We start from the raw sequence: 57,274 nt of genomic DNA, 5'->3' as shown, positions 1-57,274 counted from the left end.
CGGCGGGCGAGCAGGTGCAGCTGCGTGGCGAGGGGTCGCAGCTCCTCGCGGGTCGCGACGGCGCGCTCCAGCTCGACCAACGCCTGGGCCGAACCGGGCTCCGCGTCGACGAGCGACCCGGGGACGAGGTCGGCGAAGACCCGCACGCCCTGGACCGTCTCGACGTGGAGGCCGGCGCCGGCCAGCGCCGTCTCGACCTCGGCGAGGGTGAAGCGGCGCCCCGCCCGGCCCTGCGGGGCGCGGGAGTCGAGGAGGTCGCGGGCCGCGGCGAAGTGCCCGGCCATGGCGCGGGCGACGACGGCGGCGAAGCGCTGGGCGACGAGCAGGCTGAGGTGGCCGCCGGGACGCAGGGACGAGGAGATGGCCTCGAGGGCGTCCGCCGGGTCCCCGACGACCTCCAGCACCCCGTGGCAGAGCACGAGGTCGACCGATCCGGGCGGCACGAGGGAGGCCAGGTCGTCGACGTCGCCCTGCTGCGCGGTGACGAGGTGGTCCACCCCGGCCTCCCGCGCGCGCCGGTCGAGCGAGGCGAGGGCGTCGGGGCTGGGGTCGACGACCGTGACGCGGTGGCCGCGCTCGGCGATGCGGACCGCGAACCCGCCGGTCCCTCCCCCGATGTCGACCACGGTGAGGTCGCCCTCGGCCAGGAGCGGGTCCAGCGCGTCCTGGACGACCGCCGTGCGCGCCGCCGCCCGTCGCTCGCCCGCGCGCTCTCCCACCGACCAGTCCGCCGCCATGGCGCCCACCCTAGAGGAGGCGCCCCGGGGGGACGGGGGCCCGCCGTCGCGCCGCGGCACCGGCCTGCCATCCGCCCACCTCCACCCGACGACACCTGGCCTGGATCGAACACCTGTTCGATCCAGGCCAGGTTAGGTGGTGGACGGCGCCGACGTCCAGACGCGTCAGCGCCAGATGGCGTCCGCCCAGGCCGGGTTGTCGACGAACGGGTTCCGGTTGCCCTGGAACTGGCTGTGGATGAGGTCGTTGCGGCGCCGCTCGAACGCGTCCGGCGGGTCCTCCGCGTTCCAGCGCAGCAGCACGGACAGGCGGCCCACGTTCGGCGCCGAGCCGTTCGCCACCCGGTCGTTCGCCTCGAGGTCGGCGAAGCCGTCGCCGCCCTCGTAGCGGACCGACATGTAGAGGATCATCCGGGCCACGTCGCCCTTCACCGCGTCACGCGGCTCCCACGAGTCGCCGTCGGCGTAGTTGCCCGGGGCCTCGCGGTTCGCCGTACCGCCCTCGTCGAAGTCGAGGTTGCCGCGGGCCGAGTTCACCGTGACGTCCTCGGGACGCAGGTGGTGCAGGTCGGTTCCCGGGCCGGCCGCGGTGCCGAAGTCGCCGTGGGACTGGGGCCAGACGTGCTCGCGGTTCCACTGGTCGGCCCCGCCACCGTTGTCGTTCTTCGGCAGGGACAGGCCGCTGTAGACGGCGACCACGTTCGCGGCGTTGCGGGGGTCCTGGTCGGTGACCTTGAGCGCCTCCCACACCTGGGCGTAGCTGAGGCGCCGCGCGTCGGTCGAGATGATCTCGTGCAGCTCGCGCTCGAGGGCGGCACCGGTGAGACCGGCCGTCCCGTCGTAGTAGCCGCCCGGCACCTGCGTGCCCGGGTCCGGCTCCGGGTCCGGCTCCGGGTCGGGCTCCGGGTCGGGGGTGGACGCGCCGGCCGGGGCGAACGCGGTGGCGGAGCGCAGCCCCGGGGCCGAGAAGTACGCCGACAGCGAGCCGGTGACGTCGACGGCGTCGCCGAGGAGGCCCGGGTTGCTGGCGAGGCCCCACTGCGCCCGGAACGCCGTCGGCACCTGCACGTAGAGCATCCGAGCCGGGTCGGTCTCCGCCGCCGTGTCGGCGAGTGCCAGGGCGTAGTCGTTGGGGAAGCCCGAGCGCACGACGGTGGTGGTCGACGTGGGCTGACCCACGACGTACCCCCGGACGGTCGCGGTGGAGCCGTCCTGGCGCAGACGCGCGTCCGCCACCCGCAGGGGGGTCGCGGCCGCGGTGGCCGCGAGTGCCGGCGCCGCAGCGGCCGGGGCCGCGGCGGGGACGACGGGCGCCGGGCTGCCGGCCGCGGGGCCGGCGAGGAGGGAGGGCGTCAGCGTCGTGCCGAGGCCGAGGGAGAGCACCAAGGCCGCCGCGCGGCGACGCTTCCCGAGAAGACGGTGCATGGAGGAGGCTCCGATCGTCGCGGTCCGCACCACGGACCGACGGGGACGGACCTGCGACCGCACGGGCGCAGGCCGGCTCCGGGTGGACCCCGGAGCCCGAGCGGCAGCCTAGGCGCGGACGCGGCCGCCGCGGCGGGCGCGACGACGGACGACGAGGTGACGATCCGGCAACGGATCGGTGCGCCTAGGCGACGACGGTGCGGCCCTCGCCGTCCGTCCACGCGTGCGGCAGCAGGCCGAGCGCCTGCTCGACCACCGCCAGGAAGCGGTCGGCCTCCTGCACGAGCTCGTCGGCCTGCTCGACCGAGACCGCCCGCCGGGAGCCGGCCTGCGCCGCGGCGTACGTCGCCGCCCCCGCGGAGAAGAAGGTCGCCCAGTCGGCGAGGTCGGGGGCGGCCTTGACCAGCAGCACCCAGGCGTTGCGCTCCTTGCGGCGCTGCGGCCCCGGCTGGGACCGCGCCGCGATCACGGCCGCGGCCGCACGCAGCGCGGCGACGTGCGCGAGCGCGTAGCGCGACGCGGGGTCGCCCTCCGCGATCGCCTCGCGCAGCGACGACGCCGAGCGCGTCAGGTAGGTGTGGGCGGCGGGCGGCAGCAGCACCGCCTCGCGGGTGGCGGGCCGCAGGGCCTCGGGACGTCCGTGCTCGGACGTGGCCATCGGTTCCTCCTGGGGGTCGACCGTCGCCGGTCGTTCGCCGGCGAGGACGACGCTAGGGGCGACCACCGACAGTTCCGCCCGGGGCGGCCCGACGAGGGCGCGAGGGGGGTGCGGAGGGGGGGGTGCGGTGACCCCTCAGTCCTCGTCGACCACGCGGGCCCAGTGCCCGTTGTGCGCGCTGCGGAAGTAGCCCGCGTGAGCGGGGTGCCACAGCAGGAGCAGCGTCAGGCCGTGCAGCGCGACGGAGGCGGCCGCGAGGACCATGATCACGAGGGGCACGCCCGGCGCGGTGCCGACCACGAGCTGCACCAGCGCGCTCACGGCGACCACGACGGTCATCGAGTAGAGCGCCCAGCGGGCACCGGCCCGCAGCATGGCGACGAGCACGAGGGCGAGCAGCACGAACGTCACGAACAGCGACAGCGCGACGGGGAAGAACGCCGGCGGCTCGACGGCCGACTCGGTGACCGCGGCGACGGTCTGCTGGGTGGACGCCGCCCGCGCGGTGATCCAGGCGTCGCGCAGGGCGTCCTGGAGGAAGTAGGTCACCGCGGTGGCGACCGCCATCACCACCATCTGGGCCAGCGCGGCCCGCAGGGCCAGCGTCACGGTGGGCGGGACGGGGAGGTCACCCCGGGGCTGCGTCGCCGTGGTGCCGTCGCCAGCGCCGCCGGTGGTCTCGCGTTCGACCGTCATGCCGTCCACCACTTCCCCGCTCCCCCTGGTCCGAACCCTGCGGCCCCACGACACGTCACGGCCGGGTCGCCGGTGGGCCATGCCGATGTTACCCAGACGTCACCCGGGTGGCCCGTCGCGACGTGTGGGCCGCACCACACGTCGTCGGGGCGGGGCCACGACCTACAGTGACGCGCGTGCCCGCACCGACCCCCCGCCCCGACCGTCCGCGCGAGCCGCGCCGGTGAGCCGGGTCGTCGTGGTCGGCGGCGGGTACGGCGGGATGGCGTCCGCCGCCCGGCTGGCCAAGCAGGGCCACGAGGTCGTGCTGCTCGAGGCGTCCGACCGGCTCGGCGGCGCGCTCGACCGCGTCGAGCGCGACGAGTTCGCCTGGCAGGCCGGCCCGAGCACCACGCTGCTGCCCGCCGTGGCCCGTGACCTCTTCCGCAAGTCGGGCCGCCCCCTCGACAAGGAGCTCGAGCTCGAGCACCACCCGCTGGTGCGCGAGCACCGCTTCGCCGACGGGTCCCGCCTGGTCCTGCCGAGCAGCTCGCGGGAGGCGCAGCTGACCGCCGTCGACGCGTTCTCCCCCGGCCTCGGCGAGGCCTGGCTGGCGCACGTGGCGGCGTACGCCGCCACGTGGGAGGTCCTGCGCCGGGAGTACCTCGAGCGGCCCTGGGACCCCGCCCTCGCCGACCGCGCCACGACCGGCCTGCTGCTGCCCCGCGAGACGCTCCACCGACGCCTGCGCCGCGTGCTGCCCGACCGGCGCCTGCGGGTCGCGGCGGCGTACCCCGCCGTGGCGGAGGGCCACGACCCGCGCCAGGTGCCCGCGTGGGTGGGGCTCACGGCGTACCTCGAGCAGCGGTTCGGGGTGTGGTCGGTGCCGGCCGCGGCGGGCGGTACGGCGGCCCTCGCCGACGCGCTGGTCCGGCGGCTGGCCACCCGCCGGGTCGCCGTCGAGCTCGCCACCCCCGTGCACGACGTCGTGGTGCGCGGCGGGCGGGCCGTGGCCGTCGCCACGGCCGGCGGTGAGGTCGCCGCCGACGTCGTCGTGTGCGCGATCGACCCGCGACGGCTGCCGGCCCTCGCGCGCCACGTCGCCCGGACCGTGCCGACCCTGCCCGCGCCGACCGCCCACCTCGGGCTCGAGGCCGACGGCCTGCCCGAGCTGGTGGCCGAGACCGTGCTGCACGGGAAGGACGCCACGCTCGGCGTCGTGCCGGGCGGCCGGGCGCCGGACGGCGCGCGGGCGTGGACGGTGCGCGGTCGCGGGCGCATCCACGACGACGTCGTCGAGGCGCTGGCACGGGAGGGGCTCGACCTGCGCAAGCGGGTCGTGCGACGGGTCGACGTCAGCCCCCGCGACCAGGTGACCCGGTGGGGCGGGTCCCCCTGGGGCGTGCAGTGGCAGGGCCGCGGCACCGTGCTGGCCCGGCTCGGTCCGCACACGCCGGTGGCCGGTGTTTACGCCGCCGGCGCCCACGCGACGCCCGGCGCCGGGCTGCCGTTCGTCGGACTGTCGGCCGCGCTGGTCGCCCAGGCCGTCGGCCCGGCCTGAGCGGCCAGAGCGGCCAGAGCCGCCGGCACCGCGCCGGCCTCAGGCCGTGATGCGCAGCGCCGCGAAGATCTCGCGCGTCGCCCGCGAGCGGTTGAGCGTGTAGAAGTGCAGGCCGGGCGCCCCGCCCGCGAGCAGCTCGTCGCACATCTCCGTCGCCACGTCGACGCCGATGCGGCGCACCTCGGCCGCGTCCGCGGCACCCTCGAAGCGGCGCAGCACCTCCGGCGGCACCTCGGCCCCCGACAGCTCGGCCATCCGCTTCACCGAGGTGAGGTTCGTGATCGGCATGATCCCCGGCAGGATCGGGATGTCGGCGCCCGCGGCGCTCGAGCGCTCCACGAGCGCGAAGTAGTCCGAGGCCCGGAAGAACAGCTGGGTGACGGCGAAGTCCGCCCCGGCGGCGGCCTTCGCGGCGAGCACCCGCGCGTCGTCGTCGACCGCGAGCGAGCCCGGGTGCTTCTCGGGGAACGCGGCGACGCCCACGCCGAGGCCGCCCAGCTCGTCGGCGAGCGACCGGGCGAGCTCGACCAGCTCGACGGCGTGCTCGAACCCGCCGGGCGTCGACGTCCACGGCGCCGTCGGCCCCTCGGCCGGGTCCCCGCGCAGCGCCAGCACGTCGTGCACCCCCGCGGCCGCGTAGGCCCGCAGCACGTCGACGAGCTCCTCGCGGGTGTGGCCGACGCACGTGAGGTGGCCCATCACGCGCAGGGAGGTCTCCCGGGCGATGCGCCCGGTCATCTCGATGGTGCGGTCGCGGGTGGTGCCGCCGGCGCCGTACGTCACGGACACGAACGTCGGCTGGTAGGGCTGCAGCTCGGTGAGCGCGGCCCACAGGGTCTCCTCGCCCGCGGCGTCCTTCGGCGGGAAGAACTCGAAGGAGAACGAGCGGTCGCCGCGCCGCACCAGCTCACCGATGGTCGGACGCTCCTCGCGCGGGGCGGGCGGCACGGACGGCTGCTCGGCGGTCATGGCGCGATCCTAGGTGCACGCCGGCCACCGGGCCGGGAGCAACCGCACCCTGGTCAACCCCCACCCGGTCGCGCGCCGGAGCGGCCCGGCACGCCCTAGGCTGCGCAGCGTGACGGCGACCCTCGTCGCGAAGGAGCTGGCCGGCGGCCACGGCCATCGCGTGCTCTTCGACTCCCTCGACCTCACCGTGGCGCCCGGCGACGTCGTCGGCGTCGTCGGAGCGAACGGGGCCGGCAAGTCGACCCTGCTGCGGCTCCTCGCCGGCGTGGACGAGCCGGTCGACGGCCACGTGCACCTCGCGCCCGCCGACGCGTTCGTCGGCTGGCTCCCGCAGGAGCACGACCGGGTCCCGGGCGAGACGGTCGCGGCGTACGTGGGACGTCGTACGGGCGCGACCGCCGCCACCGCCGCCATGGAGGCCGCGGCCGCCGACCTGGGGTCCGACGTGCCGGGCGCCGACGACGTCTACGCGGCGGCGTTCGACCGCTGGATGGCCAGCGGGGCCGCCGACCTCGAGGACCGGCTGCCGGCGGTGCTCGCCGACCTGGGCCTCGACGTCGGCGCCGACGCCCTGATGACGTCGCTGTCCGGCGGCCAGGCGGCCCGGGCGGCGCTCGCGGCGCTGCTGCTGAGCCGCTTCGACCTCCTGCTGCTCGACGAGCCGACCAACGACCTCGACCTCGACGGGCTGGAGCGGCTCGAGACCTTCGTCCGCGGGCTGCGCAGCGGGGTCGTGCTCGTCTCCCACGACCGGGAGTTCCTCGCCCGCTGCGTCACGCGGGTCGTCGAGCTCGACCTCGCCCAGCGGCAGGTGGCCGTGTACGACGGCGGCTACGAGGCCTACCTCGACGCCCGGGCCGTCGCACGCCGCCACGCGCGGGAGGCCTACGAGGAGTACGCCGACAAGCGCGACGACCTCGTCGCCCGGTCCCGCCAGGTGCGCGAGTGGAGCTCGCAGGGCGTGCGCAACGCGATGCGGAAGAGCCCCGACAACGACAAGGTGCGGCGCCGCGCGCAGACCGAGTCGTCGGAGAAGCAGGCGCAGAAGGTCCGGCAGATGGAGTCGCGGATCGCGCGACTGGCCGAGGTGGAGGAACCGCGCAAGGAGTGGGAGCTGCGGTTCGAGATCGCCGCCGCCCCCCGCTCCTCGACGGTCGTCGCCACCCTCGACGACGCCGTCGTGCGGCGCGGCGACTTCACCCTCGGGCCCGTCTCGCTCCAGGTCGAGGCCGGGGACCGCATCGGCATCACCGGCCCCAACGGCGCCGGCAAGTCCACGCTCCTCGCGCTGCTGCTCGGCCGGCTGGCTCCCGACGCGGGCCGCGCCTCGCAGGGTGTCTCCGTCGCCGTGGGCGAGATCGACCAGGGCCGCACCGGGCTCGCCGAGGACCGACCGCTCGGCACGGCGATGGAGCTCGCCCTGCCCGCCTGGACCTCCGCCGACGTCCGCACCCTGCTCGCGAAGTTCGGGCTCAAGGCCGACCAGGTGGCCTCGCTCGTCGGCCGGCTCTCGCCCGGGGAGCGCACGCGGGCGGCGATGGCGCTGCTGCAGGCCCGTGGCGTCAACCTGCTCGTGCTCGACGAGCCCACCAACCACCTGGACCTGCCCGCGATCGAGCAGCTCGAGCGGGCCCTCGCGTCGTACGACGGCGCCCTGCTGCTCGTCTCCCACGACCGCCGCCTGCTCTCCGCCGTCGACCTGGCCCAGCACTGGCACGTCGTCGACGGGCACGTGGAGCGCCAGCAGTGACGTCGCGCCCCGGCCGCGGCCCGGCCGCGGGCGGGCCTGTGCCCCCTGACTAGGCTCGCGGGCGTGGGATCAGACGAACACGCGGGCACCAGCGGCACGGGCACGAGCAGCCCCGGCACGACCGGCGGCGACACCCTCGCCACCCGCGTGGAGGAGGCCCTCACCGCCTTCCTCGACGGCCAGGCCGCGCAGCTGGCCCCCCTCGGCGACGACGCGGCCCGCCTCGTCGCCGCTGCCCGCACGACCGTCGCGGGCGGCAAGCGCCTGCGCGCCCGCTTCTGCTGGTGGGGCTACCACGCCGTGCACCCCCGCCCGACGCCCGAGCAGCAGGACGCGCTCGTGCGCGCCTGCGCCTCGCTCGAGCTGCTGCACGCGAGTGCGCTGGTGCACGACGACCTCATGGACGCCTCCGACACCCGCCGCGGCCGGCCCGCCACGCACAAGGCGTTCGAGGGCGAGCACCGCGCCGCGGGCTGGGACGGCGACCCCGAGCAGTACGGCGCCGCGGCCGCCATCCTCCTCGGCGACCTGCTGCTCAGCTGGTCCGACGAGCTCCTGCGCCGCTGCGGCCTCGGCCTCGCCGACGTCGGACCCGCGCTCGAGGTGCTCGACGTGTGCCGCACCGAGGTCATCGGGGGCCAGTTCCTCGACGTGTCCGTGCAGGCCCGCGCCACGGCGGACGCCGACCTGGCGATGACGGTGCTGCGCTACAAATCGGCGAAGTACTCCATCGAGCGCCCGCTCCACGTCGGCGCCGCGCTCGCCGGGGGGACGCCCGAGCAGCTCGCGGCCCTCAGCGGGTTCGGCCTGCCGCTCGGCGAGGCCTTCCAGCTGCGCGACGACCAGCTCGGCGTGTTCGGCGAGCCCGCGACGACCGGCAAGCCGGCCGGCGACGACCTCGTCGAGGGCAAGCGCACGGTGCTCGTCGCCCTCGCCCTGGAGGCGCTCGACGCCGACGACGCCGCGCGGCTCGACCGCTCCCTGGGTACGGCCCTCTCGCCCGCCGACGTCGACCGGCTGCGCGACCTCGTCGACGGCTCCGGCGCCCGCGCGCAGGTCGAGGAGCGCATCGACGCCCTGACGGGCCAGGCGCTCGCGGGGCTCGCCGCCGCCGACCTCGACCCCGAGGTCACGACGGCGCTGGAGCAGCTCGCGGCGGCCGCGACCCGCCGTACCTCCTGAGGCAGGCGCGGGCTCGGGGGACGCGCCGGGTCAGTGCATCGCCTGCGCGCGGCGCTTGACCTCCGACCCGCGGTTCTCGACGAGGGCGTCGATCGGGCGACCCGGCAGGTCGAGGTCGGTGTAGAGCCACTCGATGATCTCGCGGTGGTCGTAGCCGTGGTCGCTCAGCATCACCACGAGGCCGGGCAGGCCCTTCAGCAGCAGCCCGTCCTGGATGAAGGCGGCCGGTACCTGCTGGCCCGCGCCCGGCGACGGCACGGCGGCCGCCAGCTGGTTGTCGCGGATGAGCGTGCGCACGCGGGACACGGTCACCCCGAGGCGGCGGGCCGCCTCGGCCCAGTCGACCCACTCCTCCACGAGGGCGCCGAGATCCGCCTGGCCCGTCGGCTCGCCGGGCGTGGCCCCTGCCTGCGCACTGCTGTCCATGGGCGCCATGATCCCACCACCGGTGCGGAACACGCCGGGCCGGGCCCGGGACCGGTGCCGCGGGGCCCGCGGTCCGTATCCTGGCGGGAGCCGGCCCCGTCGTGGCACGAGGCCCCCGACCCGGAGGACGACCCACGTGCTGCCCGACGCCCACCCCACGCCCGCCGGCGGCGGACTGGTCGGACGTCTGCTCGACGGGCGCTACCGCGTCGGCCGCCTCGTCGCCCGCGGCGGCATGGCGAGCGTGCACGAGGCCCTCGACGTCCGCCTCGACCGCGTCGTCGCCGTCAAGGTCATGCACCCCGGCCTCGGCGACCCGATCACCGGCAACGACAGCTTCGCCGAGCGCTTCGTGCGCGAGGCCCGCGCCGCGGCGCGGCTGTCGCACCCCAACGTCGTCGCCGTCCACGACCAGGGCACCGACGACGGGATCGTCTTCCTCGTCATGGAGCTCGTGCCGGGCCGCACGCTGCGCGACGTCGTGCGCGAGCAGGCCCCGCTGGGCGCCGCCCGCGCGCTCGCGATCCTCGAGCCCGTCGTGGCCGCCGTCGGTGCGGCGCACCGGGCCGGCATCGTCCACCGCGACGTGAAGCCCGAGAACGTGCTCATCGCCGAGGACGGCCGCGTGAAGGTCGCCGACTTCGGGCTGGCCCGCGCGGTGGACGCCGAGACCCACCACACCACCACGGGCGGCGTGCTCATCGGCACCGTCTCCTACCTGGCCCCCGAGCTCGTGGTCGACGGCCGCAGCGACGAGCGCGCCGACGTCTACGCCCTCGGCGTCGTTCTCTACGAGCTGCTGACCGGGGAGAAGCCCCACCAGGGCGAGACCCCGATCCAGGTGGCCTACAAGCACGTGCACGCCGACGTCCCCCCGCCGTCGCGGCTGCAGCCGGGGCTGCCGGCGTACGTCGACGCGCTCGTCGCCCGTGCCACGGCCCGCGACCGCAGCCACCGCCCCGCCGACGCGACCGTCCTGGCCCACCACGTGCGCCGCGTCGCCCAGGCGCTCGCCGAGGGCGTGCGGCACGACGACGACCTCGTCGCCGACCTCCTCCCCCGCCGCACCGAGGCCGACCGGGGCGAGGACCGCCTCGACACCGAGGAGCTGGAGCGGCTCGAGGGCGACGGGTTCGTCGAGGCCGAGCTCTACCCCGTGCTCGCCCAGGCCTCCGGGGGTGCGGGCGCCGCCGCCCCGGCCGCCGAGCTGACCAGCCGCCTGCCGGTGCAGCCGGCCGCGCGGCGCGGCCTCCTGCCGGGCCGCCGCTCGACGCCGCCGTACCCCGACGACCGGCCCGCCGCGGACGACCCGGACGACGACCTCGCCGACCTGGGCGACGGGCTGGACGACCTCGACGACGACCTCGAGGGGGGCGACGACGAGGGGTACGACGGCCGGTACGACGGCCGGTACGACGGCGGGTACGGCGGCGGGCACGACGACGGCGCCGCCGACGCCCCGCGGCGACGTCGCCGCGCCCCGCTCCTGCTGGCGCTGCTCGTGGTGGTCGCGCTCCTCGCCACGCTGGCGTTCGCCTGGGCGCAGTGGCGCTCCGTGCCCACGCCGTACCTCCTCGACATGGACGAGGCGGCGGCGACCGCGGAGGCGGAGGCCGCCGGGTTCGAGGTGGAGGTCGGCGAGCCGGCGTACTCCGAGACGGTCGCGGCCGGTCGCGTGCTCGGCACCGACCCCGAGGGCGGGGCCGACGCGGCGCGCGGGTCCACCATCACCCTCGTGCTCTCGCTCGGCCCGGAGCGCTACACCGTGCCGGGTCTCGAGGGCCGCACCGCCGACGAGGCCCGGGCCGCGCTCGGCGACCTGACGCTCGACCTCGTCGAGGGCGAGCCGGCGTACTCCGAGACCGTGCCCGAGGGCAGCGTCGTGTCCACCGACCCGGCTGCGGGCACCGTCGTGCGCCCCGGGACCGACGTCACCGTCGTGCTCAGCGCGGGCCGGCGCCCCATCGAGGTCGAGGACTTCACGGGCCGCTCCGCCGACGAGGCACAGGGCGCGCTCACGACGGGCGACCCCGCCCTGGAGGGCGACGAGCTGCAGGTCTCCCGCAGCGAGGAGTTCTCCGACTCCGTCCCCGCCGGGCTCGTGATCCGCCAGGACCCCGCGGGCGGCACCCTCTTCCGCGGCGACACCGTGAACCTCGTGGTGTCGAAGGGGCCCGAGCTCGTCACGATCCCCGACGGCCTCGTGCGGATGCGGGTCCAGGACGCCCGCGCGCAGCTCGAGGCCCTCGGCCTCGTCGTGGAGGAGCGCGCGCTCGGCGGCAGCCTGCCCCAGCTCGGCTTCGTCGCCTGGTCGGACCCGGGCTCGGGCACCCAGGTGCGCCGCGGCACGACGGTGGTGCTCACCGTGCTGTAGCCGGCACCTAGAGTGGACCCTCGTGCGCAACCCCGTCGGCACCCACCTCCCCGTGGGCCGGAACCTCCGCGACGGAGCCCTCGCGTCGGCCCTCGAGCGGGGCTGCGAGGCGCTCCAGGTCTTCGTCGGCAACCCCCGCGGCTGGGCGCTGTCGGCCGGTGATCCCCGCATCGACGAGGCATTCGCGCAGGGCTGCCGGGACGCCGGCGTGCGGTCGTTCGTGCACACGCCGTACCTGGTGAACCTGGGCTCGCCCACCGCCGCCACCTACGAGCGCTCGGTCGCCGTCGTGGAGCACAACCTCGCCCGCGCGGCACGGATCGGCGCCGAGGGCGTCGTCGTGCACACCGGGTCGTTCGTCGAGGCCGACCCGGACCGGGCGCCCGAGCGGCACGCCGCGGCACTCCGCCAGGTCCGCGAGGGCCTGCTCCCCGTGCTCGACCGCCTCGGCGACGACGCACCCGCCCTCCTCCTCGAGCCCACCGCCGGCCAGGGCCGCTCGCTGTGCGCCGGCGTCGACGACCTCCCGGCGTACCTCGACGCGCTCGACCGGCACCCCGGGGTCGGCGTCTGCCTCGACACCTGCCACGTGTTCGCCGCCGGTGCGCCGCTGGACGAGCCGGGCGGCGCCACGGCGACCCTCGACCTCCTGGTCGAGCTGGCCGGGGAGGGCCGCCTGCGGCTCGTGCACGCCAACGACTCCCTCGACGTCCGCGGCTCCTTCCGCGACCGCCACGAGAAGATCGGCCAGGGGCACATCGGTGAGGACGCCTTCACCGAGCTGTTCGCGCACCCCGCGACGGCGGGCGTGCCGTTCGTGCTGGAGACGCCCGGCTCGCGCGACGCCGACGACCCCGACATCCCCCTGCTGAAGCGCCTGCGGGACGCGGCCGCCGCGCCCGCCGCCGCTGTGGCCGACCGGGCGGGAGCCACCCGGTGAGCGCGGGCGTGACCTGCGGGGGCTGCGGCTCCGCGCAGCGCGACGGCCGGTTCTGCGCCGCCTGCGGCCACCCCCTCCCCGCGGCGCCGGACGCCGACCGGCGCACCCCGTCGAGCCCGGCGCCCCCGCGGGCCGTCGACCCACCGCCCGTGCCCTGGGAGCCCGCCGCCCACGCCGGCTCCGGCCCCCGCTTCCCCCTGTACGCCGACGAGGTGGCGCCCGCCGCGACTCCCGTCCCCGTGGGTCCCGCCGCGGCGGGTCCCGGGCCGGCGGCGGAGCCCGCGCCCGCCCGGCAGCGCCGCCGCCGCGGCGCGCTGCTCCCGACCCTGGCGGTCGCGCTGCTCCTGCTGCTCGTCGGGACGGTCGTCGCCGGCGCGTTCCTGCTCGAGCGCGACCAGCGCGACCCGGGGACCGGCCCCGCGCCGGTGACCCCGACCGCGGGCGGCGCCGGTGGGAGCGGCTCCGTCGACGGCGTGGGCAGCACACCGTCCGCGGACCCGTCGGCGCCCCCGGTGCCGGAGCCGCGTGACCTCTCGCCCCTGGGTCGCGCGAGCGCGACGGACACCGCCGCCGACGGGGTCGGCCTGGACGGCACCCCGGTCAGCTACCGGCCCGCGAACCTGGTCGACGGCGACGCGACCACCGCGTGGCGCGTCGCCGGTGACGGCACCGGCGAGACCCTCACCGTGACGTTCGACGAGGACGTCGTGGTGACCTCGGTCGGCCTCGTCAACGGCTACGCCAAGACCGACGTGGACGCCGACGGCGCGCGCGTCGACTGGTACGAGCGCAACCGCGTGGTCACCCGGGTGCGGTGGTCCTTCGACGACGGCCGCCGCGTGGAGCACGACCTCGAGCGCGACCGCGGCCTGCAGCGCCTCGCCGTGCCGGCCACCCGGACCGGGACGGTGCACGTGGAGATCCTCGCCGTGTCCGGCCACGCCGGGGCCGACCGGACACCGGTGAGCGAGCTCGAGCTGCTGGGTGCGCCCGCGGCCGACCTGGAGGACCGCCCGACGTCCTGAGGAGCCGGCTCAGAGGGTGGCGAGCACGCGGGCCGCGCGCTCGGCGTCCGCGCGGGTGACGTCGAGGTGGGTCACGAGGCGCACCGTGCGGGCGCCGACCGCCGACACGAGCACACCGGCGGCGCGGGCGGCGGCCACGTGGGCCGGCGCGTCGGGCACGTCGCGCACGACGATGTTGGTGGCCACGCCTGCGGGGTCGACACCCCAGGCCTCCGCGAGCAGCCGGGCGTGGGCGTGGTCGTCGGCCAGCCGCTCGACGTGGTGGTCGAGGGCGTGGAGGCCCGCGGCGGCCAGGACACCGACCTGCCGCATCCCGCCGCCCATCCGCTTGCGCCACACGCGACTCTCGGTGATCGCGTCCGCGGAGCCGACGACGAGGGAGCCGACCGGCGCACCCAGGCCCTTGGACAGGCACACCGCGGCGACGTCGACGAGTCCGCCGTACGTCGCGAGCGGGACGCCCGTGGCGACGTGCGCGTTCCAGATCCGCGCGCCGTCGAGGTGGACGCCGACGCCGTTCGCCCGCGCGAAGGCGCTCAGCGCCTCGAGGTCGGCGAGCGGCACGACGGTGCCGCCGGCGAAGTTGTGGGTGTTCTCCACCGCGATCGCGGTGGTCCGCACGAAGAACGGCCCGAGGTCCGGGGCGAACATCGACGCGACCGCGTCCAGGTCGACGCCGCCGGTCGGGTGCGACCAGGTGCGCATCGTCAGCCCCGTGTAGGCGCCGTGGGCGCCCAGCTCGGCCCGGGCGACGTGCGCCTGCGCCTCGCAGAGCACCTCCTGGCCGACCCCGACCAGCGTGCGGAGCGCCAGCACGTTGGCCATCGACCCCGTGGGGCAGAACAGCGCGGCCTCGTGGCCGAGCAGCGCGGCGACCCGCTCCTCGAGCGCCCGCACCGTCGGGTCCTCGCCGTACACGTCGTCACCGACCTCCGCCCCGGCCATCGCCCGGCGCATCGCCTCGGTGGGCCGCGTCAGGGTGTCGGAGCGGAGGTCGACGACGGGGCCGTCGGGTCGGTCGGTGCCGGCGTCGGCCGCCATCAGTCGCGCGGGGTGGCGCGCAGCATCTCCGCGACGAGGAAGGCCAGCTCGAGGGACTGCACGCGGTTGAGGCGCGGGTCGCAGACCGACTCGTAGCGGTTGCCGAGGTCCATCTCGGCCAGCTCCTCGCCGCCGCCGACGCACTCGGTGACGTCGTCACCGGTGAGCTCGACGTGGAGGCCGCCGGGCCAGGTGCCCAGCGCGCGGTGCACGTCGAAGAAGCCCTGCACCTCGTCGATGACGTCCTCGAACGCGCGGGTCTTGTAGCCCGAGCTCGCCGTGAACGTGTTGCCGTGCATCGGGTCGCAGACCCAGGCGACCTGCAGGCCGGCGGCCGTGACCTTCTCGACCAGCTCGGGCAGCCCGTCGCGGATCTTGCCCGCGCCGAAGCGGGTGATGAAGGTGAGGCGGCCCGGGATGTTCTCCGGGTTCAGCTTGGCGGCCAGCGCGATCGCGTCGTCGGCGCTCGTCGTGGGGCCCAGCTTCACGCCGATCGGGTTCTTGATGTGGCTCAGCAGCTCCACGTGCGCGCCGTCGAGCTGGCGCGTGCGCTCGCCGATCCACACGAAGTGGCCCGACACGTCGTAGGGCTGCTCGGTGCGCGAGTCGATGCGCGTGAGGGCGTGCTCGTACTCCAGCACGAGGGCCTCGTGGGAGGAGTGGAAGTCGACCTTGTGGAACTCGACGGGGTCCGCCCCGATGGCCGACATGAAGTCGAGCGCGCTCTGGATCTCGCCCGCGAGGGCCTCGTAGCGCTGCCCGATGGGCGAGCTGCGCACGAAGTCGGTGTTCCACGTGCTGACCTGGCGCAGGTCGGCGTACCCGCCCGTGGTGAAGGCGCGCACGAGGTTGAGCGTCGCGGCCGAGGCGTTGTAGACGTCGACGAGGCGCTGGGGGTCCGGCACCCGGGAGGCCTCGGTGAAGTCGTAGCCGTTCACCGCGTCGCCGCGGTACGCCGGCAGGGTGACGCCGTCGCGGGTCTCGAGGTCGGAGGAGCGCGGCTTCGCGTACTGACCCGCGAGGCGCCCGACCTTCACGACCGGCACCTTGGCGGCGTACGTGAGCACGACCGCCATCTGCAGGAGCACGCGCAGCTTGTTGCGCACGTTCTCGGCCGTCACGCCCGCGAACGTCTCCGCGCAGTCGCCGCCCTGGAGCAGGAACGCCTCGCCCCGCGCGACCGCGGCCAGCTTGGTCGTCAGGTCGTCGCACTCGCCGGCGAACACCAGCGGGGGCGCCGTCCGCAGCGTCGTCACGGCGGACTCGAGGGCGGCCGGGTCGGGGTACGTCGGCTGCTGCGCCGCGCCGAGGGCGTGGAGGGTGGACAGGTCGGGGATGCTCACCGTCCCAGGGTACGACGGCACGCACCGCCCGACGGAACCGTCGCGGCAGGCGGACAGCCCCGTCGGGCCGGGCTCAGTCCTCGAGGTGCTCGATGTCGCGGAACCCGGTGCGCTCCTGGCGCAGCGCGCGGTTGCCGAACCAGGTCAGCGCCCACAGCCCGACGCCGATGAGCAGCAGGACCCCGCCGATGCGCTACTGGATGAACTGCTCGGGCAGGCGCGCCCACGGGCCGACGAGGTAGGCGCAGGCGACGGCGCCGACGACGGGCAGCACGGTGGGCACGCGGAAGGCGCCCTCGGGGGTGGGGTCGCGCCGCAGCACGAGGACGCAGACGTTGACGACGGCGAAGACGGCGAGGAGCAGCAGCGCGGTGGTCCCGCCGAGGGCGCCGACGATGCTCGTGCCGTCCTGCAGGCGGACGTAGGTGATGAGGCCCATGGCCAGCAGGGTGGTGAAGACGATGGCCGCCCACGGGGTGCGCCGGCCGGGCAGCACGTGTCCCAGCGCCCGCGGCAGCACGCCCTGGCGGGCCATGCCGTAGACGAGCCGGCTCGCCATCAGCATGTTGATGAGGGCGGTGTTGACGACGGCGAACACCGTCAGGAACGGGAAGATGGTGTCGACCGGGATGCCCGGGGCGCCGATGCGCACCACGTCGAGGAGGATGCCCGCGTTCGGGTTCTCCGGGTTCGCGATGTCGTCGATCGGGATGACGAGCACGACCGTGACGGCTACCAGGATGTAGAGCAGGACGCAGATCCCCAGGCCGGTCAGCATCATCCGCGGGAAGATGCGCATCGGGTCCTTGGTCTCCTCGACCATGTTGACCGAGTCCTCGAAGCCGACCATCGCGAAGAAGGCGATCGCCGTCGCGACCGTGACCGCCGCGAACAGGTTCTTGTCGCCCTCGCTCTCGAACACCACGATGCGGCCGAGGTCGCCCTCGCCGCTGACCGCGGTCCACATGCCGATGCCGATGACGATCGCCAGCGCGAGGACGGTCACGAGCGTCAGCACCACGTTGAACTTCACGCTCTCGCCGACGCCGCGCAGGTTGATGAGCCCGAGCACCACGATGATGGCCAGCGCCGTGACGAGGGTGGCCACCGTGCCCGTCGGGACGCCGCCGAACACGCCGTCGAGACCCTGCAGCAGGTTCGTGGCGACCAGGCTCGAGGAGGTCGACGCGCTCGTGATGCCCGAGCACATGACCGTGAACGCGACGATGAACGTCACGAAGTGCATCCCGAAGGCCTTGTGCACGTAGAGCGCCGCGCCGGAGGCCTGGGGGTACTTCCTGACCAGCTCCAGGTAGGAGCAGGCCGTGACGGTGGCGATGGCGAACGCGACGACGAACGGCAGCCACGCGACGCCGCCGACCTGCCCCGCGACGCTGCCGGTGATCGCGAAGATCCCCGCGCCCACGATGTCGCCGATGATGAAGAGCAGGAGCAGGCCGGGCCCCATCACCCGCTGCAGGCCGGGCTCCTCCGCGGGCGTCGCCGCAGCGGCCCCACCCGCGGCGGTCGCACCCGTCTTACCGCCCGTCGCGCTGGTCCGCTCAGCCACGTGCTCCTCCGTCCCCGGCCCGAGGCCGGTCCTCCCGCGGGCCGGGGCACCCCTGTGCCCGGTCACGCGCTGCCACTGTGCTCCCCCGCGCCCGGTGGCGTCCACCGACGCCCGGGCCCCTCACGCCTCGTCCAGCCGGGCGAGGGCGGCGGCGGCCTCGTCGCGCTCGGTGCGCGCGGCCTCCACCGTCTCCTGGTGCTCGGCGCGCGCGTCCTCGGCGTCCGCCAGCTCGTCCTCGGTGCGGGCCTGGGCGTCCTGGGCCTCGACGAGCAGCGCCCGCAGCTCGTCGACGCGGGCCTGGGCCTGCATGCCGCGGGCCTCCAGCTCGTCGACCTCCGCGTCGAGGTCGGCCAGCTCCGCCTCGCTCGCGGCCAGGCGCTCCTCGGCGGCGGCGAGCGCCTGCTCCGCCTCCTCACGCACGCGCGCGGCCTCGTCCGGGTCTGGTACGACGTGCAGCCCCGGCCCCCGCCCCCCGCCGGCGCCGTCGGCGTCGTCGGCGTCGTCGCCGTCCGCGTCGTCGGCCTGGACGGGCGTGGCGACGTGCCCGGTCGCCCCCGGGACCGCGAGCGCGGCGTCGACGTCGACGGGGTCGAGGCCGGCGGTCTCGAGCGCGGCGGTCAGCAGGCCGGTGCGCACGGCCTCCCCGGCGCCGGCGTCGAGCATGGCGGCCGTGAGCGTCGCCTCGACCTGCTCCGCGACGGACTCGCTCACCCGGGTGCCGAGCTCGCGGCCCAGCGCCCGGGCCCGGGTCGTCGTGGTGGCCGTCAGCTGGCGGCGCTGGCGGGTGAACGCCCGGAGGTCGTCGGCCGAGAGCGAGTCCTGGGCCTCCCGCAGCGCGGCCCCGACCGACAGCAGGTCCTCGACCCGGGCGGGCTCGTGGCGCACCAGCTGGTTGACCAGCCACGCCGCGACCGACGGGCGGCGCAGCGCCTTCACGGCGCGCGAGAGCTCGACGTCCTCGCCCTTGAGCTCCTTGGCCCGTGCGTCCCGGGCGGCCGTGAAGTCACCCGGCGCCAGCGCGTAGAGCGCGTCGGCCTCCGTGACGACGGCGTCGGTCGGCTCCCCCACCGTCAGGCGTCCTCGTCGCCGGCGGGGTCGTCGAGGTCCTCGAGACCCTGCGCGATCGCCCAACGCGTCAGCTCGACCCGGTTGTGCAGCTGCAGCTTGCGCAGGGTGTTCTGCACGTGGTTCTGCACCGTGCGGTGCGACAGCACGAGCCGCTCCGCGATCTGCTTGTAGGACATGCCCTTCGCGACGAACCGGAGGATCTCCGTCTCGCGCTCGGTGAGCTGCGGCGCACCGTCGTCGGGGGCGTCGCCGCCGGAGATGCGGCGGAACTCCCCCAGGACGAGCCCGGCCAGGCCCGGCGTGAAGACGGTGTCGCCGGCGTGCACGCGGCGCACCGCGGCGATCAGCTCCTCCCGCGACGCCGACTTCACGAGGTAGCCGGTCGCGCCCGCCTTGACCGCGGCGAGCACGTCCGCCTGCTCGCCGGAGGCCGACAGGATGAGCACCCGCGCCGACGGGTCGTGGGCCAGCGCCTGTGCCGTCACCTCGACGCCGCTGGGCTCGGGGATCTGCAGGTCGAGCACGACCACCTGCGGGCGCGCGGCCTTGAAGCGGTTGAGGGCCTCGGTGCCGTTGGCGGCGACGGCGACGACCTCGAAGCCGGCGGCGACGAGGTCGCGCTCGACCGCGTCGCGCCACATCGGGTGGTCGTCGACGACCATCACCCTCGTCGCCGGTGCGCTCTGCTCCATCAGTCCCCCTCGCCGTGGTCCGCGTCCGGCCCGACCCTAGGGGGACCCGGGTCCGGCTGCCAGAAGGCGGCGGCGACGTCGACGCGCCCCGAGGGGCGCCGCGGGGTGCCCTCGGCGGCGTGCTCGACCGCCGAGCGGTCGCGGATCTGGGGCGGGTGCGAGCCGTCCGCCCGCACGACCCGCCACCACGGCACGCCCCCGCCGTCGCGCGCCAGGACCGAGCCGACGCGGCGCGGGCCGCTGCCCACCACGTCGGCGATCGCGCCGTACGTCGTCACGCGCCCCGGGGGGACGGCCTCGACGACCCGCAGCACGGCCTCGGCGAAGCGCTCGTCGGTGCTCATGGCGCCAGTCTCCCGGGTACGGCGGACGGAGGGGGCCGGCGCGGGCCGACCCCCTCCTCCTGCCCCCTCCACGAGGGAGCCGCCCGAGATCCTCCGGGTGCTCAGCCGAGCAGCCCCCGGAACGGCTCCGTGCCCGGGACGAGCGCGAGCCCGGCGATGCCCGAGTGCTGCTGGGCGTACGCCAGCTCGCGCGACAGGTCGCCCACGCCGTTGGACGCGGGCAGGGGCGCGAGGGCGAGCGTCGACAGGGTGCCGAGCGCGCGGCCCTGCGCGTCGAGGAAGCCCGAGCCGGAGTCGCCCGGCACGCCGGGGGTGAGGGTGTAGACCGAGTGGGTCCAGCCGCCACCGCTCTGGCCGAGGCTGAGACCGACCTTGGGCGAGAGCAGCTCGATGCCGGCGCGCAGGCTCGAGTTGCCGAAGGAGTAGACGGTGGAGCCGGCCGCCGCACCGTCGGTCGCGAGCGCGACGGGGCCGCCGTGGAAGGGCACCGACGGGTTGACGTCGCCGGCGTCCGCGGCGTCGACCTCGACCAGCGCGAAGTCGTTGTAGGCGCACGTGTCGGCGTCGGTCTCGCCCGTCGCCTCCATGGCCAGCCAGCTCGAGTAGACGAGCGTGCCGCCGCCCACCCGGGTGCCCGCCCCCAGCAGCGACCCGCCCTCGACGAAGTCGACGCGGGTGCCGAGCGGCAGGGAGCCCGCCTCGCAGCCGTCGGTGTCGGTCGCCTCCCCGGTGCCGGCGCAGTGCGCGGCGTACCCGACGTACGTCGCGCCGTCGGCGTCGGTGAAGACGAAGTTGCCGGTGCACTGGCCGCCCTCGGTGTACATCTGCACGCCCGGGTGGATGGCGGCGGTGTCCGCGTCGGCCCAGGTCGTGCGGGGCGCGGCGGAGGCGGACGGGGCGGTGGCGGTGCCGAGCGCGGCGGTGAGGGCGCCGACGGCGAGGACGGCGCCGGCGCGGACGGGGAGGGAGGTCCGAGAGGGGGTCATGTGGTGACGAACGACACACGTCGCGGCCAGTTACGCGGCGGTCTGCGCCCCGGGCCCCGGTCCTGCTGCCGGCCCGGACGCACCGGGGCCCGGCGAGCGTCGTGCTCGCCGGGCCCCGGTGCGGTGCGGCTGGTGCGGCTGGCTCAGTACGCCGGCTGGCTCGGGTCGATCTGGTTGACCCAGGCGACCACGCCGCCGCCGACGTGGACGGCGTCGTCGTACCCGGCGCCCTTGATCACCGCGAGGGCCTCGGCCGAGCGCACGCCGCTCTTGCAGTGCAGGACGACCTGGGTGCCCGAGTCGACCGACGGGAGGTCGGCGAGCGCGTTGCCGTTGAGGAACTCGCCCTTGGGGATGAGGACGGAGCCGGGGATCTTGTTGATCTCGTACTCGTTGGGCTCGCGCACGTCGACGAGCACGAAGTCGCGCGTGCCCTCCTCGCGCTCCTTCAGCATGTGCTCGAGCTGCACGACGGAGATGGTCGAGCCGGCGGCCGCGTCGGCGGCCTCGTCGGAGACCGCGCCGCAGAACGACTCGTAGTCGATGAGACCGGTGACCGTCGGGTTGTCCCCGCAGAGCGCGCAGTTGGGGTCCTTGCGGACCTTCAGCTTGCGGTACTCCATCTCGAGGGCGTCGTAGATCATCAGCTTGCCCACGATGGGCTCGCCGGCGCCGGTGAGCACCTTGATGGCCTCGTTGACCTGGATGGAGCCGATCGACGCGCAGAGCACGCCGAGCACGCCGCCCTCGGCGCACGAGGGGACCATGCCCGGCGGGGGCGGCTCGGGGTAGAGGCAGCGGTAGCAGGGCGCCTCGGCCGAGGTGCCGTCCTCGTCGACCGCGTGGGGCCAGAAGACCGACGCCTGGCCGTCGAAGCGGTAGATCGAGCCCCACACGTAGGGGATCTTCAAGAAGTACGCCGCGTCGTTGACCATGTAGCGCGTCGCGAAGTTGTCCGTGCCGTCGACGATGAGGTCCCAGCCCTCGAAGACCTGCAGCACGTTGTCGTTGTCGAGGCGCTCCTCGTAGACGACGACGTCGACGAGCGGGTTGATCTCCTGCACCGACTCCTTCGCCGACTGCGCCTTGGGCCGCCCGACGTCGGACTGGCCGTGGATGATCTGGCGCTGCAGGTTCGACTCGTCCACCTCGTCGAACTCGACGATGCCGAGGGTGCCCACGCCGGCCGCCGCCAGGTACATGAGCGCCGGGCTGCCGAGACCGCCGGCGCCGATCACCAGCACCTTGGCGTTCTTCAGCCGCTTCTGCCCCGTCATCCCGACGTCGGGGATGATCAGGTGGCGGCTGTAGCGGCGGACCTCGTCGACGGTCAGCTCGTCGGCCGGCTCCACGAGTGCAGGGAAGGACAACGGGTTCTCCTCGTCCGGGACGGAGCCCCGCGAGGGGCCTGGTGATCGGCCAACACCGACCGCGGTCCCCATGTTCCCGCCGCCCGCCCCGACCGCCCCGCAGCCGTCCGTCATCCGGACGGTAGGCTCGGGCGCCGCGGCCGTGCCGCAGGGAGATGGAGACGAGGAGAACGACGTGGGCATCGGAGACTTCGCACTCGGCGGGGGCGCACGCCCCCGCGGCGGTCGGCTCCCCCGGAGGGAGCGCCGCGCGCAGCTGCTGGAGTCGGCGCTGGAGGTCTTCGTCGCGCAGGGCTACCACGCCGCGGCGATGGACGACATCGCGGAGCGCGCCGGGGTCTCCAAGCCCGTCCTCTACCAGCACTTCCCGGGCAAGCTCGACCTCTACCTGGCGCTGCTCGACGAGTCCTGCGCCGCCGTGATCGCGCAGTGCCGCGAGGCGCTCTCCTCCACCGGCGACAACAAGCTGCGCGTCACCGCCGCCATCAAGGCGTTCTACGACTACGTCGCGGCCGAGACGGGCGCGTTCCGGCTCGTCTTCGAGTCCGACCTGACGAGCGAGCCGGCCGTGCGCGCCCAGGTCGAGCGCGTCACCTCCGAGACCGCCGAGCTCGTCGCCGACGTGATCCGCGACGACACCGGCCTGCCCGACGAGGCCGCGCGGCTCCTCGCCGTGTCGCTGGTGGGAATGGCGCAGGTCAGCGCCCGGTTCTGGCTCTCGGAGACCTCCGGCATCACGATCCAGCAGGCCGTCGACCTCGTGTCGGGCCTCGCCTGGCGCGGGATCCGGGGCTACCCCAAGCACGACGAGCACGAGGACGGCACGCCGGCCTGAGCGGTCGTCGTACCGGCAGCGTCACCGCACCGCCCGACCCACCCGCACCACCCGTCCGACCGACCGTCCGGGCCGCCCGCGGCCCCGACCAACCTGCGGAGGAACCCCATGGAGATCAAGATCGGCGTCCAGCACGCCCCGCGCGAGATCGTCGTCGAGACCAACCTCGAGGCCGACGCCGTCGCCGACCTCGTCCGCGGCGCCGGCGACCTGCTCGAGCTCACCGACACGAAGGGCCGCCGCGTGATCGTGCCGGTCGCGAAGCTCGCCTACGTCGAGATCGGCTCGCCGAGCGTCGGCGCCGTCGGCTTCCGGGGCTGAGCCCCCGCGGGGTGCCCGGTCGCCGCGGCGTCCGGGCGCTCCGCTCCCCCGGCCCTTGCGGCCTCCCACCACGCCACCAGCCGGTCGACCACGGGTCCCGGCGAGCGCACCCAGCGCACGTGGTCGTTGCTGCCGCCCTCGGGCACGTCCCGCGTGCGGTACGTCCAGTGCGTCACCCGCGCGGCGTCGCCCGCCCACCGCGTCGCCAGCACCCGGTTGGCCCGCTCGGGCGCCATCCGGTCGCCCTCGAGCGTCACCGACAGCACGGGGCCGCCGAGCCCCCGCCCGGTCCGGTACGGCGGGCGCCCCGTCAGCGCCATCCAGGCCCACTCGCGCATGAGGGTCCGTCCGCCCGGCCCGCCGAACAGCGGTCGCGGGTGGTGCCCGACGAGGGCCGTGACGGCCGGCACCAGCGCGGCGAGCGCGACGATGCCCGGCCCGCGCCGCGGGTAGAGGACGTGGTGCGGCAGCGACGCGCCGACGAGCACGAGGCCGTCGGCCGGGTCGCGCGTCAGCTGGTGGCCGACCGCCATCTGCCCGCCCATGCTGTGGCCGAGCAGGAGGACCGGCCGGTCCTCCTCGGCGGCCCGCCGGCGCGCCACCGCGGCGGCCATCTCGTCGATCTCGTCGGCGTAGCCCCAGTCGTGCGCGCGCGACGCGCGGACGCCGTCGGCCTCGTGGCCCCGGCGCGGCAGCGTCTCCGCCTCCCAGCCCCGGGCGCGGATCTCCTCGACCAGCGGGCGGTAGTAGCCCGACCCGATCGCCATCGCCGGCGCGACGAGCACGACGGGCGGCAGCGGCGTACCGGGGGCCTCCCCGGCGGCCGGGCGGGCCGGCGGGCCGGTGGGTGGGCGGCTCAGTGGGCCAGCCCCAGCTTCGTCATGCGGGCGGCGTGCTGCTCCGTCATGCGGGTGAACATGCGGCCGACCGCGGCCAGGTCGAGGCCGGCGTCGGCCACTCCCCCGGCGAGCAGGGCGGAGAGCGCGTCGCGCTCGGCGGCCACGCGCTGGGCCTGGGTGAGCGCCTCCCCCATGAGGCGGCGACCCCACAGGGCGAGGCGGCCGGCGAGCCGGGGCTGCGTCTCGAAGGCGGCGCGCACGCGGTCGACCACGAACTCGGAGTGCCGGGTGTCCCCCAGCGTGGCGATGACGAGGTCGCGGGTGGCCGGGTCGAGGAACGCGGCGACCTCGCGGTAGAAGTCAGCGGCGAGCCCGTCCCCGACGTACGCCTTGACGAGGCTCTCCCACCAGTCGGCGGGGGCGGTGTGGCGGTGGAAGTCCTCGATGGGCCGCCGGAACGGGGCCATGGCCTCGAACGGGTCGGCCCCCAGCTCGACGAGCCGCTCGCGCAGCGCGTCCAGCTCGGCGAGCTGGCTGGCCGCGAGGGTGGCGAGCTCGAGCTTGTCCTCGAGCGTCGGCGCGAGCTTGGCGTCCTCCGCCAGGCGCTCGAACGCGGAGATCTCGCCGTACGCCACGGCGCCCAGGAGGTCCACGACCGCGGCCCGGTACACCGGGTCCTCGAGCGCGGCGGAGGGGGCGCCGGCGGGGGAATCGCTCATGCGGCGCAGCCTAGGCGATACACTGGGTGGCACCGAGCGCACCCCGCGCCCCTCCTGAGCCCCACCCGGACCCCCGGACGGCCGACGCGGGACCGCACCCGGTGATCGGCGGGACGTCCCCGCCGGCATGTGCGTGGCAGACCTCTTTCTCCCGCCGCAACCGCAAGCCCCTCCCGGCGCCGCGGGCGGCGCGCGTCGACGGGTCGGCCACACCGACCTGCTCACGAAAGCGAAGAGGACACTGACCACCACCTTCCGCACGCTCGGCGTGCACCCGCAGATCTGCGACGCCCTCGAGCGCGCCGGCATCGTCACCCCGTTCGCCATCCAGGAGATGACCCTCTCGGTCGCGCTGGCCGGCACCGACCTCATCGGCCAGGCCCGCACGGGCACCGGCAAGACCCTCGCCTTCGGCATCCCGGTGCTCCAGCGTTGCGTCGCCGCCGGCGACCCCGGGTACGACGCGCTGCCGGCCGGCAAGCCGCAGGCCCTCGTCGTCGCCCCCACGCGCGAGCTCGCCCTGCAGGTGTCGAACGACCTCAAGCTGGCGGGCACCGACCGCGGCATCCGCGTGCTGACCGTCTACGGCGGCGTCGGCTACGAGCCGCAGCTCGAGGCGCTCGAGAGCGGTGTCGACGTCGTCGTCGGCACCCCCGGCCGCCTGCTCGACCTCGCGAACCGCCGCGCCCTCGACCTGTCGCACGTGCGCTCGCTCGTGCTCGACGAGGCCGACGAGATGCTCGACCTCGGCTTCCTGCCCGACGTCGAGCGGCTGCTCGCGAAGACGCCGGACTCGCGCCAGACCATGCTGTTCTCCGCCACGATGCCCTCGGCGATCGTCGCGCTGGCCCGCATGCACATGCGCACCCCCATGAACATCCGCGCCGAGTCGTCGTACGAGAACGCGACCGTGCCCGCGACGGCGCAGTTCGTCTACCAGGCGCACGACCTCGACAAGCCCGAGATCATCGGCCGCATCCTGCAGGCCGAGGTCTCCGACAAGGTCATCGTCTTCACCCGCACGAAGCGCCAGGCGCAGCGGGTGGCCGACGACCTCGCCGAGCGCGGGTTCGCCGCCAGCCCCCTGCACGGCGACATGGCGCAGGCCGCGCGCGAGAAGGCGCTGGCCAAGTTCCGCGAGGACAAGCTGCGCGTGCTCGTCGCGACCGACGTCGCGGCCCGCGGCATCGACGTCGCCGGCGTCAGCCACGTCATCAACTACACGTGCCCCGAGGACGACAAGACCTACGTGCACCGCATCGGTCGCACCGGCCGCGCCGGCGCCACGGGTGTCGCCGTCACGTTCGTCGACTGGGCCGACGTGACGCGCTGGAAGGTCATCAACAAGACCCTCGACCTGCCGTTCGACGAGCCGGTGGAGACCTACTCGACCTCCGCCCACCTCTACACCGACATGGGCATCGCCGAGGGCACCAAGGGCCGCATCGTGCCCGAGAAGCCCCGGGAGCCCCGCGAGTCCCCCTCGCGCGAGCCGCGGGAGCGCCGCCAGGGCGACCGCCCGACCGGCAACCGCAACCGCACGCGCACCCGGACCCGCAGCGGCCAGGCCGTCGACGGGGACGCGCCCACCACCGGGGCGGGCACCGGGGCGGCCACGACCGTGACCGCTCCCGCCGCAGGCCCGACCGAGGGCGGCAGCGAGGGCGGTGGCGAGGGCGGCGCCCCGAAGCGTCGTCGCCGTCGCCGCTCCCGCGGTGGCGCCGGTCGTCCGGCCGGCGAGTCGGCGGGCGAGGGCTCGAACGCCCCCGCCCCGGCCGCGGCCACCGACGCCTGAGCGACCACGCCGGCAGCACAGCCGCACGCACCGAGGCCCGGTGCCCGACCACCCCGGTGGTGCGGGCACCGGGCCTCGGTGCGTGAACGGTCCGGGCCGGTCAGCGCGCGCGGGCCCCGCGCTCCACGAGGGCGCCCGCGACGGCGCGGTAGGCCTCGGCGCCCTTCGTGCTCCGCGCGGTGGCGAGGATGGAGCGGCCGCGCGCCGGCGCCTCGGCGAACCGGATGGTCTTCGGGATCGGCGGCTCGAACACGTCGAGCTCGAAGGTCGAGGGGATGGACTCGAGCACGGCGCGCGCGTGGGTGGAGCGTCCGTCGTACAGCGTGGGGAGCACGCCCCACACCTCCAGCCCCCGGTTCGTGAAGCGCCGCACGTCGTGGACGGTGTCGAGCAGCTGCGAGACCCCGCGGTGCGAGAGCGTCTCGCACTGCAGCGGGATGACGACGCCGTCGGCGGCCGTGAGCGCCGCGACGGTGAGCACCCCCAGCGAGGGCGGGCAGTCGAGCAGCACCCAGTCGTGCTCGACGCCGTCGTCGGCCAGCTGCTCGAGCACGGCGCGCAGCACCTGCTCGCGCCCGGTGCGGGTCAGCAGCTCGGCCTCGGCGCGGGCGAGCTCGATGGTGGCGGGCAGCAGGTCCACGCCGTCCTCGGTGGCGAGGATCGCCTCCTGCGCGGGCAGTCCGGCGGTCAGCACCTGGTGCACGGAGACGTCGAGGTCCTCGGGGTCGACGCCGAGGGAGAAGGTGAGGGAGCCCTGGGGGTCGAGGTCGACGACCAGGACGCGGTGCCCGAGCTCGGCGAGCGCCGCCCCGAGGGAGGCCACGGAGGTCGTCTTGGCGACGCCGCCCTTCTGGTTCGCGATCGCGAGAACGGTGCCCATGGCGCCCCATCATGCACGAGCAGCGGGGCCCCGCACGGGATGCGGGCGGACCCGTCATGATGCGGACATGACCAGCACCTCCCCCGCACCCGCCCCTGCCCCCCGCCCCGGTACGACGGGGCGCACCACCGCCGTCGTGACCGGCGGGACCGTCGGCATCGGCCGCGAGTTCGCCGAGCAGCTGGCCGCCCGCGGGCTCGACCTCGTGCTCGTCGCCCGCGACGAGGCGCGGCTCGCGCAGGCCGCCGACGAGCTCGCGCGGCGCCACGGCGTCCACGTCGAGACGCTGGCCGCCGACCTGGCCGACCGCGCCGACGTGGACCGCGTCGCCGCCCGCCTGGCCGACCCCGCCCGCCCCGTGGGGTGGCTGGTCAACAACGCCGGCTTCGGGCTCAAGGAGCGGTTCCTCGACGCCGACGTCGAGGCGGAGCAGGCCATGCTCGACGTGCTCGTGACCGCGGTCCTCCGCCTCACCCACGCGGCCCTGCCCGGGATGGTGGAGCGCGGCGGTGGCACGGTCGTCAACGTCTCGAGCGTCGCCGCGTTCCTCCCCCGGGGTACCTACGGCGCCGCGAAGGCGTGGGTGAACCGGTTCGGGGTGTGGGCGGCGCAGGAGTACGGCCCGCACGGCGTGCGGGTGACGACGGTCTGCCCCGGCTTCGTGCGCACGGAGTTCCACGGCCGGATGGGCGTCGAGCGGGGCTCGGCGCCGCGGGCGCTGTGGCTGCAGCCCGAGGTGGTCGTGCGGGAGGCGCTCGCCGCGGTCGAGGCGAACCGGGCGCTCGTCGTGCCGACGCGGCGCTACCGGGCGCTCGTCGGCCTCGCGCGCGCCGTGCCCACCCCGGTCCTGCTGCGGTTCCAGCGCCTGGGGCGCTGAGCCCGGCGGCGGCCCGGGACCCTCAGACCGGTGCCCGCCCGTGCCACAGCACCGGGGTGCCGGGCCGCCTCGCCGCCCGCGCGGCGTCGGCGGCCGCGGCCAGCAGGCGGGCGAGCTCGTCGGGGGCCGTCAGGTTGCACCCGAGGTCGTGGTCGACCTTGCCCGTGCCGTGGTAGTCGCTCGACCCGGTGACCACCAGGTCGAGGTCCCCCGCGATGCCCCGCAGCTCGGCGCGGGCGGCGGCGTCGTGGTCCTGGTGGTCGACCTCGACGCCGACGAGGCCGCGCTCGCGCAGGTGCGCCAGGCCCGCGGCGTCGAGCACGCCGGGGTCGTGGCGGCCCCACGGGTGCGCGACGACGCAGACGCCGCCGGCGCCGCGCACGACGTCGAGGACGTCCTCGAGCTCGACCGCGGCGCGGCCGTGGTACGCCGGTCGGCCCGGGCTCAGGTAGCGGTCGAAGGCCTCCGCGCGGGACGCGACGTACCCCGCCTCGACGAGCGCGTCCGCCACGTGCGGGCGCCCGACGGCCGCGGTGGGGCCGGCCACGCGCCGTACCGCCTCGACCGTGAGGTCGACGCCCAGGTGGCGCAGCCGGTCCACCATGCCGGGCACGCGGGCGTCCCGGCCCTCGAGCACGGCGCGCAGGCGGGCGAGCAGCGGGGGGTACGTCGGGTCGGGCAGGTAGGCGAGCAGGTGCACGCCGCGGCCGCGGAACCGGGTGCTGACCTCCATGCCCCGCACCAGCGCGACGCCGAGCGCCTCCGCCTCGACGGCCGCCGCCGCCCAGCCGGCGCTCGTGTCGTGGTCGGTCACGCCGAGGACGTCGATCCCCGCGGCGGCCGCGGCCCGCACCAGCTCGGCGGGCGTGTCGGTGCCGTCGCTGACGCTGGAGTGGGCGTGCAGGTCGATGCGCACCCCCCGACCCTAGGACCCCGGCGTCCGCGCGCCGCACCGGGAGCCCCCCGGCCGGCCTGCTCACCAGGTGGGGCGCTCACCGCCGAACGGCAGCTCGACGAGCGGCGGCCCGAGCCCGGAGACGTCGCGCAGGATCCAGTCGTCGCGCAGCAGGAGGATGGCCGAGGCCGGGCGCAGCACGAGCCACAGCCACCGTCCGAGCGCCTCGCCGGCCAGCACCGAGCGGTCGAAGCGCTCGTCGTCGCCGCTGGTGGACACCGTCCACAGGGGCACGGCCTGGGTGCCGATGCGCACGCGCACGTCGGGGGTGCCGCGGCCGACCTGGCCGCCCGGGTCGGGCGCCGTCGTCCCGGCGCAGCGGGCGCCGAGGCCCACGCCCGGCTCCTCCGCCACGACCAGCACCTCGACGGGCCCGTCCAGCGCGCTGAGGCCGGACGCACAGGTCAGGGTGGCCGCGGTGCTCGCCTCGTCGGCGCCCACGAGCGCGAAGTCGCTCACCTGCCAGCCGGGGCCCAGCGGCCACGGCAGGTACGTCGGGAACGCCGGGGTGCGGCGCAGCTGCTCGGCGAACGCGTCGTACGTGACCTCGTGGGGCCGCCACAGCGGGGCGGTCGGTCCGTGCGCGCCGCACGCCCACGTGCCCTGCCACTCCGTGACCGGGGACGGGCACCGAGGACATCCCGCGACGAGCATGCGTCCTACCGTGCTGTCCCGGGTCCGACGCCGTCAAGCACCGGGCGGGGGCGGGGTCAGGCGTTCCAGCGCAGCAGCACCTGCTGCTCGCGCTCGTGCCCGAGCTCGGTCAGCCGGGCCGTGTCGAGACGCAGCAGGCGGCCGTGGTCCGGCGGCAGCCCCAGCCACCGCGCGGCCAGCACGCGCAGCAGGTGGCCGTGCGCGACGAGCAGCACGTCGCGCTCCCGCACGTCGACGCGCGCCACGACGTCGGCGAGCACGGCGTCGCACCGCGCGCCCACCTGGGCCGCGGTCTCCCCGCCGGGCACGTCGCCGGTCCACACGGTCCACCCGGGGAGGTCCTCGCGGACCTCCGGCGTGGTGCGGCCCTCGAGGTCGCCGTAGTCCCACTCGACCAGCCGCTCGTCCACCTCGGCCGCCCCGAACCCGACGATCGCAGCGGTACGACGTGCCCGCGCCCGTGGGCTGGTCAGCGCCAGGGCCACGTCGCGCTCCGCCAGCCGGGGCGCCAGCGCCCGGGCCTGCTCCTCGCCCACCGGCGTCAGGGGCAGGTCGGTGACCGACGTGTGCCTCCCGTCGCGGCTCCACTCGGTCTCGCCGTGCCGCACGATGAGGATCGCCATGTCCCCGATCCTCCCCCGGGGCCCGCCGCGGGGCGCAGGCGGGCCGGTTGCAGGATGGGAGCATGTCGGACGCACCCTCGACCCCGGTCACCCCGCCCACCCCCGCCACGCCACGCGCGCTCGCGGACGCCTACCTGCACGCCGTCGGCGAGCTCGACCCGCTGGTCAGCAGCAGCATCGGCCTGGTCGAGCACGAGGACCGCCTCCCCGACCTGTCCCCCGACGGCGCGGCCGCCCGCGCGGACCTGGCGCGGCGCACGCTGGCGGACCTCACGGCGCTCGAGCGGGACGGCGCCGCGCACGACGAGCTCGAGGCGCGCTGCGCCCGCCTGCTGCGCGACCGCCTCGGGGTCGAGGTCGAGGCCTTCGAGCGGGGCGAGCACCTGCGCACCGTGCGCAACCTCATGGGTCCCGCCCAGTCGGTGCGCAGCACCTTCGACGTCATGCCGACCGCGACGGAGGAGGACTGGGCGACCGTCGCGCGGCGGATGAGCCGCGTCCCCGACGCCTACACGTCGTGGACGGCCGCGCTCGAGGAGGGCCGCCGCCGGGGCCTGCTCGCGGCGCCCCTGCAGGTCGAGACCCTCGTGGGCCAGCTCGACGCCTGGACCGCCGGGCCCGCGTCCTGGTTCCACGGCTTCGTGGCCGGCGGCCCGGAGACGCTGGGCGCCGAGCTGGGCGCCGCCGCCGACCGGGCGGCCGCCGCGGTCAGGGACCTGCGCGCCTACCTCGCCCGCACCTACCTGCCCGCCGCCGCCGGCACCCCCGACGCCGTGGGCGAGGACCGCTACGTCTTCGGCGCCCGCCGCGTCGCCGGGGCGACGATCGACCCGGCCGCGACGTACGCGTGGGGCTGGGAGGAGGTGCGGCGCATCCGCGCCGAGATGGAGGTGCTGGCCGACGAGATCCTCCCCGGCGCCTCGCCCGTGGAGGCCATGCGCCACCTCGACGTGCACGGCCGCGCGGTCGAGGGCGTCGACGAGGTGCGCGACTGGCTGCAGGCGATGATGGACCGCACCATCACCGAGCTCGACGGCACCCACTTCGACATCGCTCCCCCGCTGCGCACCGTCGAGGCGATGATCGCGCCCCCCGGCAGCGCCGCGGCGCCGTACTACACCCGGCCGTCGATCGGCTTCGCCCGTCCGGGCCGCACCTGGCTCCCGACGCTCGGGCGCACGCGCTTCCCGGTCTACGACCTCGTCAGCACCTGGTACCACGAGGGCGTCCCGGGCCACCACCTCCAGCTGGCCCAGTGGGTGCACGTCGCGCCGAGCCTCTCGACGTACCAGACGACGCTGGGGTCCTCCAGCGGCGCCACCGAGGGCTGGGCGCTGTACGCCGAGCGCCTCATGGACGAGCTGGGCCACCTCGACGCCGAGACGCGGATCGGCTACCTCGACGCGCAGGTCATGCGGGCCATCCGCGTCGTCATCGACATCGGCATGCACCTCGGCTACCGCATCCCCGACGACTCCCCGCTCGCCCCCGGCGAGACCTGGACACCCGCGCTGGCGCGCGAGTTCTTCGGGATGCACTCGGGGCGGCCGGGCGACTTCATGGACTCCGAGATCGTGCGCTACCTCGGCTGGCCCGGCCAGGCCATCAGCTACAAGCTCGGCGAGCGCGCCTGGCTGGCCGGCCGCGAGGCCGCGCGGGCCGCGCACGGCGACGCCTTCGACCTCAAGGCGTGGCACATGGCGGCGCTGTCGCTGGGCGCCCTCGGGCTCGACGACCTCGAGGAGGAGCTGGGCCGGCTCTGAGCCCGGTGCCGAGCCGGGCCCCGTCGGCTCAGCGCGGGACGAGCGCCCAGTAGTCGAGGTCGAGCAGCACGCCGGGGGCGTGCTTGCCGTCCTCGCCGCGCAGCGTCATCGTCTCGTCGCGGCCCTTGGTCGCGACGAGGCGCAGGCGCAGGGCACCCACGCCGGGCGCCGGCGTCTCGGCGACGTCGAGCACCTCGGACCACGCGTAGACGGTGTCGCCCGCGAACGCCGGGGCCGTGTGCGCGCCCGCGTTGATCGCGGCGACGAGCTGGGCGTTGGCGAGGCCGTTGAACGACAGGGCGCGGGCCAGGGAGATCACGTGGCCGCCGTAGACCAGGCGCCGGCCGTCGGGCCGGGCCTCCGCGTTGAAGTGCACCTTGGCCGTGTTCTGCCACAGGCGGGTGGCCATCATGTGCTCGGCCTCGGAGAGGGTGACGCCGTCGACGTGGTCGATGCGCTCCCCCACCTCGTAGTCACCGAGGCGGTGCGGCTCCCCGGCGGCGACCACGTCGTACGACGTGAAGTCGAGCCCGGCGGGCACGACGAGGTCCTCGACGGCGACGGCGTCGGCCAGCCGCGGCACGACGGTCTCCGGCGCCGGCGCCTCGGGGTCGCGCTTGTGCACCATCACCCACCGGGCCCAGTCGATGACGACCTCGCCCGCCTGGTCGGTGGCGGTCGAGCGCACCCACACCACGCCGGTGCGGCCGTTGGAGTTCTCCTTCAGCCCGATGACCTCGGACCGCGTGGACAGCGTGTCGCCGGGGACGACCGGGCGGTGGAACCGGCACTCGGCGTACCCGAGGTTCGCGACCGCGTTGAGCGACACGTCCGGCACCGTCTTGCCGAAGGCCACGTGGAAGGCCAGCAGCTCCTCCACCGGGGCGGGCGTCAGCCCGACCGAGGCGGCGAACCGCGCCGAGGACGGCACGGCGAAGCGCGTGGGGTAGATCGCGCCGTAGAGCGCGCGGTCGCCCTCGGTGATCGTGCGCGGCGTGGCGTGCTCGATCACCTGACCGAGGGCGAAGTCCTCGAAGAAGTTCCCGGGGTTGGTCTTCGGCATGCGGGTCATCATGACCGACGGCACGGCTCCCCGGCCACGAGGGTCGGCGGGGTGGGCGATGATGGGTCGCGGTGCCGGCACGGGCGGCGCCGCCGACCGGGCGGTCGGTGCGAGGACGGGGGAACGAGCGGTGGCGCAGTACCCGCAGGTGGGTGAGACGTTCGGGCCGTACCTGGTGACGGGCGTGATCGGCGAGGGCGGCATGGGCGTGGTGTTCGCCGCCCGGCAGGCCGGGCTCGACCGCACGGTCGCGCTCAAGGTGCTCGCACCCCACCTGGCCCGCCAGGCCGACTACCGGGAGCGCTTCGGGCGCGAGGCCGCCGCGCTCGCCCGGCTCGACTCCCCCCACGTCATCCACGTCTACGACCACGGCGAGATCGACGGCTGCCTCTACCTCGCGACGCAGTACGTCGGGGGCGGCGACCTCGGGCGCATGCTCGCCACCCACGGCGCGCTGCCGCTGCCGGCCGCCGCGACGATCGCCGCCCAGGTGGCCGACGCGCTGGGTGACGCCCACCGCGCCGGGATCCTCCACCGCGACGTGAAGCCGAGCAACATCCTGCTGCGGGCGGGGAGCAGCGACCCCTTCTCCTACCTCTGCGACTTCGGCATCGCCCAGGCCGCGGGCAGCGGGCTGACCACCGCCGGCGCGGTGGCCGGCACCATCTCCTACCTCGCCCCCGAGCGCTGCCGCGGCGAGGCGGCGACGCCGGCCGCCGACGTCTACGCCCTCGGCTGCGTCCTGGTGGCCGCCGTGACGGGCCACGCGCCGTACCGCGGCAGCGACGTCGAGGTCGGCGTGCAGCACCTGCAGGCCCCCGTGCCCCAGCTGCCGGGCGACCCCGTGGTGCTCGGCCCGCTCAACGAGGTCCTGCGCCGCAGCCTGGCGAAGGACCCGGCCCAGCGGTACGGCGACGCCACCGCGATGCGCGACGCGCTGCGGGAGGTCGCGGCGACCGCGCGCCGCCAGGGACCGCCGTCGGCACTCACCCCACCCGCCACCCCACCCGCCACCCCGCCGGCCGGCCCGACCCACCCGAACGGCGCCCTGCCCCCGCTGCCGCCCGGTGTGGGTCGCGGGACGGGCCACGGGACGGGCCACGGGACGGGCGGGAGCACCGCGTTCCCGCAGCCGGCCACCGGCGCCGGCCCGGGCGCCCCCGGGGGCGCCCGTCGCCGGGCCACCGCCTGGGCGGTCGCCGCGGTGGTGGCCGTGGTCGCGGTGACCGCGGTGACCGTGGGGCTGCTCGTCCGCGGCGGCGACGACGAGCCCGACGACACCGCCGCGTCGCAGGACGCCACCACGAGCGCCGGACCGGAGGAGACCGACGCCACCGACGACGCGAGCGACGAGCCCACCGAGCCCGCCGAGGACGCGACCGACACGACCGGCGACGACGGCGCGCCGGTCGCGGCGCCGTACCCCGCCGCCGCCACCGCCGACCCGGTCACCGGACCCACGATCGACGCGGGGGCGTTCACCTACCGCGTGCCGGAGGGGTGGGAGACGCAGGAGGCGTCCGCCTCGTTCACCTCGGTGGTGGTCGACGCCTCGCCCGAAGGGACCTTCGCCCACAACGTCAACACGGTCGAGGAGGCGGTGCCGTCCGGCACGACGCTCGGCCAGGTGATGGTGGGCTCGAGCCAGGCGCTGGAGCAGGTCGGCGCGACCGACGTCGAGATGGGCACCGTCGTGGGCATCGACGGCGTCAACGCCGCCTACCAGTCGGCGACGCTGCTGGCGCCCGGCGGCCAGCCCTACGACGTCCACCAGTTCATCACCGTCCGCGGCACCACGGTCCACACCATGACGATCAGCCAGGCGGCCGACACCCCGTCGGCGGCCTCCGAGGCCGAGGTGGGCGCGATCATCGCGACCCTGCGCTGGACCTCCTGAGCCGCCCGTCCCCGCCGCCGCCCGCGCGGCGCGGTCGGTGCGTTTGACGGGGACCGCCGTGGGATACGGTCGCCGGGCAGCACGGCCACGGGCCGACGCGTCCTCCCTCCCCCGACGCGTCCCCACCGGCGCCGGCACGCAGACGAGCGAAGGAGGCCGACGTGGCGAAGTTCCCCGAAGTGGGCGACAAGTTCGGCTCCTACCGCGTCACCGACCAGATCGGCCAGGGCGGCATGGGCGTGGTGTACGCCGCGGAGCAGGCCGGCCTCGGACGCACGGTCGCCCTCAAGGTGCTCGCTCCGCAGTACGCCGCCCAGGGTGACTACCAGGAGCGGTTCGTCCGGGAGGCCTCGGTGCTCGCCCGGCTCGACTCGGTGCACATCATCCACATCTACGACCACGGCGAGCAGGACGGCTGCCTCTACATCGCGACGCAGTACGTCACCGGGGGCGACCTCGGCCAGGCGATCAAGCAGGGCGAGGGCATGCCCGTGCGGGAGGCCGCCGAGATCGTGGCGCAGACGGCCGGTGGCCTGCACGACGCCCACAAGGCGGGCGTCATCCACCGTGACGTGAAGCCCAGCAACGTGCTCCTGCGCGACCGCAGCGACGACCTGCACGCCTACCTGTGCGACTTCGGCATCGCCCAGGGCGGCCAGCCCGGGCTGACGGTCGCCGGGTCGGTCGCGGGCACGATGGGCTACATGGCGCCCGAGCGGTGCCGCGGCGAGGCCGCGACGCCCGCGAGCGACATCTACGCGCTCGGCTGCGTGCTGTGGACCGCGCTGGCGGGGCGCCCGCCGTACCACGGCACGGACGTCGAGGTCGGGCTGGCGCACCTGAGCGAGCCCGTCCCCCAGTTCGTCGAGGGCGACCCGATGGCCCGCATCGTCAACGCCGTGCTGCGCCGCTCGATGGCCAAGGACCCGGCGGCCCGCTACCCCGACGCGGCGTCGATGCGCCGCGACCTGCGCACGGTCGTCGACCGCGCCCGCACCCAGCCCGAGCTGCGACTGGTGCCCGACCTCGGCGAGCCGACGCTGCCCGGCGCCCCCGCCGTGCGTCCCGCCGGGCGGGGCCCCGGCCCCGTCGGCGGCACGCCCAGCCGTGGCTCGAGCCCGTCCGGGCCCGGCCTCGGCCGGCCGACCGTGGGCACGGGCGGCACGGGCGGCACGGGTGCCGACGGCGGCTCGCGTCCCGCGACGGGCCTCCCGCCCCGTCCCTCCGCGCCTACCGGGCCTGCCGGCCCCGGCGGTCCCGCCGGGGCGCGGCGGCCTGCGGGCGCGCCGTACCGCGGTGACGCCCCCTCGCACGGGTCCAGCGCGAGCCACGCGGCCCACCGCGGACCGTTGCCCGGCTCGAGCCCGTCGAACCCGGCCCACCGTCCGGGAACCGGGGGCACCGGGGGCACCGGGTCCGGCGCCCGGCCCCTGCCGCAGCGGCCGTCGGCACCGTCGAGCGGCTCCAACCCCAGCATCCGCCCGCCGGGCGCGCGCCCCGGCGGCCCCGGTGCGCCCGGTGGCCCCCGACCCGCTCCCCCGCGTCCCGCTCCCCCCCGACCGCAGGGACCGTCGGGCGCCTCCCGCGCCTCCGGCACCTCCCGCTCGTCGGGCCCCAGCACGCAGGCCGTCGCCGCGGTGGCGATCGCGGCGGTCGCCGTGCTCGTGCTGCTCGTCGTGCTCCTCACGGCCGGCTGATCCGCGCCCCTCGCACGGTTCCCCGCACCATCCCGCGCACGACCCCGCGCACGACGAGGGCCGCACCACCGACGGTGGTGCGGCCCTCGTGCCGTGCGGGGTGCGGCGCCGCGAGGGGCGCGCGCGGTCAGGCCTTCTGGCGGTACTCCTTGAGCATCGAGCGGCCGATGATCATCTTCTGGATGTCGCTGGTGCCCTCGCCGATGAGCATGAACGCCGACTCGCGGTAGAGGCGCTCGATCTCGTACTCCTTCGAGTAGCCGTAGCCGCCGTGGATGCGGAACGACGCCTCGACGACCTCGTTGCAGTACTCGCTCGCGAGCATCTTGGCCATGCCGGCCTCGACGTCCATCCGCTGGCCCGAGTCCTTCAGCCGCGCCGCGCGCACCATCATCGTGTGGGCGGTCTCGACCTTCGTGGCCATCTCGGCGATCCGGAACAGGATCGCCTGGTGCTCGGCGATCGGCTTGCCGAAGGTCTGGCGCTGCTGGGCGTAGGCGGTGCCGAGCTCGAAGGCGCGGTTGGCGATGCCGCAGGCGCGGGCCGCGACGTTCACGCGGCCGACCTCGACGCCGTCCATCATCTGCGAGAAGCCCTGGCCCGGCGCCCCGCCCAGCACCTGGTCCGCGGAGATCTCGTGGCCCTCGAGGATCATCTCCGTGGTGTCGATGCCCTTGTAGCCCATCTTGTCGATCTTGCCGGGGATGGTGACGCCCTGGGCGGTCTCGCCGAACCCGGCCTCCTTCTCCACGAGGAAGGTCGTCATGTTCTTGTAGACGCTGTCCGCGCCCTCGTCGGTCTTCACCAGCACCGCGACGAGCGTGGAGGAGCCGCCGTTCGTCAGCCACATCTTCTGGCCGGTGATCGAGTACGACCCGTCGTCGCGCTTCGTCGCCTTGGTCGTGATGGCCGAGACGTCCGAGCCCAGCCCGGGCTCCGACATCGAGAACGCGCCGCGCACCTCGCCGGTGGCCATGCGGGGCAGGTACTTCTGCTTCTGCTCGTCCGTGCCGTGCTTCATCAGCAGGTAGGCGACGATGAAGTGGGTGTTGATGACGCCCGAGACACTCATCCAGCCGCGGGCGATCTCCTCCACGCACAGGGCGTAGGTGAGCAGCGACTCCCCCAGCCCGCCGTACTCCTCGGGGATCATCAGGCCGAACACCCCGAGCTCCTTGAGCCCCTCGACGATCTCCGTGGGGTACTCGTCCGCGTGCTCCAGCTCGGTCGCGACCGGGATGATCTTGTCCTCGACGAACTGGCGCACGGCCTTGACGATCTCCGTCTGGACATCGGTCAAGCCGTCGGTCTGGCAGAGCCGGGCCATGGTGTTCCTTCCGCACGGGGGCAGGGGCTGGGCGCAGCGTAGTGGCTCGCGCCCCCGGCGATGTTACCGCTCAGTACGGCGAGACCACAGGCCCCGTCCGCGTGGCGTGCGGCCCGGCGGCCTAGCGGTAGCGTTGCGCCGTGAGCTCCCCGACCCCGCGCGTGTACGCCGCCCGCCTGCTCGGACTGCCGGTCTTCGACCCGCAGGGCGAACAGGTGGGCAAGGTGCGCGACGTCGTCGTGGTGCTGCGCAGCGACGGTGGCCCGCCCCGCGCGGTCGGTCTCGTCACCGAGGTGTTCGGCCGCCGGCGGGTGTTCCTGCCCATGACGCGCGTGCTCGCCATCGAGGCGGACCACGTCGCCACCACGGGGCTGCTGAACGTCCGCCGCTTCGAGCAGCGGCCGACCGAGATCCTCGTGATCGCGCAGATGCTCGACAGCCGCGTGACGCTGCGCCACACCGGCGTGACCGGCACGGTCTTCGACATCGCGGTCGAGCAGAGCCGCACCCGTGACTGGTTCGTCTCGCGCATCGCCGTGCGGGAGTCCTCGCGCACCTTCCGGCGCCGCGGCCAGACCCACGTCGTGGAGTGGGGCGAGGTCGAGGGCCTCGGGCGCCGCGACGACGCCCAGGGGGCGACGCGCCTGCTCACCGCCATCGGGGAGATGCGGCCCGCCGACGCCGCGCGCACCATCCACGAGCTGCCGCCCGAGCGCCGGCGATCCGTGGTGCTGGCGCTGCCGGACGAGCGGCTGGCCGTGATCCTGGAGGAGATGTCGGAGGAGGACCAGGTCGCGGTGGTCGAGCTGCTCGACTCCGAGCGCGCCGCCGACGTGCTCGAGGAGATGTCGCCGGACGACGCGGCCGACCTCATCGCCGAGCTGCCGGACGACACCGCCGCCCAGCTGCTGGCCCTGATGGAGCCCGAGGACGCCGCCGACGTGCGGCGCATGATGGCGTACGCCGAGGAGACCGCCGGCGCGATGATGACGCCCGAGCCGGTCATCCTCTCCCCCGACGCGACGGTCGCCGACGCGCTCGCCCACGCCCGCAACGCCGAGATCACGCCGTCCCTGGCCGCCCTCGTGTTCGTGTGCCGCCCGCCCCTGGAGACGCCGACGGGCAAGCTGCTGGGTGCCGCCCACATCCAGCGCCTCCTGCGCGAGCCGCCCTCGAGCCTCGCCGCGTCGGCCATCGACCCCTCGCTCGACCCGATCCGGCCCGACGCCAACATCGACGAGGTCGCGGCCCACCTCGCGACGTACAACCTCGTCGCCGCCCCGGTCACCGACGAGCAGGGCCGCCTGCTCGGCGCCGTGACCGTCGACGACCTCCTCGACCACCTCCTGCCGGAGGACTGGCGCGAGCGCGCGGCGGAGCGGGGTGAGCGCCGGTGAGCGCCCGCGACCAGGGCCGCGACCGCGGTCGCCTCGACACCCCCCAGGACGCGCGCCGTCCGCTCGTGCGGCGCCCGTCCTACGACTCCGACGCGTTCGGCAGCTTCGCCGAGCAGTTCGCGCGGTTCATGGGCACGGCGCGCTTCCTGCTCTACATGTCGCTGTTCGTCGTGGTGTGGGTGGTGTGGAACGTCGCGACGCCCGACGCGTGGCAGTTCGACCCGTTCCCCTACATCTTCCTCACGCTGATGCTGAGCCTGCAGGCCTCGTACGCCGCCCCGCTGATCCTGCTGGCGCAGAACCGGCAGGAGAACCGCGACAAGGTCGTCGCCGAGCAGGACCGCCGGGCCAACGCCCGCGCCCACGCCGACATGGAGTTCCTCGCCCGCGAGGTGGCCTCGCTGCGCCTCGCGGTCGGGGAGGTCGCGACGCGCGACTTCGTCCGCAGCGAGCTGCGCGCGCTGCTGGCCGAGCTCGGCGACGGCGACGAGCGCGAGAGCGGCTCGGAGCGCTCCCCCGACGAGGGCACCGAGGGCGGTCGTCGCAGGCGCGACGGATAGGCTGGGGGCATGAGCGCCACCCCGCCGGCAGGCACGCCGAGCGTCGAGCAGGTCACCACCGCCCTCGGCTCCGTCAACGACCCCGAGATCAAGCGCCCCATCACCGAGCTCGGCATGGTGGACGACGTGGCGGTCGACCCCGACGGCCAGGTCCGCGTCAAGGTGCTGCTGACGGTGGCGGGCTGCCCGCTGAAGGACACGATCAACCGGGACGTGACCGCGGCGGTCGGCGGGCTCCCCGGCGTCACGGGCGTCGCCGTCGAGCTGGGCGTCATGAACGCCGAGCAGCGCTCGAACCTGCAGAGCACGCTGCGGGGCGGCCAGGCGCAGCGCGAGATCCCCTTCGCCCAGCCCGGCTCGCTGACCCGCGTGTTCGCGATCGCCAGCGGCAAGGGCGGTGTCGGCAAGTCGTCCGTCACGGTCAACCTCGCGCTGGCGATGGCGCAGCAGGGCCTCAAGGTCGGCGTCGTCGACGCCGACATCTACGGCCACTCGATGCCGGCCATGCTGGGCGTCGCCGACGCGCGCCCCACCCAGGTCGACGACCTGATCATGCCGGTGCCCACGCCGTCCGGCGTCTCCGTCATCTCCATCGGCATGCTCAAGCCGCGGCGCGACCAGGTCGTCGCCTGGCGCGGCCCCATGCTCGACCGGGCGCTCGTGCAGATGCTCTCCGACGTCTACTGGGGCGACCTCGACGCCCTGCTGCTCGACCTGCCCCCGGGCACGGGTGACATCGCGATCTCGCTGGGCCAGCACCTGCCGAACGCCGAGGTCCTCGTCGTGACGACCCCGCAGGAGGCGGCCGCGGAGGTCGCCGAGCGCGCCGGCACGATGGCGTCGATGATGCACCAGCGCGTCGTGGGCGTCGTCGAGAACATGAGCTTCTTCCTCAGCCCCCAGGGCGAGAAGCTGGACATCTTCGGCACGGGCGGCGGCGACCGCGTCGCGGCCACGCTCTCGGAGCGGTTCGGGTACGACGTGCGCGTGCTGGGCCGCGTGCCCCTCGACCCGTCGCTGCGCGAGGGCGGCGACTCCGGCAAGCCCATCGTGGAGTCGGACCCGACGTCGCCCGCCGCGCAGGAGCTGCTCGAGGTCGCCCGCTCGCTCACCGGTCGGGGCCGCGGCCTCGCCGGGATGCAGCTCGGTCTCACGCCCACCGCGAAGTTCTGACCCGGTGTTCGGCGTCGGGATCCCCGAGCTGGCGGTCATCGCGCTCGTCGCGATGATCGTGCTCGGCCCGGACAAGCTGCCGGAGGTCGCCCGCCAGGCCGGGCAGATGCTGCGCCAGCTCCGCCGGATGGCGACGACCGCCCGCGACGACCTGCGCACCGAGCTCGGGCCGGAGTACGCCGACCTCGAGCTGCGCGACCTCGACCCCCGCGTCATCGTGCGCAAGCACGTGATGGAGGCCCTGGCCGAGGAGGAGGAGGCCAAGCCGCAGCGCGCGGGCATGCGACCCCTCGAGCCGGGCGAGCTCCCGCCGTACGACGCCGACGCCACCTGATCGGCTAGACCGCGCCCCGCTGCTCGCTCTGCACCGCGGCGAGCCCGGCGAACGGCACGAGGGCGACCTCCGGGGTGCGGCCGCGCACGGGCTCGCCCCGGCCGACCTCGACGAAGTCCGCCCCCACCCGGAGCAGGACGCCCTCCGTCCGGGCGCCGCACACCGCGTGCAGCACGCAGCGCTCCCCCGCCTCCGAGAGGCGCCGCAGCGCGGAGCCCAGGCCGAGGCGGTGCACCACCGACCACGCCGACTCCGGGCGCGAGCGCTCCGAGGCGCCCCGCACCAGCTCGACGGTCTCCGTCCGCACCACCCAGTCGCTGCGCGGCGTCTCGACGAGGCACCAGCCGTCCCCCACCCGGCGAAGCCGGCCCGCGACCGCACCGGGCCCCCGCACGTCGAGCACGACCTCCGCCTCGAGCGACGCCATGAGCCGGCTCGCCAGCGTGACCTGGCGGTACTCCGCCCGCGCCCGGTCTGCCACCTCGGCCGCCCGCTCGCGCTCGAACGCGACGGCCGCCTGCTGCTCGAGGTCGTCGAACAGCGCGAAGACCTGCTCCTCCCAGCGCACGGGGTGGAGCCTCGCACCGCGCGGTGTGCCGGCGCCAGCCTGTTGACAAGCCGTTGACACCGCGTCCTAGTCGCCTTTAGATGATGCAAACAGACGCAAACGCAAAGGTTCTCGGGATGTCACACCTCAGCGCAGCGTCGCCCCGACGCGTCCTCGCCGTCTGGGCCGGCGCCACCACCGCCCTCGCGGGACTGCTCGTCCTCGCCTGGGCGAGCCTCGGCCCCGCCCTGCCGGTCCTCTCCGGCGCCCCGGTGGGGTACGGCGAGCTCCTCACCGCCCTCGCCGCGGCCGTGCTGCTCCTCGCGGCCCCCTGGTGCTGGTGCGTCGTGACCCTCGTGGCGCTCGACGCGCTGCGGGGGCGCGAGCGCCGGCGCACCGGCTGCCCGGAGGCCCTGCGCCGCTGGGTGCTCGCCGCCTGCGGCGTGGTCGTGCTGTCCGCCGCGGTCGCCCCCGCCGCCCACGCCACGCCCGGCGACGGCTCCGCCAGCGGGGCGGTGGCGGGGGGCGACCCGCCGGTGAGTGCGTTGCTCGACGGCCTCCCGCTGCCCGACCGCCCGCTCGAGGGCGCGGCCGCCGGCGCCCTCGGCGCCCCGACCGACCCAGCCGGCCCGGCTGCCCCGGCCGACCCAGCTGGCCCGGCTGGCCCGGCTGCCCCGGCAGTGCCGCCGCCCGCCACCTCTCCGGGGCCGGCCCGGGCCACCGGCGCCCACACGGTCGTCCCCGGCGACACACTGTGGGACCTGGCCGCAGCACACCTGCCCCCCGGCAGCAGCGACGCCGACGTCGCCGCCGCCGTCGTGCGCCTGCACGCCGCCCACCGCGGCGTCGTGGGGAACGACCCCGACCTGATCCTGCCCGGCCAGCGGCTCGACCTGAGCGCTGCGCTGCCCACCGCCCCGACCCCGCACCGCGCGCCCTGAGGAGGACCGCCATGACCGACCCGACCCGACGTCGCCGCGGCACCGTGACCGCCCTGCCGGGCCCGCGCCCCGTCGTACCCCTGCGGGCCAGCCTGCAGGGCACCCTGGCGCTCGACCTGGTGCCCGAGATGGACCCGCCCGCCGCCCCGCGACGACGCCCCCGGGAGGCGGGCGTGGCGCCCGCGGCCGCCCGTCCCGGCGCGGGAATGCCCGGCGACGCCGACCTGCGCACGCGCCGCGACCTGGAGCGCTGGGCGCACCGCTACGTGCAGGCCGCCGTCGAGATCGCGGGCGGAGACCGCCCGGCGACCCAGCTGCTGCGCTGGACCGCGCGGGCGGTCTACCTCGACCTCGAGCGCCGCGGCCAGCTCGTCGCGCGGGCCAGCGTCCACCACGGCGCGGGCCGCAGCCGCTCCACGGTGCGCCCGCACGTGCTGAGCGTCCACGTGGGGTTCGTCGGGCCCGGCACCGCCGAGGTGTGCGCCCACGTGCGGTACGGCGGTCGCTCCCGCGCCGTCGCGGCCCGCTTCGAGCGTGCCGACGAGCGGTGGACCTGCACGGCGCTCGAGTTCGCCTGACCACCCGTTGCGCCGCAGGACGCGACGAGCGCCGGGCCCCCCGTGGGGACCCGGCGCTCGTCGTCGGTGTGCGTGCTGGTGCGTCAGCCGTTGACGCGGGCGGTGAGCCCCGTGGGGCCGCCCTGCGCGCCGTGGCAGCGCTTGTACTTCTTGCCCGAGCCGCAGGGGCACAGGTCGTTGCGACCGGCGTCGGCGTACGGGTCGTCCGCCTTCGTCACGGCCTCCCGCTGGATGACGGCCTCGCCGTCCTCCGACGGGGCCGTGTAGGTCAGGCCCTGCGGCTTGCGCGACGGCTCGAGACCCTTGGCCCGGATGATGGGCTGGCGCTTGGTCAGCTCCACCGCACCGGCGAGGGCCGGGTCGGTGACGACCTCCGCCTCGGCCTCGGCGGGCGCCTCGGCCGGGGCCTCCTCGACCTGGACGTCGAGGTTGAAGAGGTAGCCGACGGCCTCCTCCTTGATGCCGTCCATCATCGCGCCGAACATGTCGTAGCCCTCGCGCTGGTACTCCACCAGCGGGTCGCGCTGCGAGTACGAGCGCAGGTAGATGCCGTCGCGCAGGTAGTCCATCTCGTAGAGGTGCTCGCGCCACTTGCGGTCGAGCACGGTCAGCACGACGCGCCGCTCGAGCTCGCGCACGACCTCGCCGCCCACCTCGGCCTCGCGGGCGTCGTACGCCGCCAGGGCGTCCTTGGCCAGGTCGGCCGCCAGGTCCTCGCGGCTCATGCCCGCGCGACCGCCGGCCTTCTCGACGAGCTCGTCCGCGTCGAGCGAGACGGGGTAGAGCTGGCGCAGCGCGGTCCACAGCGCCTCGAGGTCCCAGTCCTCCGGGTACTCCTGCGTGGCCGACATGACGTAGCTGGTGACGGTGTCCTCGATGAAGCCGCGCACCTGCTCGGAGAGGTCCTCGCCCTCGAGCACCTGGCGGCGCTCGCGGTAGATGACCTCGCGCTGGCGGCTCATCACGTCGTCGTACTTCAGGACGTTCTTGCGGGACTCGAAGTTCTGCGCCTCGACCTGGCCCTGGGCGTTCGCGATCGTCTTGGTGACGCGCTTGGCCTCGATCGGGACGTCGTCGGGCACGCGCATCACGGTCATCACCCGGTCGACCCACTCCGCCTTGAACAGGCGCATGAGCTCGTCCTCGAGGGAGAGGTAGAAGCGCGACTCGCCCGGGTCGCCCTGACGGCCGGAACGACCCCGCAGCTGGTTGTCGATGCGGCGCGACTCGTGGCGCTCGGTGCCGATGACGTAGAGGCCGCCGAGCTCGCGGACCTCGTCGTGCTCGTCGGCGACCTGCTTCTTGATGCGCTCGAGCGTCTCGGGCCACGCGGCCTCGTAGGCCTCGTTGTCCTCGACCGGGTCGAGACCCTTCTTGCGCAGCTCCGCGTCGGCCAGGAACTCGACCGAGCCGCCGAGCATGATGTCGGTGCCGCGGCCGGCCATGTTCGTCGCGACCGTGACGGCGCCCTTGTGGCCCGCCTGGGCGACGATCTTGGCCTCGTCGGAGTGGAACTTCGCGTTGAGGACCGAGTGCGGGATGCCGCGCTTCTTCAGCATCGACGACAAGAGCTCGGACTTCTCGACCGAGACGGTGCCGACGAGGATCGGCTGGCCCTTGAGGTGGCGCTCCTCGATGTCGGCGACGACGGCCTCGTACTTCGCCTTCTCCGTGCGGTAGACGAGGTCGGGCTGGTCGATGCGCTTCGGCGGCTTGTTGGTGCGGATGGGCACCACGCCGAGCTCGTAGATCTTGTCGAACTCGGCGGCCTCGGTGAGGGCCGTGCCCGTCATGCCCGAGAGCTTCTCGTACTGGCGGAAGTAGTTCTGCAGCGTGATGGTGGCGAGCGTCTGGTACTCCTCGCGGACCTTCACGCCCTCCTTCGCCTCGATCGACTGGTGCAGGCCGTCGTTGTAGCGGCGGCCCGACAGCATGCGGCCCGTGTGCTCGTCGACGATGAGCACCTCGTCGTTCGCGACGACGTACTCCTTGTCGCGGTGGAACAGCTCCTTGGCCTTGATCGAGTTGTTGAGGAACGAGATGAGGGGCGTGTTCGCCGCCTCGTAGAGGTTCTCGATGCCGAGGTGGTCCTCGACCTTGGTGATGCCCGGCTCCAGGACGGAGATGGTGCGCTTCTTCTCGTCGACCTCGTAGTCGACGTCGCGGTGCAGCTTCTTGACGATGCGCGCGAACTCGCCGTACCACTTCACCTCGTCCTGCGTGGGGCCCGAGATGATGAGCGGCGTGCGGGCCTCGTCGATGAGGATCGAGTCGACCTCGTCGACGATCGCGAAGTTGTGGCCCCGCTGCACGCAGTCGGCGACCGAGGTCGCCATGTTGTCGCGCAGGTAGTCGAAGCCCAGCTCGTTGTTCGTCGCGTACGTGATGTCGCAGTTGTAGGCCTCGCGGCGCGCCTCGGGACGCATCGACGGCAGGATCACGCCGGTCGTGAGGCCGAGGAAGTGGTGCACGCGCCCCATCCACTCCGCGTGGTACTTCGCCAGGTAGTCGTTGACCGTCACGACGTGGACGCCCTTGCCCGACAGGGCGTTGAGGTACGTCGGGAGGGTGGCGACGAGCGTCTTGCCCTCACCGGTCTTCATCTCGGCGATGTTGCCGAGGTGGAGCGCGGCCCCGCCCATGAGCTGGACGTCGTAGTGGCGCTGGCCGATGACGCGCTTGGCGGCCTCGCGGACCGTCGCGAACGCCTCGGGCATGAGGTCGTCGAGGGTCTCGCCGTTCTCCAGCCGCTTCTTGAAGTCGGCCGTCTGGCCCTGCAGCTCCTCGTCGCTCATCGCGACGTAGTCGTCCTCGATGGAGTTGACGGCGGAGGCGACGGCTTCGAGCTGTCGGATGATCTTGCCCTCGCCGGCTCGCAGCAGCTTGTCGATGATCGCCACGGGATGGAACTCCTGGTCAGGTTGCGGTAGGTCGCTCGCAGGCGTCGCGGGGCGCGACGGACGCGCCCGCCATGCTACCCGCGCCGCTCACCCCGCCCGGCAGCCGCACCGACGACCGCGGCCAGGGCGGGGGCGAGGTCGCCGCGGTCCCCCACCCGGACCCGGGCCAGGCCGAGCCAGGCCGTCAGGTCGTCCAGCGTCGCCGCCAGCTGCTCGGCCGTGTCGGCCGGCGCGCCCGGCTCGGCGAACGCGGCGTGCACGAGCAGGCGCCCGGCACCGCCGTCCGCGCCGCGGTCGGCCTTGAGGTCGACGCGGCCCACGACGCGGTCACCGAGCAGGAAGGGCAGCACGTAGTAGCCGTGCACCCGCTGGTCGGCCGGGACGTAGATCTCGATGCGGTAGTGGAAGTCGAACAGTGCCTCGGCCCGGGGCCGGAACCACACGACGGGGTCGAAGGGGCTCAGCAGGGTGCGCGCGGCGACCCGGCGCGGCAGCGCGGCCTCGTGGTGGAGGTACGTCGGCGCCTCCCACCCGCGCACCCGCACGGGCCGCAGCTCCCCCGCCTCGACGAGCTCGGCGACCGCCCGCGCGGTCGGCGCGATCCGCAGACGGAAGTAGTCGGCCAGGCAGGCGGTGCTCCCCACCCCGTGGCTGCGCGCCGCGCGGCGCACGAGCTCGCGCACGGCGTCCGCCTCGTCCGGCACGGGCGCGGCCAGGACGGCGGCCGGCAGCACCCGCTCGGGCAGGTCGTAGCGCCGCTCAAACGACACGGTCCGCCCCGCCACCGCGAGCTCGCCGGTGCGCATCAGCATCTCCAGCGCCCGCTTGGTGTCCGACCAGTTCCAGCCCCAGTGGTCCTTGCGGCGCGGGGCGCCCTCGTCGATCTCGCGCGAGGTCACGGCCCCCCGGTCCGCGACCTCGGCGAGCACGCGTCGTACCAGGTCGGGGCGCTCCACCCCGATGCCCTCGCGCGCGTAGCGCTCCCGCCAGGCCGTCCGGCGCAGCTCCATGAGGGGCCACAGCTCGACGGGCACGTACGCCGCCTCGTGCGCCCAGTACTCCACCACCCGGCGCGGCGCGCGGGAGGCCGCGCGGTCGAGCATGCCGACGTCGTAGGCGCCCATCCGGGCGTACAGCGGCATGTAGTGCGCACGCTGCAGCACGTTGACGGAGTCGATCTGCAGCAGCCCGGTGCGGCGCAGCACGCGGTCGAAGGTGCGCAGCGTCGGGGTGGCGTGGCGGCGGTCGGTGAAGCCCTGCGCCGCGAGGGCGACGCGGCGGGCCTGGGCGGCCGACAGCTGCTCGGGACGGGCGCTCACGGGGGCGGGTCGAGCAGCTTCTCGCGCACCGCGTACATCACGGCCTCTATCCGCGAGTGCAGCTGGAGCTTCTCCAGGATGTTGCGCACGTGGTTCTTGACCGTGTTCTCCGAGATCTCCAGCCGCTTGGCGACCTCGCGGTTGTTGATGCCCGTCGCCACGAGGCGCAGCACCTGGAGCTCGCGCTCGGTCAGCTTGAGGTTCGCCGACGGGGTGCGCTCCCCCTGCGACATGTGCTTGAACTCGTCGAGCAGCTTGACGGCCATCGAGGGGCTGATGAGCGACTGGCCGTCGGCGACGACCCGCACCGCCTGCGCCACCTCGTCGATCGAGGAGTCCTTCAGCAGGTAGCCCGAGGCGCCGCTCTTCACCGCCTCGTAGAGGTCGGCCTCCTCGTCGGAGACCGTCAGCATGATGATCTTGGCGGCCGGGACCGCGTCCTTGATGGCCTTGCAGGCCGCGATGCCCGAGCCCTTCGGCATGCGGACGTCGAGGAGGACCACGTCCGGCGTCGTGCTCGTCGCCAGACGCAGGCCCTCCTCGCCGTCCCCGGCCTCGCCGACCACCGCGATGCCGCCGTCGACGCCGAGGAGCATCGTCAGGCCCCGGCGGAACAGCTCGTGGTCGTCGACCACCAGCACGCGCACGGGCGCGGCCTCGGGATCAGGCCCCGAGGCCCGGGCGGAGGTGGTCACGCGCGGCATCCTCGCACGGGCGGCGGGTTCAGCCCCCGGCGTGCCCCGCCGCGACGACGCTCGGGTCCACCTCGTCGAGGCCGTGGCCCACGTCGAGGGCGATCACGCCGTAGTCGTAGCCGCGCCGCCGGTACACCACCGACGGCCGGTCGTTCGCCTTGTCGACGAACAGGTAGAAGTCGTGGCCGACCAGCTCCATCTCGTAGAGGGCCTGGTCGAGCGTCATCGGCTCCGCCGGGTGCACCTTCTCGCGCACGACCAGCGGCCCGTCGCCCTCGACGGTCAGGGGACCCACCTGGTGGCGCTCCGCGCCACCGGCGGCGACCGGCTCCTCGACCGGCTCGGGCGCGAGCGGCTCCACCGCGGTGGCGGCCAGCGCCTGGGCGACCGACACGGGCTGGTGGCGCCCGCGGTGGATGCGGCGGCGGTCGGCCGCCTTGCGCATCTGCGACGCCATCTTGTCGAGCGCCAGGTCGAGCGCCGCCATCTTGTGGTCGGCCGCGGCCTCCGCCCGCACCACCGGACCCTTGGAGAACGCCGTGAGCTGGACGCGCTCGCACCTCTCCGCCTGACGCGGGTTCTTCTCCGTCGAGACCTCGACCTGCATCCGGATGATGCGGTGGTCGTGCTTCTCGAGGCGGGACAGCTTCTCCTCGACGTGCGAACGGAATCCGTCCGTCACCTCGCAGTGCCGGCCGGTGACCACGATGTCCATGCGGAACCTCCTGGTGGTGGTGTGTCAGTCTCCGGGGCGACCGCCTCGCGGACGCACGCGCGGGCCACCGTCGGCGCCGCGCTCCCGGTCGGTGGACGGGGTCCGCGCGCCCGCACCAGGTGCGGGGGCCGTCGGCGGGTCGGCGGCCGTCAGCGGCTCGCCGGCGGGCCGGGGTCGCGCCTGCGGGCAGGCACGGCGTGCCGGGGCGACGCGAGGTCGGACCCGGGCGGACTCCATGTGGAGACGTTAGTCGGCGCCCCCACCCCACGGAAGGGAACGCGCCGCCCGATCACCCCCGGCCGGTCACCGCGGCGCCACCCCGCCGTGGGGTGGACGTCACCGTCGCCGCGACCAGCACCGGTACGCCGACCGCGGCCAGCGCGCGCGTCGCCTCGACGAGCGTCGAGCCCGTCGTGACGACGTCGTCGCACACCACCACCCACGCCCGGGGGCAGGCGCGCTGGGAGCGGGCGAGGCGGGGGCTGGGGCAGTGCATCGTGCCCCGCAGGTTGCGCTGGCGCTCGAGCGCACCGAGCTCGCCCTGGTCCCGCGCCCGGCCCGCGACCAGCAGGTCGACGGCCCGGACGTCCCACCCGCGGCCCCGCAGACGGGCCGCGGCGCCGCGCACGAGCGTCCGGAGCGGGTCGTGGCCCCGCCGCCGCGCGGTGCCCGGCCGGGACGGCACCGGGCAGAGCAGGAGCCGCCCGGCCGGCACCGCCGCCGTGCCCGCAGCCGTGCCCGCAGCCGTCCCCGGTCGGAGCGCCGCCGCCGCGCCGGCGGCCACGGCCCCCGCGAGCAGGTCCGCCAGCGGCCGCCGCAGACCGAGCTGGGCACGCTCCTTGTGACCGACGACGAGCGCGCGCGGCAGGTCGGCGTGCGGCGCCGCCGACCAGACCGGCCCGAGGCCGCGGGGCCACGGCCGCACGACGGCCGGGGCGGGCGGCACGGCCAGCGTCGCGCTGCAGGCCCGGCAGACCAGCCGCCCGGGGCGCGCACAGCCCAGGCAGGTGCTGCCGGCGACCAGGTCCACGACCGCGTCGCCGAACCACCCCGGCCGGGCCTCGGCGGGGTACGGCGGGGCTAGCGGGGCTGGAGGGCGGTCCACGACGCTGATCCCACCACCGCCCGGGCACCCGGGCCACCGCCGCAGCGGCAGCCTGTGGAGGACCGGGCCGTGCAGGACCGGCCCGTGCAGGACGGGCCCGTGCGGACCCAGGCCCGTCAGCCGACGTAGGTCAGGGCGGCGACGTCCGGGACGGCGTCGACACCGGTGATGCGCTCCCCGTCGTACGCCTCGACACCACCGGGGCCCACGAGCAGCAGGTCGCTGCCCGGGGCGCTGGACGCGACGAGGCGCTGGGCGGTGGTCACCAGGAGCGTCGTGGTGCCGGAGTCCACCGGCGCCCCGTCCACGGGCAGCTGGCGCAGCTCGACGAGGTCGTCGCCGAGCCCCGTCAGCACGACGAGCCCGGTCGGCGAGCGCCAGCCGACGTCGCGCACGACGCCGGTGGTGACGGGGGCGGCGGTGCCGGCGTCGGTCGTGCCCGGGGCCGCCGCGCTCGCCTCCCGCAGGTCGAGCACGGTGGTGCCCGGGACGACGCCCACGACGCCGCCGCGCTCGTCGTAGCGCACACGGGAGACGACGACGCGCTGCTCCCCCGGCTCCCCGACCACGGCCACGAGGCGGGAGCCGTCGCGCGAGACCAGCAGCCGCGTGGCGCGCTCGCCGGTGACGCCGGGGACGGCCACCGCCTCGACACTGCCCTGGTTGACGACGCGCACCCGGGCCCGGTCGCCGCCGTCGAGCACCCAGGTGCGGTCGGCGAAGTCCCACGCGAGCACCGCCTCGCCCGCCGCGGGGACCTCGACGGGAGCGGTGTCCGGCTCGTCGAGCGCGGTGAGCAGCACCCGGTCGCCGGCCTGCCCGGCCACGCGGTCGCCGTACAGGTTCACCGAGAGGGTGCGCACGCCCGCGGCCTGCAGCGCCTCGGTGCCCGGGACGGCCTGCAGTCGCCGCTCGCGCACGCGGACGACCGCGCCCTCGGGCGTCAGGCCGAACAGGTCCGGGTCGGCGCCCACCGCGCCGGGACCGAACCGCTCGCCGGCGCCGATCGCGAAGGAGTCCTCCCCGTCGGGGACCCGCAGCGGGACGCCGTCGACGCTCACGCGGACGCGGGCCACCGACGGCAGCTGCCGCAGCGTCCACGCCAGCTGGGCGACCATGGCCTCGCTGAGGCCCTCGTCGAGGGCGGCCGTCGCGTCGCCCTCCTCGCCGTCCCCGTCCGCGGGGAGACGCACGTCGGCGACCCCGGTGGGCGAGACCTCGACCGACAACCCCGGGTGCGCCGCCGAGCCGAGCGCGGTGGTCACGACGCCCTCGCTGCCGGGCGGGGGGCCCTGGAGCAGCGCGGCCACGGTGCGCGCCGGCAGCTGCGAGCCGCCGGGCAGGAACACCGGCGTCGGCACGAGGATCCGGCCCGAGGGGTCGAGGAAGTAGAGGTCGACGGGCTGGTAGCGGGCCTCGAACCACGACCGCGGCACCACGAGGGCGTCCGGCAGCGCCGCGATGCGCCACTCCCCGTTCTCGGGCGCGAGCTCGAACGTCAGCGACCGCGACGCCGACGCCGGGTCGTCCACCCACTGCCCCCGGGCGTCGAGCTCGGCGGCGCCCTCGAGACGCGTCGTGACCCGGGAGCCACCCGTGGGCCGCCCGAGGTCCTCGTAGACGATCGTGCGGTCCTCCGGCGTCCAGGAGCCGGCGGCCTCGGCGGTGAGGAAGGACCGGGCCACGCTGGTCTGCCGCGAGGTCGCGCGCATGGCGCCCAGGAAGTGGGCGACGATCTCGTCGGGCGACTCGCCCGGCGTGGGCCCCGGGGGCACGTAGTCGAGGCCCGCCGTCGCCTCCTGCCCCGGCCGCTCCGTCGGCACGGTCACCTCGCCCGAGTCGGGCAGGCGGACGCACCCGGCGGCCAGCGCCAGGAGCAGCAGCACGGCGGGCAGCACGGCCGGCACCCGTGCGGCGGACGCCGCCACCCGCCTCACCGGGCCGGCTCCGCGTCGGCGGGCAGCAGCGGGATGGGGCTGTGGCGCAGTTGGTCCCCCGCGCGGCGGGGCACCGTCAGGCGGAACTGGGAGCCACCGCCCGGGGTTCCCCAGGCCTGCAGCCAGCCGCCGTGCAGGTGGGCGTCCTCGAGCGCGATGGACAGGCCGAGACCGGTGCCGCCCGTCGTGCGGGCACGCGCCGGGTCGGCGCGCCAGAACCGGTTGAACACCATGGCCGACTCCCCCGGCGCGAGGCCGACGCCGTGGTCGCGCACCGCGATGGCGACGCTGTGGTCGTCGGCGTCGACGGAGACGACGACGTCGCGGGACTCCGCGTGGTCGATGGCGTTGGTGACCAGGTTGCGCACGACGCGCTCGATGCGGCGCGGGTCCACCTCCGCCCGGCACCGGCGGGCCGGCTCCACCACCCGCACGTGCACGCCGGAGCTGAGCGCGAGGCTCGCGGTCTGGTCGACCACGCGACGGGCCACCTGGCGGAGGTCGACGTCCTCCACCTCGAGGGCGACGGCTCCCGCGTCGTACCGGCTGATCTCGAGCAGCTCGCCCAGGAGGCGCTCGAACCGGTCGAGCTCGACCTGCAGCAGCTCGGCCGCCCGCGCCGTCGGCGCGTCGAAGTCGCCCCGGGCGTCGTGGAGGACGTCGCCCGCCATCCGCACCGTGGTGAGCGGTGTGCGCAGCTCGTGGGAGACGTCCGCGACGAAGCGGCGCTGCACGCGGCTGAGCTCCTCCAGCTGCTGGATCTGGCGCTGCAGGTTGGAGGCCATCTGGTTGAACGACGATGCGAGGCGACCCAGGTCGTCCTCGCCCGTGACCCGCAGGCGCTCCTGCAGGCGCCCCGACGCGAGCCGCTCCGCGACGCGCCGGGCCATGCGGATGGGCGTCACCACCTGGCGCGCCACGACCCACGAGACGCCGCCGATGAGCACGACGAGCAGCGCCGCGGCCACCACCGTCGACCGGGCGACGAGGGCGAGCGTCTCCTCCTCCTGGGTCAGCGGGAAGAGGAAGTAGAGCGTGTAGGGACCGTCGTCGGCCGGGATCCGCAGCTGGGTGCCGACGACGACCGCCGGCACCGACGTGGAGCCCCCGTCGTCGTCGGGCACCGGCATCCGCGTCCACGTCCAGGCGAGCTGGCCGTCGGAGAGGAAGTGCTCGCGCAGCGAGGTCGGGATGCTGTCGGCGTCCACGCCGGGCGAGGAGACCGACCCGACCTCGTCGAGCGGCTGGGCGAGGGCCACGTCGGAGCGCACGAGGAGCACCTCGTAGCCCCGCACCGCGCCGCGCTGGTTGAGCGGGGCCGCCACCTGGTCGAGCTGGGCGGCGACGTCGAAGTCCGAGCCCGACGACGTGAGGAGGCGCTCGCCCGCCTGCGTCGTCTCGTCCTCGGCCTCGGCGGTGGCGGCCTGCACGCGGCTGTCGAGCAGCCCCTCGCGGATCTGGGCGACGAGCAGCCAGCTCACGCCGCCGACGACGAGACCCGAGAGCAGCACGGTGCTGACCACCACGCGGGCGGCCACCGAGCGCCGCCACACCGTCAGCGCACGGGCCAGCGCGGCGGTGACGTCGCGCCCCCGGGGCCGGCGCCGTCCCGGCCTCAGCACGAGGCCCTCCGGGCCCGGCCGGGGTGGGAGCGGGTCAGGACGGACCGGCCTTGTAGCCGACGCCCCGCACCGTCAGGACGATCTCGGGGCGCTCGGGGTCGTGCTCCACCTTCGAGCGCAGCCGCTGCACGTGCACGTTGACGAGTCGGGTGTCGGCCGCGTGGCGGTAGCCCCACACCTCCTCCAGCAGCACCTCGCGGCTGAAGGCCTGCCACGGCCGGCGGGCCAGGCAGACGAGGAGGTCGAACTCCAGCGGCGTCAGGTTGATCGGCACGCCGCCACGGGTCACCTGGTGACCGGCCACGTCGATCGAGAGGTCGCCGATGCCGAGCGTCTCCTGGGCGGGGGCCTCGGCGCGGCGCACGCGGGCGCGGATGCGCGCCACCAGCTCCTTCGGCTTGAACGGCTTCACCACGTAGTCGTCGGCGCCCGACTCGAGGCCGACCACCACGTCGACGGTGTCGCCCTTCGCGGTCAGCATGACGATCGGCACGCCCGACTCGGCGCGCACCTCCTTGCACACGTCGATGCCGTCCTTGCCGGGCAGCATCAGGTCCAGCAGCAGCACGTCGGGGCGGAACTCCCGGAACGCGTCGAGCGCCTCGTCGCCGCGCAGGCACACCGCGGACTCGAAGCCCTCCTGGCGCAGCACGATCGTCAGCATCTCCGCCAGGGAGGCGTCGTCGTCGACGACGAGCACGCGGCCACGGCTGTCCGCCTCGGCCGACGCGCCCGCGGCCACGCCTCGTTCGTTGGTCACGACCACCAGTATGACGGCGCCGGGACGAACGACGGCACCGCCGTACCCGGGTGGTCCGGGACGACGGTGCCGCGCGCGTGCGAGCCGAGGGGGCCCGAGGGAGCCGGTGGCCCCCGGTGGCCCCCGGTGGCCCCCGGAGGCTCAGTAGCGGTAGTGCTCCGACTTGTACGGGCCCGCGGCGTCGACGCCGAGGTACGCCGCCTGGGAGTCGGTGAGCGTGGTCAGCTCGACGCCGAGCGCCGCGAGGTGCAGGCGCGCGACCTCCTCGTCGAGGTGCTTGGGCAGCACGTAGACGCCGACCGGGTACTCCTCCGGCTTGGTGAAGATCTCGATCTGCGCCAGCACCTGGTTGGTGAAGGAGTTCGACATGACGAACGACGGGTGACCCGTCGCGTTGCCGAGGTTCATGAGGCGACCCTCGGACAGCACGATGATCGAGCGGCCGCCCTGACCCTCCGGGAAGGTCCAGACGTCGACCTGCGGCTTCACGTTCTTGCGCTTGACGCCCTCGAGGGACTCCAGGCCGGCCATGTCGATCTCGTTGTCGAAGTGGCCGATGTTGCCCAGGATCGCCTGGTGCTTCATCTTCGCCATCTGCTCGACGGTGACGACGTCCTTGTTGCCGGTCGCCGTGATGATGATGTCGGCGACGTCGATGACGGAGTCGAGCGCGGAGACCTGGTAGCCGTCCATCGCGGCCTGCAGCGCGCAGATGGGGTCGATCTCGGTGACGATGACGCGGGCGCCCTGGCCGCGGAGCGACTCCGCGCAGCCCTTGCCGACGTCGCCGTACCCGCAGACCACGGCCACCTTGCCGCCGATGAGGACGTCGGTGGCGCGGTTGATGCCGTCGATGAGCGAGTGGCGGCAGCCGTACTTGTTGTCGAACTTCGACTTCGTGACCGAGTCGTTGACGTTGATGGCCGGGAAGAGCAGCGAGCCCTCGCGCATCATGTCGTAGAGGCGCAGGACGCCCGTGGTGGTCTCCTCGGTGACGCCCTTGATCTCGGCGGCCACCTGGGTCCAGCGGTCCTCGCTCTCCGCGAGGGAGGCCTGCAGCACCTCGAAGATGATCCGCTGCTCGGCGCTCGTGGCGGAGGCCGGGTCGGGCGCCTCGCCCTTCTTCTCGGCCTCGACGCCGAGGTGGACGAGGAGGGTGGCGTCACCACCGTCGTCCAGGATCATGTTGGCCTTCTCGCCGTTGGGCCACAGCAGGATCTGCTGGGTGCACCACCAGTACTCCTCCAGCGTCTCGCCCTTCCAGGCGAACACGGGGACACCGGCGGGCTCCTCGACGGTGCCCTCGCGGCCCACGACGATCGCGGCCGCTGCGTGGTCCTGGGTCGAGAAGATGTTGCACGAGGCCCAGCGGACGTCGGCGCCCAGCGCCGTCAGCGTCTCGATGAGGACGGCGGTCTGCACCGTCATGTGCAGCGAACCGGCGATCTTCGCGCCGGCGAGCGGCTTCGCGTCGCCGTAGCGCTCGCGCATGGCCATCAGACCGGGCATCTCGTGCTCGGCGAGGGTGATCTCGGTGCGGCCGAAGTCGGCCAGGGAGAGGTCGGCGACCTTGTAGTCCATCGGATGTCTCCTCGAACGGGTGGAGCCAGGTCTGCGTCGCGCATCTGCGCTCTGTGGGTTCTCCCACGCGGACGCGGTCGAGCCTAGGACGCGTCGGGCGCCGATCCCGAATCCGCGGGGGCCGTGTCGCCGCCGTGCTCCCCGTGCCCGCCGCCGTGCTTCCCGCCGCGGCGGGGCACCAGGTGCAGCACCGCGACGACGATCGCGCCGACCACGAGGCCGACCACCGCGGACGCTGCCGTGTTGGTCAGCCACCCCCCGACGGCGCCGAGGGCGCCGAGGGCGTGGTGCACGTCCTCCTCGAGGTGGTGCACGAGGTCGTACGGCGCGTGCCAGCCGAGGTCGTCGACCCCGACGAGCAGGATGTGGCCGCCCACCCACAGCATCGCGGCGGTGCCGACGACCGAGATGGCGGTCAGCACCTTCGGCATGGCCTTGACCATCCCGTTGCCGATGCGCTGTGCGGCGCGCGACGGGCGCTGGGCGAGGCGCAGGCCGACGTCGTCGGTCTTCACGATGAGCGCCACGACGCCGTAGACCAGCGCGGTGATGCCCAGGGCGACGACGACGAGGATCGCCGCGCGCGAGAGGAACGGCTCGTCGCTCACCTCGTTGAGCGAGATGACCATGATCTCGGCCGAGAGGATGAGGTCGGTGCGGATGGCGCCGGAGACCAGCTTGTTCTCTGTGTCGGGGCCGGCCTCGACCACCTCCGGGCCGTGACCCCCG

General features: G+C 75.2%; 52 protein-coding genes (2 of these 52 cut by a window edge). 19 read left to right on the top strand and 33 right to left on the bottom strand.

The window, feature by feature from the left end; genetic code table 11:
- The 4 genes from INN71_RS05750 to INN71_RS05735 form a co-directional block, all read right to left on the bottom strand.
- Window positions 1–737: the 5' portion of a methyltransferase domain-containing protein gene (locus INN71_RS05750; protein WP_277501308.1), read on the bottom strand. Its footprint begins 4 nt before the window's first position; the window shows 737 of its 741 coding nt (coding positions 1–737); its start codon is at window positions 735–737; the stop codon falls past the left edge of the window.
- Window positions 738–902: 165 nt separating this feature from the next.
- The gene (locus INN71_RS05745) at window positions 903–2,162 is read right to left on the bottom strand and encodes an endonuclease (protein WP_277501309.1); all 1,260 of its coding nucleotides are present in this window, start codon (window positions 2,160–2,162) and stop codon (window positions 903–905) included.
- A 184-nt stretch (window positions 2,163–2,346) separates the two neighbouring features.
- The gene (locus tag INN71_RS05740) at window positions 2,347–2,820 is read right to left on the bottom strand and encodes an SAV_6107 family HEPN domain-containing protein (RefSeq protein WP_277501310.1); all 474 of its coding nucleotides are present in this window, start codon (window positions 2,818–2,820) and stop codon (window positions 2,347–2,349) included.
- Between the two features lie 135 nt (window positions 2,821–2,955).
- The gene (locus INN71_RS05735; protein ID WP_277501311.1) at window positions 2,956–3,516 is read right to left on the bottom strand and encodes a hypothetical protein; all 561 of its coding nucleotides are present in this window, start codon (window positions 3,514–3,516) and stop codon (window positions 2,956–2,958) included.
- 223 nt (window positions 3,517–3,739) lie between these two features.
- Here INN71_RS05735 and INN71_RS05730 point away from each other — a divergent pair, with 223 nt between their 5' ends.
- Window positions 3,740–5,056 (top strand): NAD(P)/FAD-dependent oxidoreductase, encoded by a 1,317-nt coding sequence (locus INN71_RS05730; RefSeq protein ID WP_277501312.1) that lies wholly within the window; start codon window positions 3,740–3,742, stop codon window positions 5,054–5,056.
- Between the two features lie 39 nt (window positions 5,057–5,095).
- Here the strand turns inward: INN71_RS05730 and metF are convergent, their stop codons facing one another.
- On the bottom strand, window positions 5,096–6,025 hold the full coding sequence (gene metF, locus INN71_RS05725; RefSeq protein ID WP_277501313.1) for a methylenetetrahydrofolate reductase [NAD(P)H]: 930 nt from the start codon (window positions 6,023–6,025) through the stop codon (window positions 5,096–5,098).
- Window positions 6,026–6,134: 109 nt separating this feature from the next.
- Between metF and INN71_RS05720 the strand changes: the two genes are divergently transcribed.
- Together INN71_RS05720 and INN71_RS05715 are read left to right on the top strand one after the other, a co-directional pair.
- Entirely contained in the window at window positions 6,135–7,775 is a 1,641-nt protein-coding gene (locus INN71_RS05720) for an ABC-F family ATP-binding cassette domain-containing protein (RefSeq protein WP_277501314.1), read from the top strand.
- 63 nt (window positions 7,776–7,838) lie between these two features.
- On the top strand, window positions 7,839–8,957 hold the full coding sequence (locus INN71_RS05715; protein ID WP_277501315.1) for a polyprenyl synthetase family protein: 1,119 nt from the start codon (window positions 7,839–7,841) through the stop codon (window positions 8,955–8,957).
- Window positions 8,958–8,987: 30 nt separating this feature from the next.
- On the opposite strand, the gene INN71_RS05710 is transcribed toward INN71_RS05715, so the two are convergent.
- On the bottom strand, window positions 8,988–9,383 hold the full coding sequence (locus INN71_RS05710; protein ID WP_277501316.1) for an Rv2175c family DNA-binding protein: 396 nt from the start codon (window positions 9,381–9,383) through the stop codon (window positions 8,988–8,990).
- Window positions 9,384–9,519: 136 nt separating this feature from the next.
- Here INN71_RS05710 and INN71_RS05705 point away from each other — a divergent pair, with 136 nt between their 5' ends.
- Genes INN71_RS05705 through INN71_RS05695 form a run of 3 tightly spaced genes read left to right on the top strand, consistent with a single transcriptional unit; the run spans window position 9,520 to window position 13,722 of the window.
- Window positions 9,520–11,757 (top strand): Stk1 family PASTA domain-containing Ser/Thr kinase, encoded by a 2,238-nt coding sequence (locus tag INN71_RS05705; protein ID WP_277501317.1) that lies wholly within the window; start codon window positions 9,520–9,522, stop codon window positions 11,755–11,757.
- Between the two features lie 22 nt (window positions 11,758–11,779).
- The gene (locus INN71_RS05700) at window positions 11,780–12,697 is read left to right on the top strand and encodes a deoxyribonuclease IV (RefSeq protein WP_277501318.1); all 918 of its coding nucleotides are present in this window, start codon (window positions 11,780–11,782) and stop codon (window positions 12,695–12,697) included.
- Complete coding sequence (locus tag INN71_RS05695; RefSeq protein WP_301799831.1) at window positions 12,694–13,722, top strand: discoidin domain-containing protein; 1,029 nt, start codon at window positions 12,694–12,696, stop codon at window positions 13,720–13,722. Before INN71_RS05700 ends, INN71_RS05695 begins: the two co-directional genes overlap by 4 nt.
- Before the next feature lie 9 nt (window positions 13,723–13,731).
- Here INN71_RS05695 and INN71_RS05690 read toward each other — a convergent pair whose 3' ends face one another.
- The 8 genes from INN71_RS05690 to moeZ all read right to left on the bottom strand — a co-directional run bounded on the left by INN71_RS05690 (window position 13,732) and on the right by moeZ (window position 22,136).
- A complete protein-coding gene (locus tag INN71_RS05690; protein ID WP_277500878.1) occupies window positions 13,732–14,763 on the bottom strand; it encodes a low specificity L-threonine aldolase in 1,032 nt (343 codons plus the stop codon).
- Window positions 14,763–16,106: a class II 3-deoxy-7-phosphoheptulonate synthase gene (locus INN71_RS05685; protein WP_277500879.1), complete on the bottom strand. Its 1,344-nt coding sequence runs from the start codon at window positions 16,104–16,106 to the stop codon at window positions 14,763–14,765. Before INN71_RS05685 ends, INN71_RS05690 begins: the two co-directional genes overlap by 1 nt.
- 193 nt (window positions 16,107–16,299) lie before the next feature.
- Window positions 16,300–17,676, bottom strand: a complete 1,377-nt coding sequence (locus tag INN71_RS05680; protein ID WP_277500880.1) for an APC family permease — start codon at window positions 17,674–17,676, stop codon at window positions 16,300–16,302.
- Between the two features lie 120 nt (window positions 17,677–17,796).
- The gene (locus INN71_RS05675; protein ID WP_277500881.1) at window positions 17,797–18,744 is read right to left on the bottom strand and encodes a hypothetical protein; all 948 of its coding nucleotides are present in this window, start codon (window positions 18,742–18,744) and stop codon (window positions 17,797–17,799) included.
- A gap of 2 nt (window positions 18,745–18,746) precedes the next feature.
- A complete protein-coding gene (locus tag INN71_RS05670; protein WP_277500882.1) occupies window positions 18,747–19,436 on the bottom strand; it encodes a response regulator transcription factor in 690 nt (229 codons plus the stop codon).
- The gene (locus INN71_RS05665; RefSeq protein WP_277500883.1) at window positions 19,436–19,780 is read right to left on the bottom strand and encodes an MGMT family protein; all 345 of its coding nucleotides are present in this window, start codon (window positions 19,778–19,780) and stop codon (window positions 19,436–19,438) included. Before INN71_RS05665 ends, INN71_RS05670 begins: the two co-directional genes overlap by 1 nt.
- Window positions 19,781–19,881: 101 nt before the next feature.
- Complete coding sequence (locus INN71_RS05660) at window positions 19,882–20,766, bottom strand: hypothetical protein (protein ID WP_277500884.1); 885 nt, start codon at window positions 20,764–20,766, stop codon at window positions 19,882–19,884.
- A gap of 143 nt (window positions 20,767–20,909) precedes the next feature.
- On the bottom strand, window positions 20,910–22,136 hold the full coding sequence (moeZ, locus tag INN71_RS05655) for an adenylyltransferase/sulfurtransferase MoeZ (RefSeq protein WP_277500885.1): 1,227 nt from the start codon (window positions 22,134–22,136) through the stop codon (window positions 20,910–20,912).
- A gap of 175 nt (window positions 22,137–22,311) precedes the next feature.
- On the opposite strand from moeZ, the gene INN71_RS05650 reads away from it, so the two are divergent.
- Window positions 22,312–22,971, top strand: a complete 660-nt coding sequence (locus INN71_RS05650) for a TetR/AcrR family transcriptional regulator (RefSeq protein WP_277500886.1) — start codon at window positions 22,312–22,314, stop codon at window positions 22,969–22,971.
- A gap of 108 nt (window positions 22,972–23,079) precedes the next feature.
- Window positions 23,080–23,292, top strand: coding sequence for a DUF3107 domain-containing protein (locus tag INN71_RS05645; RefSeq protein ID WP_277500887.1), 213 nt, complete (start codon window positions 23,080–23,082; stop codon window positions 23,290–23,292).
- Here the strand turns inward: INN71_RS05645 and INN71_RS05640 are convergent.
- Both INN71_RS05640 and INN71_RS05635 read right to left on the bottom strand, forming a co-directional pair.
- On the bottom strand, window positions 23,241–24,077 hold the full coding sequence (locus INN71_RS05640; protein ID WP_277500888.1) for an alpha/beta hydrolase: 837 nt from the start codon (window positions 24,075–24,077) through the stop codon (window positions 23,241–23,243). The two genes, INN71_RS05645 and INN71_RS05640, sit on opposite strands and share 52 nt — an antisense overlap.
- Window positions 24,078–24,148: 71 nt before the next feature.
- The gene (locus INN71_RS05635) at window positions 24,149–24,850 is read right to left on the bottom strand and encodes a ferritin-like fold-containing protein (RefSeq protein WP_277500890.1); all 702 of its coding nucleotides are present in this window, start codon (window positions 24,848–24,850) and stop codon (window positions 24,149–24,151) included.
- Between the two features lie 217 nt (window positions 24,851–25,067).
- Here INN71_RS05635 and INN71_RS05630 point away from each other — a divergent pair, with 217 nt between their 5' ends.
- Complete coding sequence (locus INN71_RS05630) at window positions 25,068–26,645, top strand: DEAD/DEAH box helicase (RefSeq protein WP_277500902.1); 1,578 nt, start codon at window positions 25,068–25,070, stop codon at window positions 26,643–26,645.
- Window positions 26,646–26,745: 100 nt separating this feature from the next.
- Here the strand turns inward: INN71_RS05630 and INN71_RS05625 are convergent, their stop codons facing one another.
- Complete coding sequence (locus tag INN71_RS05625; RefSeq protein ID WP_277500891.1) at window positions 26,746–27,525, bottom strand: ParA family protein; 780 nt, start codon at window positions 27,523–27,525, stop codon at window positions 26,746–26,748.
- 67 nt (window positions 27,526–27,592) lie between these two features.
- Here INN71_RS05625 and INN71_RS05620 point away from each other — a divergent pair, with 67 nt between their 5' ends.
- On the top strand, window positions 27,593–28,402 hold the full coding sequence (locus INN71_RS05620) for an SDR family oxidoreductase (protein ID WP_277500893.1): 810 nt from the start codon (window positions 27,593–27,595) through the stop codon (window positions 28,400–28,402).
- A 22-nt stretch (window positions 28,403–28,424) separates the two neighbouring features.
- Here INN71_RS05620 and INN71_RS05615 read toward each other — a convergent pair whose 3' ends face one another.
- From INN71_RS05615 to INN71_RS05605, 3 genes are read right to left on the bottom strand one after another with little or no spacing between them, the layout of a single operon-like run.
- Window positions 28,425–29,318 (bottom strand): PHP domain-containing protein, encoded by an 894-nt coding sequence (locus INN71_RS05615; RefSeq protein ID WP_277500894.1) that lies wholly within the window; start codon window positions 29,316–29,318, stop codon window positions 28,425–28,427.
- Between the two features lie 60 nt (window positions 29,319–29,378).
- On the bottom strand, window positions 29,379–30,011 hold the full coding sequence (locus INN71_RS05610; RefSeq protein WP_277500895.1) for a DUF6758 family protein: 633 nt from the start codon (window positions 30,009–30,011) through the stop codon (window positions 29,379–29,381).
- A 56-nt stretch (window positions 30,012–30,067) separates the two neighbouring features.
- Complete coding sequence (locus INN71_RS05605) at window positions 30,068–30,634, bottom strand: histidine phosphatase family protein (RefSeq protein WP_277500897.1); 567 nt, start codon at window positions 30,632–30,634, stop codon at window positions 30,068–30,070.
- A 62-nt stretch (window positions 30,635–30,696) separates the two neighbouring features.
- Between INN71_RS05605 and INN71_RS05600 the strand changes: the two genes are divergently transcribed.
- Window positions 30,697–32,397, top strand: coding sequence for a DUF885 domain-containing protein (locus INN71_RS05600; protein ID WP_277500898.1), 1,701 nt, complete (start codon window positions 30,697–30,699; stop codon window positions 32,395–32,397).
- Between the two features lie 28 nt (window positions 32,398–32,425).
- On the opposite strand, the gene INN71_RS05595 is transcribed toward INN71_RS05600, so the two are convergent.
- The gene (locus tag INN71_RS05595; RefSeq protein WP_277500899.1) at window positions 32,426–33,460 is read right to left on the bottom strand and encodes a MaoC family dehydratase; all 1,035 of its coding nucleotides are present in this window, start codon (window positions 33,458–33,460) and stop codon (window positions 32,426–32,428) included.
- 130 nt (window positions 33,461–33,590) lie between these two features.
- Here INN71_RS05595 and INN71_RS05590 point away from each other — a divergent pair, with 130 nt between their 5' ends.
- Window positions 33,591–35,357 carry a serine/threonine-protein kinase gene (locus INN71_RS05590; RefSeq protein ID WP_277500900.1) on the top strand — a complete coding sequence of 589 codons (1,767 nt, stop codon included), beginning with the start codon at window positions 33,591–33,593 and terminating at the stop codon, window positions 35,355–35,357.
- A 161-nt stretch (window positions 35,358–35,518) separates the two neighbouring features.
- Complete coding sequence (locus INN71_RS05585) at window positions 35,519–37,054, top strand: serine/threonine-protein kinase (RefSeq protein ID WP_301799830.1); 1,536 nt, start codon at window positions 35,519–35,521, stop codon at window positions 37,052–37,054.
- Between the two features lie 127 nt (window positions 37,055–37,181).
- Here the strand turns inward: INN71_RS05585 and INN71_RS05580 are convergent, their stop codons facing one another.
- Entirely contained in the window at window positions 37,182–38,381 is a 1,200-nt protein-coding gene (locus INN71_RS05580; RefSeq protein WP_301799829.1) for an acyl-CoA dehydrogenase family protein, read from the bottom strand.
- 140 nt (window positions 38,382–38,521) lie between these two features.
- Here INN71_RS05580 and INN71_RS05575 point away from each other — a divergent pair, with 140 nt between their 5' ends.
- Genes INN71_RS05575 through INN71_RS05560 form a run of 4 tightly spaced genes read left to right on the top strand, consistent with a single transcriptional unit; the run spans window position 38,522 to window position 41,845 of the window.
- Window positions 38,522–39,778, top strand: a complete 1,257-nt coding sequence (locus INN71_RS05575) for a CBS domain-containing protein (protein WP_277501608.1) — start codon at window positions 38,522–38,524, stop codon at window positions 39,776–39,778.
- The gene (locus tag INN71_RS05570; RefSeq protein WP_277501609.1) at window positions 39,775–40,338 is read left to right on the top strand and encodes a DUF1003 domain-containing protein; all 564 of its coding nucleotides are present in this window, start codon (window positions 39,775–39,777) and stop codon (window positions 40,336–40,338) included. Before INN71_RS05575 ends, INN71_RS05570 begins: the two co-directional genes overlap by 4 nt.
- A 9-nt stretch (window positions 40,339–40,347) precedes the next feature.
- Window positions 40,348–41,511: an Mrp/NBP35 family ATP-binding protein gene (locus tag INN71_RS05565; RefSeq protein ID WP_277501610.1), complete on the top strand. Its 1,164-nt coding sequence runs from the start codon at window positions 40,348–40,350 to the stop codon at window positions 41,509–41,511.
- A gap of 4 nt (window positions 41,512–41,515) precedes the next feature.
- The gene (locus INN71_RS05560; RefSeq protein WP_277501611.1) at window positions 41,516–41,845 is read left to right on the top strand and encodes a sec-independent translocase; all 330 of its coding nucleotides are present in this window, start codon (window positions 41,516–41,518) and stop codon (window positions 41,843–41,845) included.
- 4 nt (window positions 41,846–41,849) lie between these two features.
- Here INN71_RS05560 and INN71_RS05555 read toward each other — a convergent pair whose 3' ends face one another.
- Entirely contained in the window at window positions 41,850–42,413 is a 564-nt protein-coding gene (locus INN71_RS05555) for a hypothetical protein (RefSeq protein ID WP_277501612.1), read from the bottom strand.
- 116 nt (window positions 42,414–42,529) lie between these two features.
- Between INN71_RS05555 and INN71_RS05550 the strand changes: the two genes are divergently transcribed.
- Complete coding sequence (locus tag INN71_RS05550; protein ID WP_301799828.1) at window positions 42,530–43,333, top strand: LysM domain-containing protein; 804 nt, start codon at window positions 42,530–42,532, stop codon at window positions 43,331–43,333.
- An 11-nt stretch (window positions 43,334–43,344) separates the two neighbouring features.
- Window positions 43,345–43,911, top strand: a complete 567-nt coding sequence (locus INN71_RS05545) for an Rv3235 family protein (protein WP_277501063.1) — start codon at window positions 43,345–43,347, stop codon at window positions 43,909–43,911.
- A gap of 83 nt (window positions 43,912–43,994) precedes the next feature.
- Here INN71_RS05545 and secA read toward each other — a convergent pair whose 3' ends face one another.
- The 10 genes from secA to INN71_RS05495 form a co-directional block, all read right to left on the bottom strand.
- A complete protein-coding gene (secA, locus tag INN71_RS05540) occupies window positions 43,995–46,811 on the bottom strand; it encodes a preprotein translocase subunit SecA (RefSeq protein WP_301799827.1) in 2,817 nt (938 codons plus the stop codon).
- A gap of 74 nt (window positions 46,812–46,885) precedes the next feature.
- Window positions 46,886–48,130, bottom strand: a complete 1,245-nt coding sequence (locus INN71_RS05535) for a winged helix-turn-helix domain-containing protein (RefSeq protein ID WP_301799826.1) — start codon at window positions 48,128–48,130, stop codon at window positions 46,886–46,888.
- Complete coding sequence (locus INN71_RS05530) at window positions 48,127–48,834, bottom strand: response regulator transcription factor (RefSeq protein WP_301799825.1); 708 nt, start codon at window positions 48,832–48,834, stop codon at window positions 48,127–48,129. The genes INN71_RS05535 and INN71_RS05530 overlap by 4 nt, the downstream gene beginning before the upstream one ends.
- A gap of 19 nt (window positions 48,835–48,853) precedes the next feature.
- Window positions 48,854–49,540, bottom strand: a complete 687-nt coding sequence (raiA, locus tag INN71_RS05525) for a ribosome-associated translation inhibitor RaiA (protein WP_301799824.1) — start codon at window positions 49,538–49,540, stop codon at window positions 48,854–48,856.
- Window positions 49,541–49,829: 289 nt separating this feature from the next.
- Window positions 49,830–50,645, bottom strand: coding sequence for a ComF family protein (locus INN71_RS05520; protein WP_301799823.1), 816 nt, complete (start codon window positions 50,643–50,645; stop codon window positions 49,830–49,832).
- 116 nt (window positions 50,646–50,761) lie between these two features.
- Window positions 50,762–52,573, bottom strand: a complete 1,812-nt coding sequence (locus tag INN71_RS05515; protein WP_301799822.1) for a GerMN domain-containing protein — start codon at window positions 52,571–52,573, stop codon at window positions 50,762–50,764.
- 5 nt (window positions 52,574–52,578) lie between these two features.
- Window positions 52,579–54,204: an MtrAB system histidine kinase MtrB gene (mtrB, locus tag INN71_RS05510; protein ID WP_301799821.1), complete on the bottom strand. Its 1,626-nt coding sequence runs from the start codon at window positions 54,202–54,204 to the stop codon at window positions 52,579–52,581.
- Window positions 54,205–54,238: 34 nt separating this feature from the next.
- The gene (gene mtrA / locus INN71_RS05505) at window positions 54,239–54,946 is read right to left on the bottom strand and encodes an MtrAB system response regulator MtrA (protein ID WP_367619023.1); all 708 of its coding nucleotides are present in this window, start codon (window positions 54,944–54,946) and stop codon (window positions 54,239–54,241) included.
- A gap of 159 nt (window positions 54,947–55,105) precedes the next feature.
- Window positions 55,106–56,545, bottom strand: coding sequence for an adenosylhomocysteinase (gene ahcY, locus INN71_RS05500; RefSeq protein WP_301799819.1), 1,440 nt, complete (start codon window positions 56,543–56,545; stop codon window positions 55,106–55,108).
- A gap of 83 nt (window positions 56,546–56,628) precedes the next feature.
- Window positions 56,629–57,274, bottom strand: partial view of a DUF808 domain-containing protein gene (locus INN71_RS05495; RefSeq protein WP_301799818.1) — the 3' portion only. 362 nt of this gene lie beyond the right edge of the window; 646 of the gene's 1,008 nt are visible here — the last part of the coding sequence; its start codon lies beyond the right edge, outside the window; the stop codon is at window positions 56,629–56,631.

This window comes from Nocardioides sp. ChNu-153 (genome assembly GCF_030466625.1).
Classification (GTDB): domain Bacteria; phylum Actinomycetota; class Actinomycetes; order Propionibacteriales; family Nocardioidaceae; genus Nocardioides.
Note: the sequence above shows the minus strand (reverse complement) of the source record. Positions and strands in the feature narration are given on the sequence as shown.

Excerpts from the sequence above, each read along its gene's own strand:
- INN71_RS05745 (WP_277501309.1), bottom strand. The coding sequence starts at position 2,162 with ATGCACCGTCTTCTCGGGAAGCGTCGCCGCGCGGCGGCCTTGGTGCTC.
- INN71_RS05740 (WP_277501310.1), bottom strand. The coding sequence starts at position 2,820 with ATGGCCACGTCCGAGCACGGACGTCCCGAGGCCCTGCGGCCCGCCACC.
- INN71_RS05735 (WP_277501311.1), bottom strand. The coding sequence starts at position 3,516 with ATGACGGTCGAACGCGAGACCACCGGCGGCGCTGGCGACGGCACCACG.
- metF (WP_277501313.1), bottom strand. The coding sequence starts at position 6,025 with ATGACCGCCGAGCAGCCGTCCGTGCCGCCCGCCCCGCGCGAGGAGCGT.
- INN71_RS05710 (WP_277501316.1), bottom strand. The coding sequence starts at position 9,383 with ATGGACAGCAGTGCGCAGGCAGGGGCCACGCCCGGCGAGCCGACGGGC.
- INN71_RS05690 (WP_277500878.1), bottom strand. The coding sequence starts at position 14,763 with ATGGCGGCCGACGCCGGCACCGACCGACCCGACGGCCCCGTCGTCGAC.
- INN71_RS05670 (WP_277500882.1), bottom strand. The coding sequence starts at position 19,436 with ATGGAGCAGAGCGCACCGGCGACGAGGGTGATGGTCGTCGACGACCAC.
- INN71_RS05665 (WP_277500883.1), bottom strand. The coding sequence starts at position 19,780 with ATGAGCACCGACGAGCGCTTCGCCGAGGCCGTGCTGCGGGTCGTCGAG.
- INN71_RS05660 (WP_277500884.1), bottom strand. The coding sequence starts at position 20,766 with ATGACCCCCTCTCGGACCTCCCTCCCCGTCCGCGCCGGCGCCGTCCTC.
- INN71_RS05645 (WP_277500887.1), top strand. The coding sequence starts at position 23,080 with ATGGAGATCAAGATCGGCGTCCAGCACGCCCCGCGCGAGATCGTCGTC.
- INN71_RS05635 (WP_277500890.1), bottom strand. The coding sequence starts at position 24,850 with ATGAGCGATTCCCCCGCCGGCGCCCCCTCCGCCGCGCTCGAGGACCCG.
- INN71_RS05625 (WP_277500891.1), bottom strand. The coding sequence starts at position 27,525 with ATGGGCACCGTTCTCGCGATCGCGAACCAGAAGGGCGGCGTCGCCAAG.
- INN71_RS05620 (WP_277500893.1), top strand. The coding sequence starts at position 27,593 with ATGACCAGCACCTCCCCCGCACCCGCCCCTGCCCCCCGCCCCGGTACG.
- INN71_RS05610 (WP_277500895.1), bottom strand. The coding sequence starts at position 30,011 with ATGCTCGTCGCGGGATGTCCTCGGTGCCCGTCCCCGGTCACGGAGTGG.
- INN71_RS05605 (WP_277500897.1), bottom strand. The coding sequence starts at position 30,634 with ATGGCGATCCTCATCGTGCGGCACGGCGAGACCGAGTGGAGCCGCGAC.
- INN71_RS05600 (WP_277500898.1), top strand. The coding sequence starts at position 30,697 with ATGTCGGACGCACCCTCGACCCCGGTCACCCCGCCCACCCCCGCCACG.
- INN71_RS05595 (WP_277500899.1), bottom strand. The coding sequence starts at position 33,460 with ATGCCGAAGACCAACCCCGGGAACTTCTTCGAGGACTTCGCCCTCGGT.
- INN71_RS05580 (WP_301799829.1), bottom strand. The coding sequence starts at position 38,381 with ATGGCCCGGCTCTGCCAGACCGACGGCTTGACCGATGTCCAGACGGAG.
- INN71_RS05565 (WP_277501610.1), top strand. The coding sequence starts at position 40,348 with ATGAGCGCCACCCCGCCGGCAGGCACGCCGAGCGTCGAGCAGGTCACC.
- INN71_RS05550 (WP_301799828.1), top strand. The coding sequence starts at position 42,530 with ATGTCACACCTCAGCGCAGCGTCGCCCCGACGCGTCCTCGCCGTCTGG.
- INN71_RS05545 (WP_277501063.1), top strand. The coding sequence starts at position 43,345 with ATGACCGACCCGACCCGACGTCGCCGCGGCACCGTGACCGCCCTGCCG.
- INN71_RS05530 (WP_301799825.1), bottom strand. The coding sequence starts at position 48,834 with ATGCCGCGCGTGACCACCTCCGCCCGGGCCTCGGGGCCTGATCCCGAG.
- raiA (WP_301799824.1), bottom strand. The coding sequence starts at position 49,540 with ATGGACATCGTGGTCACCGGCCGGCACTGCGAGGTGACGGACGGATTC.
- ahcY (WP_301799819.1), bottom strand. The coding sequence starts at position 56,545 with ATGGACTACAAGGTCGCCGACCTCTCCCTGGCCGACTTCGGCCGCACC.